Source organism: Geodermatophilus ruber (assembly GCF_900114385.1).
In the GTDB taxonomy this organism is placed as follows: Bacteria; Actinomycetota; Actinomycetes; order Mycobacteriales; family Geodermatophilaceae; genus Geodermatophilus; species Geodermatophilus ruber.
The window spans coordinates 1-46,019 of sequence record NZ_FOSW01000022.1 but is presented as its reverse complement, the minus strand read 5'-3'; the positions used below and the strand labels follow the sequence as shown (position 1 = coordinate 46,019).

General features: G+C 74.1%; 43 protein-coding genes. 15 read left to right on the top strand and 28 right to left on the bottom strand.

Annotated features, from left to right (window positions below; translation table 11 throughout):
* Window positions 1-1,143 (bottom strand): amidohydrolase (locus BMZ50_RS23070; RefSeq protein ID WP_091329939.1); only part of this gene is annotated, 1,143 nt, incomplete at its 3' end.
* Window positions 1,140-2,324: a glutamate--cysteine ligase gene (locus BMZ50_RS23065; protein WP_091329937.1), complete on the bottom strand. Its 1,185-nt coding sequence runs from the start codon at window positions 2,322-2,324 to the stop codon at window positions 1,140-1,142. The genes BMZ50_RS23070 and BMZ50_RS23065, both read right to left, overlap by 4 nt.
* Before the next feature lie 104 nt (window positions 2,325-2,428).
* Between BMZ50_RS23065 and BMZ50_RS23060 the strand changes: the two genes are divergently transcribed.
* From BMZ50_RS23060 to BMZ50_RS23030, 7 genes are all read left to right on the top strand, one after another.
* Complete coding sequence (locus BMZ50_RS23060) at window positions 2,429-3,241, top strand: purine-nucleoside phosphorylase (protein ID WP_177212954.1); 813 nt, start codon at window positions 2,429-2,431, stop codon at window positions 3,239-3,241.
* Entirely contained in the window at window positions 3,238-4,059 is an 822-nt protein-coding gene (locus BMZ50_RS23055; protein WP_091329935.1) for an NAD-dependent epimerase/dehydratase family protein, read from the top strand. Before BMZ50_RS23060 ends, BMZ50_RS23055 begins: the two co-directional genes overlap by 4 nt.
* Window positions 4,056-5,699, top strand: a complete 1,644-nt coding sequence (locus tag BMZ50_RS23050) for a phospho-sugar mutase (RefSeq protein ID WP_245753823.1) — start codon at window positions 4,056-4,058, stop codon at window positions 5,697-5,699. The genes BMZ50_RS23055 and BMZ50_RS23050 overlap by 4 nt, the downstream gene beginning before the upstream one ends.
* Window positions 5,699-6,391, top strand: coding sequence for a haloacid dehalogenase type II (locus BMZ50_RS23045; RefSeq protein WP_091329933.1), 693 nt, complete (start codon window positions 5,699-5,701; stop codon window positions 6,389-6,391). Before BMZ50_RS23050 ends, BMZ50_RS23045 begins: the two co-directional genes overlap by 1 nt.
* Window positions 6,392-6,400: 9 nt before the next feature.
* Complete coding sequence (locus tag BMZ50_RS23040) at window positions 6,401-6,769, top strand: VOC family protein (protein ID WP_143087265.1); 369 nt, start codon at window positions 6,401-6,403, stop codon at window positions 6,767-6,769.
* Window positions 6,770-6,874: 105 nt separating this feature from the next.
* On the top strand, window positions 6,875-7,456 hold the full coding sequence (locus BMZ50_RS23035) for a DUF6318 family protein (RefSeq protein WP_177212953.1): 582 nt from the start codon (window positions 6,875-6,877) through the stop codon (window positions 7,454-7,456).
* A gap of 413 nt (window positions 7,457-7,869) precedes the next feature.
* On the top strand, window positions 7,870-8,373 hold the full coding sequence (locus BMZ50_RS23030) for a hypothetical protein (protein ID WP_091329928.1): 504 nt from the start codon (window positions 7,870-7,872) through the stop codon (window positions 8,371-8,373).
* 120 nt (window positions 8,374-8,493) lie between these two features.
* Here the strand turns inward: BMZ50_RS23030 and BMZ50_RS25130 are convergent, their stop codons facing one another.
* Together BMZ50_RS25130 and upp are read right to left on the bottom strand one after the other, a co-directional pair.
* Window positions 8,494-9,384 (bottom strand): Gfo/Idh/MocA family protein, encoded by an 891-nt coding sequence (locus BMZ50_RS25130; RefSeq protein ID WP_091329926.1) that lies wholly within the window; start codon window positions 9,382-9,384, stop codon window positions 8,494-8,496.
* 2 nt (window positions 9,385-9,386) lie between these two features.
* Window positions 9,387-10,010, bottom strand: coding sequence for a uracil phosphoribosyltransferase (gene upp / locus BMZ50_RS23020; protein ID WP_091329946.1), 624 nt, complete (start codon window positions 10,008-10,010; stop codon window positions 9,387-9,389).
* 257 nt (window positions 10,011-10,267) lie between these two features.
* On the opposite strand from upp, the gene deoC reads away from it, so the two are divergent.
* From deoC to BMZ50_RS23000, 4 genes are all read left to right on the top strand, one after another.
* Window positions 10,268-11,263: a deoxyribose-phosphate aldolase gene (deoC, locus tag BMZ50_RS23015; RefSeq protein WP_218146399.1), complete on the top strand. Its 996-nt coding sequence runs from the start codon at window positions 10,268-10,270 to the stop codon at window positions 11,261-11,263.
* Between the two features lies 1 nt (window position 11,264).
* Window positions 11,265-12,710, top strand: coding sequence for an aldehyde dehydrogenase family protein (locus BMZ50_RS23010; protein WP_218146398.1), 1,446 nt, complete (start codon window positions 11,265-11,267; stop codon window positions 12,708-12,710).
* Window positions 12,707-13,576, top strand: a complete 870-nt coding sequence (locus BMZ50_RS23005) for an aldehyde dehydrogenase family protein (RefSeq protein ID WP_091329924.1) — start codon at window positions 12,707-12,709, stop codon at window positions 13,574-13,576. The genes BMZ50_RS23010 and BMZ50_RS23005 overlap by 4 nt, the downstream gene beginning before the upstream one ends.
* Before the next feature lie 121 nt (window positions 13,577-13,697).
* Entirely contained in the window at window positions 13,698-15,128 is a 1,431-nt protein-coding gene (locus BMZ50_RS23000; RefSeq protein ID WP_091329922.1) for a hypothetical protein, read from the top strand.
* 173 nt (window positions 15,129-15,301) lie between these two features.
* Here BMZ50_RS23000 and BMZ50_RS22995 read toward each other — a convergent pair whose 3' ends face one another.
* The 10 genes from BMZ50_RS22995 to BMZ50_RS22950 all read right to left on the bottom strand — a co-directional run bounded on the left by BMZ50_RS22995 (window position 15,302) and on the right by BMZ50_RS22950 (window position 27,262).
* Complete coding sequence (locus BMZ50_RS22995; protein ID WP_091329920.1) at window positions 15,302-16,894, bottom strand: DEAD/DEAH box helicase; 1,593 nt, start codon at window positions 16,892-16,894, stop codon at window positions 15,302-15,304.
* Window positions 16,895-17,137: 243 nt separating this feature from the next.
* Window positions 17,138-18,214, bottom strand: a complete 1,077-nt coding sequence (locus BMZ50_RS22990) for an adenosine deaminase (RefSeq protein ID WP_091329918.1) — start codon at window positions 18,212-18,214, stop codon at window positions 17,138-17,140.
* Between the two features lie 63 nt (window positions 18,215-18,277).
* Window positions 18,278-19,105 carry an ABC transporter permease gene (locus BMZ50_RS22985; RefSeq protein ID WP_091329917.1) on the bottom strand — a complete coding sequence of 276 codons (828 nt, stop codon included), beginning with the start codon at window positions 19,103-19,105 and terminating at the stop codon, window positions 18,278-18,280.
* Complete coding sequence (locus BMZ50_RS22980; RefSeq protein ID WP_091329915.1) at window positions 19,102-20,025, bottom strand: ABC transporter ATP-binding protein; 924 nt, start codon at window positions 20,023-20,025, stop codon at window positions 19,102-19,104. Before BMZ50_RS22980 ends, BMZ50_RS22985 begins: the two co-directional genes overlap by 4 nt.
* 85 nt (window positions 20,026-20,110) lie before the next feature.
* A complete protein-coding gene (locus BMZ50_RS22975; RefSeq protein WP_091329913.1) occupies window positions 20,111-21,391 on the bottom strand; it encodes a thymidine phosphorylase in 1,281 nt (426 codons plus the stop codon).
* Window positions 21,391-21,837, bottom strand: coding sequence for a cytidine deaminase (locus tag BMZ50_RS22970; protein ID WP_091329911.1), 447 nt, complete (start codon window positions 21,835-21,837; stop codon window positions 21,391-21,393). The genes BMZ50_RS22975 and BMZ50_RS22970 overlap by 1 nt, the downstream gene beginning before the upstream one ends.
* Complete coding sequence (locus BMZ50_RS22965) at window positions 21,837-23,114, bottom strand: ABC transporter permease (protein ID WP_091329909.1); 1,278 nt, start codon at window positions 23,112-23,114, stop codon at window positions 21,837-21,839. Before BMZ50_RS22965 ends, BMZ50_RS22970 begins: the two co-directional genes overlap by 1 nt.
* A gap of 55 nt (window positions 23,115-23,169) precedes the next feature.
* The gene (locus BMZ50_RS22960; protein WP_091329907.1) at window positions 23,170-24,378 is read right to left on the bottom strand and encodes an ABC transporter permease; all 1,209 of its coding nucleotides are present in this window, start codon (window positions 24,376-24,378) and stop codon (window positions 23,170-23,172) included.
* Window positions 24,375-25,949: an ABC transporter ATP-binding protein gene (locus tag BMZ50_RS22955; protein ID WP_091329904.1), complete on the bottom strand. Its 1,575-nt coding sequence runs from the start codon at window positions 25,947-25,949 to the stop codon at window positions 24,375-24,377. The genes BMZ50_RS22960 and BMZ50_RS22955 overlap by 4 nt, the downstream gene beginning before the upstream one ends.
* 254 nt (window positions 25,950-26,203) lie before the next feature.
* Window positions 26,204-27,262 (bottom strand): BMP family lipoprotein, encoded by a 1,059-nt coding sequence (locus BMZ50_RS22950; RefSeq protein ID WP_245753822.1) that lies wholly within the window; start codon window positions 27,260-27,262, stop codon window positions 26,204-26,206.
* A gap of 263 nt (window positions 27,263-27,525) precedes the next feature.
* Between BMZ50_RS22950 and BMZ50_RS22945 the strand changes: the two genes are divergently transcribed.
* Window positions 27,526-28,878 (top strand): D-alanyl-D-alanine carboxypeptidase family protein, encoded by a 1,353-nt coding sequence (locus BMZ50_RS22945; protein WP_091329901.1) that lies wholly within the window; start codon window positions 27,526-27,528, stop codon window positions 28,876-28,878.
* On the opposite strand, the gene BMZ50_RS22940 is transcribed toward BMZ50_RS22945, so the two are convergent.
* From BMZ50_RS22940 to hisC, 4 genes are all read right to left on the bottom strand, one after another.
* A complete protein-coding gene (locus BMZ50_RS22940; protein WP_091329899.1) occupies window positions 28,781-29,791 on the bottom strand; it encodes a YihY/virulence factor BrkB family protein in 1,011 nt (336 codons plus the stop codon). The genes BMZ50_RS22945 and BMZ50_RS22940 overlap by 98 nt on opposite strands.
* A gap of 55 nt (window positions 29,792-29,846) precedes the next feature.
* Window positions 29,847-30,416, bottom strand: a complete 570-nt coding sequence (locus BMZ50_RS22935; RefSeq protein ID WP_091329897.1) for a 2'-5' RNA ligase family protein — start codon at window positions 30,414-30,416, stop codon at window positions 29,847-29,849.
* Window positions 30,413-31,435 (bottom strand): tryptophan--tRNA ligase, encoded by a 1,023-nt coding sequence (trpS, locus tag BMZ50_RS22930; RefSeq protein WP_091329895.1) that lies wholly within the window; start codon window positions 31,433-31,435, stop codon window positions 30,413-30,415. The genes BMZ50_RS22935 and trpS overlap by 4 nt, the downstream gene beginning before the upstream one ends.
* Window positions 31,436-31,541: 106 nt before the next feature.
* Complete coding sequence (gene hisC, locus BMZ50_RS22925) at window positions 31,542-32,654, bottom strand: histidinol-phosphate transaminase (RefSeq protein ID WP_091329893.1); 1,113 nt, start codon at window positions 32,652-32,654, stop codon at window positions 31,542-31,544.
* 71 nt (window positions 32,655-32,725) lie between these two features.
* On the opposite strand from hisC, the gene galE reads away from it, so the two are divergent.
* The gene (gene galE, locus BMZ50_RS22920) at window positions 32,726-33,682 is read left to right on the top strand and encodes a UDP-glucose 4-epimerase GalE (RefSeq protein WP_091329891.1); all 957 of its coding nucleotides are present in this window, start codon (window positions 32,726-32,728) and stop codon (window positions 33,680-33,682) included.
* A 68-nt stretch (window positions 33,683-33,750) separates the two neighbouring features.
* Here galE and BMZ50_RS22915 read toward each other — a convergent pair whose 3' ends face one another.
* A complete protein-coding gene (locus tag BMZ50_RS22915; protein WP_091329889.1) occupies window positions 33,751-35,070 on the bottom strand; it encodes a hemolysin family protein in 1,320 nt (439 codons plus the stop codon).
* Window positions 35,071-35,277: 207 nt separating this feature from the next.
* On the opposite strand from BMZ50_RS22915, the gene BMZ50_RS24905 reads away from it, so the two are divergent.
* On the top strand, window positions 35,278-36,294 hold the full coding sequence (locus BMZ50_RS24905) for a CAP domain-containing protein (RefSeq protein ID WP_143087264.1): 1,017 nt from the start codon (window positions 35,278-35,280) through the stop codon (window positions 36,292-36,294).
* 113 nt (window positions 36,295-36,407) lie between these two features.
* Here BMZ50_RS24905 and BMZ50_RS22900 read toward each other — a convergent pair whose 3' ends face one another.
* The 4 genes from BMZ50_RS22900 to BMZ50_RS22885 all read right to left on the bottom strand — a co-directional run bounded on the left by BMZ50_RS22900 (window position 36,408) and on the right by BMZ50_RS22885 (window position 39,899).
* Window positions 36,408-37,622, bottom strand: coding sequence for an NADP-dependent isocitrate dehydrogenase (locus BMZ50_RS22900; protein ID WP_091329884.1), 1,215 nt, complete (start codon window positions 37,620-37,622; stop codon window positions 36,408-36,410).
* A 98-nt stretch (window positions 37,623-37,720) separates the two neighbouring features.
* The gene (gene mdh, locus BMZ50_RS22895; protein ID WP_091329882.1) at window positions 37,721-38,674 is read right to left on the bottom strand and encodes a malate dehydrogenase; all 954 of its coding nucleotides are present in this window, start codon (window positions 38,672-38,674) and stop codon (window positions 37,721-37,723) included.
* A gap of 56 nt (window positions 38,675-38,730) precedes the next feature.
* On the bottom strand, window positions 38,731-39,030 hold the full coding sequence (locus BMZ50_RS22890) for a DUF3017 domain-containing protein (RefSeq protein ID WP_091329880.1): 300 nt from the start codon (window positions 39,028-39,030) through the stop codon (window positions 38,731-38,733).
* Window positions 39,030-39,899, bottom strand: a complete 870-nt coding sequence (locus tag BMZ50_RS22885) for a bifunctional methylenetetrahydrofolate dehydrogenase/methenyltetrahydrofolate cyclohydrolase (RefSeq protein ID WP_091329878.1) — start codon at window positions 39,897-39,899, stop codon at window positions 39,030-39,032. The genes BMZ50_RS22890 and BMZ50_RS22885 overlap by 1 nt, the downstream gene beginning before the upstream one ends.
* Window positions 39,900-39,999: 100 nt before the next feature.
* Here BMZ50_RS22885 and BMZ50_RS22880 point away from each other — a divergent pair, with 100 nt between their 5' ends.
* Window positions 40,000-40,605 carry a hypothetical protein gene (locus BMZ50_RS22880; RefSeq protein WP_245753821.1) on the top strand — a complete coding sequence of 202 codons (606 nt, stop codon included), beginning with the start codon at window positions 40,000-40,002 and terminating at the stop codon, window positions 40,603-40,605.
* A 45-nt stretch (window positions 40,606-40,650) separates the two neighbouring features.
* Here BMZ50_RS22880 and BMZ50_RS22875 read toward each other — a convergent pair whose 3' ends face one another.
* From BMZ50_RS22875 to BMZ50_RS24445, 5 genes are all read right to left on the bottom strand, one after another.
* Window positions 40,651-41,235 carry a pentapeptide repeat-containing protein gene (locus BMZ50_RS22875; RefSeq protein ID WP_245753820.1) on the bottom strand — a complete coding sequence of 195 codons (585 nt, stop codon included), beginning with the start codon at window positions 41,233-41,235 and terminating at the stop codon, window positions 40,651-40,653.
* 128 nt (window positions 41,236-41,363) lie between these two features.
* Window positions 41,364-42,914 (bottom strand): bifunctional phosphoribosylaminoimidazolecarboxamide formyltransferase/IMP cyclohydrolase, encoded by a 1,551-nt coding sequence (purH, locus tag BMZ50_RS22870; protein WP_091329874.1) that lies wholly within the window; start codon window positions 42,912-42,914, stop codon window positions 41,364-41,366.
* Window positions 42,911-43,501, bottom strand: coding sequence for a phosphoribosylglycinamide formyltransferase (purN, locus tag BMZ50_RS22865; RefSeq protein WP_245753819.1), 591 nt, complete (start codon window positions 43,499-43,501; stop codon window positions 42,911-42,913). The genes purH and purN overlap by 4 nt, the downstream gene beginning before the upstream one ends.
* A 72-nt stretch (window positions 43,502-43,573) precedes the next feature.
* The gene (locus tag BMZ50_RS22860; protein WP_091329870.1) at window positions 43,574-44,758 is read right to left on the bottom strand and encodes a cell division protein PerM; all 1,185 of its coding nucleotides are present in this window, start codon (window positions 44,756-44,758) and stop codon (window positions 43,574-43,576) included.
* A 136-nt stretch (window positions 44,759-44,894) separates the two neighbouring features.
* Window positions 44,895-45,980 carry a hypothetical protein gene (locus tag BMZ50_RS24445; RefSeq protein WP_177212952.1) on the bottom strand — a complete coding sequence of 362 codons (1,086 nt, stop codon included), beginning with the start codon at window positions 45,978-45,980 and terminating at the stop codon, window positions 44,895-44,897.
* Between the last annotated feature and the right edge of the window lie 39 nt (window positions 45,981-46,019).

Below are 46,019 nucleotides of genomic sequence, written 5' to 3'. Positions count from 1 at the left end.
CCGCACCCCCACACCGATGGCCCGCTCGTCCACGTCGAAGGTGCCGCGGTGCAGGTCCAGCGGGGCGCCGCCGCCGTGCGTGCCCAGCCGGGCCAGCGCGATCGGCAGCACGTCGGCGAACCAGCCGAAGTCCTCGCCGCCCATGCTCTGCGGTGAGAGCCGCAGCCCGTCCTGACCGACGGTCTCCAGCGTCGCCGCGCGCAGCAGCGCGACCGACCGCGGGTCGTTGACCACCGGCGGGACGCCGCGGATGTAGTCGACCTCCACCTCGGCGCCGGTGGTGGCGGCCACCCGCTCCACCAGCGAGCGCAGCAGCGTCTCGGCCTCGTGCCACGTGTCGCGGTCGAGCACCCGCACGGTGCCGCGCAGGAGGCCCCGCTGCGGGATCGCGTTGGCCGCGACCCCGGCGTTGACCGCCCCCCAGACCAGTGACATCCCGGCGCGCGGGTCCACCTGGCGGGACAGCAGCGCGGGCAGGTCGGTGATCAGCCGGCCGAGGGCGTCGACCAGGTCGACGGTCAGCTGCGGGCGGGCGGTGTGCCCGCCGGGGCCGGTGAGCGTGACGTCCATCCGGTCGCAGGCCGCGGTGATCGCCCCGGTGCGCAGGCCGACCGAGCCGGCCGGCAGGGACGGGTCGCAGTGCAGGGCGAAGGCCCGGGAGGCGCCGTCGAGCACCCCGGAGGCGACCACCTCGGTGGCGCCGCCGGGGACCGTCTCCTCGGCCGGCTGGAAGACGCAGCGGACCGTGCCGGGCAGGTCGTCGAGCGTGGCCAGGGCCAGGGCGGCGCCGAGGACGACGGTGCTGTGCACGTCGTGCCCGCAGGCGTGGCACATGCCCTCGCGGGTGGAGGCGTACGGGACGTCCTTGAGGTCGGCCAGGGGCAGCGCGTCGATGTCGGCCCGCAGCACGACCACCGGATCACCGGAGCCGACCTCCACCACCAGCCCGGTGCCGGTGGGCAGCCGCTTCGGGGTCAGCCCGGCGTTGCGCAGCTGCTGCTCGAGGAAGGACGTCGTCTCGAACTCGGCGAAGGCCAGCTCGGGGTGAGCGTGCAGGTGCCGGCGCACGGCGACCAGCTGCGAGTGCCGGTCACCGGCCCAGTCGTCGACCGCCGTGCCGAGCTTCTCCGGGAACTCGGTCATGCGGCGTGGCCCCCGGCGGGCGTGCTCGGCGCGCCGGCGGGGCCGGCCACCGGCAGGCCGTCGCGCAGCTCGGCGACCAGGCTGTCCACGACCGCGCGCAGGTCGCCGCCGGAGGCCGCGGCCACCGCCCGCTGCCGCTGGTAGGAGGCCCCGACGGCCAGGATCCGGTGGACGTCGGCGAGCTCGGCCTCGCACCCGAGCCGGCGGGCGACGGGCTCGAGCTCCTCGACCAGGTCGCTGATCGCCTGCCGCACCGGCCGCACGGTGCCCTTCTCGTCGACCACGATGTCGGCGTCCAGGCCGTACCGGGCCGCCCGCCACTTGTTCTCCCGCAGCACCCAGCCGGCCGGCACCGGCAGGATGTAGCCGCGGTCGAGCTGGGTGTCGAACTGCTCGACCAGGCACTGGGAGAGCGCCGCCACCGCACCGATCTCGTCGAGGGTGGGCAGCCCGTCGCAGATGCGCAGCTCCACGGTCCCGAAGTCCGGGTGCGGGCGGATGTCCCACCAGACCTCGCGCACGCTCTCGATGGCGTGGGTGGAGATGAGCGTGTCCATGTACTCCTCGAAACGGTCCCAGCCCGACAGCTGGTAGGGCAGCCCCGCGGTGGGCATGCCCTCGAAGACCTTGGAGCGGGCCGACGCCAGCCCGGTGTCGCAGCCCACCCAGTACGGGGAGGACGCGGACAGCGCGAGGAAGTGCGGCACGTACTGGGTCAGCGCGTTGACGATCGGGATCGCCTTCTCCGGCGCCCGGACGCCGACGTGCACGTGCACCCCGAAGATCTGCAGCCGGCGGGCCAGCCACTGCATCTTCTCGACCAGCTGGAGGTAGCGCTCCTTCGGCGAGATCTGCTGGGTCTGCCAGTCGGTGATCGGGTGGGTGCCCGCGCACATCAGGTCCAGCCCGCGACGCCCGGCGGCGGCCCGCACCTCGGCGAGGGTGCCGGCGAGGTCGGCCTTGGCCTCGGCGACCGTGGTGCAGACGCCGGTGATGATCTCGACGGTCGACTGCAGCAGCTCGTGCTTGGCCTTCGGGTGGTCCTCGGCGCCCTCGGGCCGGAGCTCCTCGAGGATCTCCACCGCCCCGGCGGTCAGCTGACGGGTCTCGAGGTCGACGAGCTGCAACTCCCACTCGACGCCGAGGCTGGCGCGTTCGGAGGACCGGAAGGGGATCTGCACCCCGGGAAGTCTAGGGACGATCACCGCACCCGGCCCGGCCGCGGATCACCGCCGGCGCCCGCGTGGCCGCGGCCGGCGTCCGGGCTCTGCGTTAGCGTCGCCCGGTGAGCCGAACCCCCGCCGGAACCGACCCCGCCGCCCTGGCCGCCCGCGCGGCGGAGAGCCTCACCGGCGCCCTCGGCGACGGCCACGACGTCGCGATCGTCATGGGCTCGGGCTGGGCTCCGGCCGCCGACGCCTTCGGGGCCGTCGAGGGCAGCGTCGCCATCGGCGACCTCCCCGGGTTCGCCGCCCCGACCGCGGTCGGCCACGGCGGGGAGATCCGCTCGGTGCGCGTCGGCGACGCCCGGGTGCTGCTCTTCCTCGGCCGCACCCACCTCTACGAGGGCCGGGGCGTGGAGCCGGTGGTGCACGGCATCCGGACGGCGGCCGCGGCGGGCGTGCGCACCGTCGTCCTCACCAACGCCGCCGGGGGGCTGGCCCCCGAGCACCGGGTGGGGCAGGCGGTGCTCATCAGCGACCACCTCAACCTGACCGCCCGCTCGCCGCTGGTCGGCGCCACCTTCGTCGACCTGACCGACCTGTACTCCGCGCGGCTGCGGAAGCTGGCGCAGCAGATCGACCCGGCGCTCACCGAGGGCGTGTATGCGGCGCTGCCCGGCCCGCACTACGAGACGCCGGCCGAGATCCGGATGCTGCGCACGCTCGGGGCCGACCTGGTGGGCATGTCCACGGCGCTGGAGGCGATCGCCGCCCGCGCCGCTGGCATGGAGGTTCTCGGGTTGTCGATGGTCACCAACGCCGCGGCCGGGATCACCGGTGAGGCGCTGGACCACGAGGAGGTGCTCGCCGCCGGCAAGGCCGCGGCCGGCCGGCTCGGGGAGTTCCTCGTCGAGTTCGTGGGGCGGCTGGCATGAGCGCGCCCGTCCTGCTCACCGGCGCGGCCGGGCGGATCGGCACGGTGCTGCGCGGCGGGCTGCCCGAGCGCGGCTGGGCCCTGCGGTCGCTGGACGTCGTCCCCGTGACCGACGCCCGCCCCGGCGAGGAGCAGCTCGTCGCCGACGTCACCGACCTCGTCGCGATGGAGGACGCCGCGCAGGGCGCGAGCGCGGTGGTGCACCTGGCCGGCATCTCGGGCGAGTCGACCTGGGCGGCGATCTCACACGCCAACATCGAGGGCACCTACTCCGTGCTCGAGGCCGCCCGGCGGGCCGGGATCTCCCGCGTCGTGCTGGCCAGCAGCAACCACGCCACCGGGTACACCCCGCGGCCGGCCGAGGGGCTGCTCCGCGAAGAGGACGCGCCGCCGCGGCCGGACACCTACTACGGCGTCGCCAAGGTGGCGATGGAGGCGCTCGGCTCGCTCTACGCCGACCGGTACGGCATGGACGTCGTCTGCCTGCGGATCGGCAGCGCCTTCCCGGAGCCGACGAGCACCCGGATGCTGTCGACCTGGCTCTCGCCGGCCGACCAGGTGTCCCTGGTGGACGCCGCGCTGAGCGCCCCCTCCCCCGGCTTCGCCGTGGTCTGGGGCGTGTCGGCCAACACCCGCAGCTGGTGGGACCCGGCCGCGGCCCGGGCGCTGGGCTACGAGCCGGCCGACGACGCCGAGGCGTTCGCCGCGGCGCTGATCGTGGCCGAGGGCGAGCCCGACCTCTCCGACCCGGTGCACCGGCTGGTGGGCGGGCAGTACACGCTGCCGTCGTTCGACGCCGAGCACTTCGAGGTGCGATGAGCGAGCTCTCGGGCTGGGACATGCGGCTGCTCGACGCCGCCCGGGACTGGGCCGACGCCGACCCGCACCCCGGGGACCGCGCCGAGGTCGAGGCGCTGATCGAGGCGGAGAACGTCGAGGAACTCGAGCGCCGCTTCGCCGGCCCGCTCACCTTCGGGACGGCCGGGCTGCGCGGGCCGCTGCGCGCCGGGCCGTCCGGCATGAACGCCGCCGTCGTGACCCGCGCCGCGGCCGGGCTGGCGCGGTACCTGGCCGACTCCGGACACGCCGGGGGCGGGGTGGTCATCGGGTTCGACGCCCGCCGCCGCTCCGACGAGTTCGCCCAGGTGTCCGCGGCGGTGCTCGCCGCCGCCGGGTTCGCCGTCCAGGTGCTGCCCCGGCCGCTGCCCACGCCCGTGCTGTCCTTCGCCGTCCGGCACCTGGGCTGCGCGGCCGGGGTGATGGTCACCGCCAGCCACAACCCGCCCGACGACAACGGCTACAAGGTCTACCTGGCCGACGGCGCGCAGCTGGTGCCGCCGGCGGACCGGGAGATCGAGGCGGCGATCGCGGGCGCCGGACCGGCGCGGGAGGTGCCGCGGTCCGACGACTGGCTGACGCTCGGGGACGACGTCGCGGCCGACTACGTGGCGGCGGTGGTGGACGCGCTCGAGCCTTCCCGCGTGCCCGACCGCGACCGCCTCGTCGTCGCCTACACCGCCATGCACGGCGTCGGCGCGGACACCACGCGCGCGGTGTTCGCGGCCGCCGGGTTCGCCCCGCCGGTCAGCGTGCCCGAGCAGGACGCCCCCGACCCCGCTTTCCCGACGGTGGCCTTCCCGAACCCGGAGGAGCCCGGCGCGGTCGACCTGCTGACGGCGCTGGCCGAGCGCGTCGGTGCGGACGTGGCGATCGCCGAGGACCCCGACGCCGACCGCTGCTCGGTGGTCTGCGGTGGGCGCCAGCTCACCGGCGACGAGGTCGGCGGGCTGCTCGCCGACTGGCTGCTGCGCCGCGGCGTGCGCGGCACCTATGCGGCGTCGCTGGTGAGCGGGTCGCTGCTGCACGCGCTCGCCTCGTCCGCCGGCGTGCGGTTCGCCGAGACGCCGACCGGGTTCAAGTGGATCGTCCGTGCCGGCACTCCCGAGGACCCGCTGGTGTTCGGCTACGAGGAGGCGCTCGGGTACGCCGTCGCCCCCGACGTCGTGCGGGACAAGGACGGCATCTCCGCGGCGCTGGCCGTCGCGCTGCTGGCCGCGGAGCTCAAGGCGTCGGGCCGCACGCTGCTGGACCGGCTCGACGAGCTCGCGACCGAGCACGGGCTGTTCGTGACCGGGCAGCTGTCGGTGCGGGTGGAGGACCTCTCGCGGATCGCCGGGATGATGACCGGGCTGCGCAGCCGTCCGCCGTCGCACCTGCTGGGGCGCGAGGTGGCGTTCTCCGACCTGCTGTTCGAGACGCCGGCCGTGGACGCCGTCCGGCTGCTCGGCGACGGGGTGCGGGTGATCGTGCGGCCCAGCGGCACCGAGCCGAAGCTCAAGGCCTACCTGGAGACGGTGGTGCCGGTGCACGACGACGCGGGGCTGATCGCCGCGCGCGGGCGGGGCGCCGACGAGCTGGACCAGCTGCGCGCCGAGATGGCTGCCGGGCTGGGGCTGTGATGGACGTCCGCGCGCTGGTCTTCGACGTGTTCGGCACGGTGGTGGACTGGCGCGGCGGGGTGGCCCGCGAGGCGCGCCGGCTGCTGGGACCGGCGGTGGACGCCCCCGCCCTGGCGGACGGGTGGCGCGGGCAGTACGTGCCGTCGATGGAACGGGTGCGATCGGGCGAGCTGCCCTGGACGCCGCTGGACGAGCTGCACCGCTCCTCCCTCGACGAGGTGCTGGCCTCGCTGGGGGTGCCCGGGGTCCCGCGGCCGGTGCGCGACGAGCTCGTGCTCGCCTGGCACCGGCTGGACCCGTGGCCCGACGTCGTCCCGGGGCTGACCCGGCTGCGGGAGTCGCACGTGCTCGCGCCGCTGTCCAACGGCAACGTGGCGCTGATCGTGGACATGGCCCGCCGGGCGGGCCTGCCGTGGGACCTCGTGCTGGGGGCGGAGATCGTGCGGCACTACAAGCCCGACGCCGAGGTCTACGACTCCGCTCCCCGGCTGCTGGCGCTCGAGCCGGCGCAGGTGTTGATGGTGGCTGCGCACGTCGACGACCTGGCGGCGGCCCGCAGGCGCGGCCTGCGGACGGCCTACGTGCACCGGCCCGACGAGTTCGGCGGGCGGCAGGTGCCGCCGGCGAGCGATCCGGACGCCGACCTGTCGGTGTCCTCGTTCGAGGAGCTGGCCGACCGGCTCGGAGCCTAGGGCGCGGCCGTGATCACCGGGTTCCACACCATCGTCTACTCCGACGACCCCGCGGTTCTTCCGCGACGTGCTGCAGTGGCCGTCGCTGGACGCCGGCGGGGGTGGTTGATCTTCAAGACCCCGCCGGGCGAGCTGGGCGTGCACCCCACTGCGGAGGAGCCGGGCGAGCGCTCGGCATCCGTCCCGTTCCACCAGGCCTCGCTGATGTGCGACGACATCGAGGCGACCGTCGCCGACCTGCGCGCCCGGGGCGTCGAGGTGCGCGACGAGGTGCAGGACCAGGGATTCGGGCTGGTGACGTCGGTGCGGGTGCCCGGGGCGGGCTGGCTGTTGCTCTACCAACCGCGGCACGGGCTCGCGTACGAGCTGGAGGGCTGAGCACTCCGCCCGCTGACCGGGTGAATGTCCACAGGCAGGATGCCGGAACCTTCCCGAGCTCCGTAGTCTCCCGGCGACCGGTGATCGAATCGGGGGTGGGACGACGTGACACGGCGCTGGATGCGACTGGTGGCGGGCCTCGCGGCCGGGGCGGCCGTGCTGAGCGGCTGCTCGGACAAGCAGGAGGCGAGTGACACCCTGCCCAGCGCGAGCGCCGAGGCGAGCCCCACCGAGGCCGCGCTCCCACCCCTCGGCCCTGCCGATCTGCCGATGCCCGACGAGGCTCGCACCCAGGACGCCGCCGGCGCCGAAGCCTTCGTCCGGTACTACATCGACCTCATCAACCGGACGTCGACCGTGATGGACGCAGCTCCCCTCCGCGAATTCAGCGACGGCTGCACGGAATGCGACCGTGTCGCGACCGATACGGAGAATGACGCCGCAGCGGGTTACCACTACGAAGGTGGGGCACTGACGCTTACAGAGATCGGGCGGCCACTAGTACGAGAGAGGACAGCCGAAATCCCGTTCCGGGTTGATTTGGCCGCGCTCACAGTCGTCGACCAATCCGACCAACCAGTACCCGAGCTTAGTTTCAGCGCTTACCCAGCTCTCCTCTCTAGCATTACTCTTCAGTGGGACAACAACCGGACATGCTGGATTTCAACCCAACTCTCACTCGGATGAGCAATCGGTTGAAGGTCCTCTTTCTCTTGCTGGCGATACCGGCATGGACGCTCGGACTAACGATTCAAGGCGCCGAGGCAGACGAGCACCTTTGCCGCATCCACTGCGATGGCCCGAACGTGGGCATCGGAGCAGGGGCCCTTACGGCAACGTACGCCTACCAGGGACCTGATGGTCGATGGATCGCAAGCAATGAGGCCTCCGGAGAACAGCCGTATATCTACAGGCTCCGAACCACATGCCAGGTAGACATCGAAGCTGGCGACGTGTGCCGGGCAGATGACGAGGTCCTGTGTACAGCGCCCCCAGATCGGGTCGTACAGACGCTCGTCCTCGAGCGCCAGAGGCTAGTTCAGTCCGACGGCACAACCGTGGATGGATTTGACCCCCTGGGCGCCGCTCCGGGGAGCGCCGTGGGTGGCTGGCTATCGTTCGCCAGAGACTGCGTCGACATCACGGCGCTGAACCCGCCGCCGTCACCGGGGGAGGTGTTCCGCTACTTCCAGACGCTCCCACTGCCCGAACTGGTCACCCAGCAGCAACCACCCGGCAACGGCCTGGCCGGCCTGCCGGTCATCTTCTTCACCGACGGCAGCCAGACCACGCAGACGTTCACCGTGACCATCCGCGGGTTCACCGTGGACATCGTCGCCACCGCCACCGGCTTCACCTGGCACACCGGCGACGGCGCCGAGCTCACCACCACCGACCCCGGGGCCCCGTATCCGGACCACACGGTCACCCACGACTACCGAAGCGGCACCTACACCGCCTCCCTGACCACCACCTGGAGCGGCACGTTCAGCGTGAACGGCGGCGCCAGCGCCGACGTCCCGGGCACAACGACCACCGACGGCCCGCCGGTGACGTTCACGGTCCTGCAGGCCCGCCCGGTGCTCACCAACCCGTACGACTGAATGCTCTACGAGTGTTTCCCGTGCTCTGGGAGTCCTGCAGGGCTCCCGAAGCACGAGAAACACTCCCGAAGCCGCACCCCCGAAGCCGCACCCTCGAAGCCGCACTCGCCCGAACCGCCCTCAGCCCTCCACGAGCTCCCGGCAGCCGGACTCCAGCGCCCGCTCCGCGGTGGCCAGCACCGCCACCACGTTCCGCGCGAACCCGACATCGCAGGGGTGCCGGCCCCCGGTCAGCGCCGCCGCGGCCAGCTCGTCGACCGCCACCTGCAGCGCCTCCACCGGGTGCTCGGTGTCAGGCAGCAGCACCACCCGACCGGCGTCCCCGTGCACGAAGAACTCGATGCCCGTCGACATCGGCGCCACCGTGTGCGACAGCGTCAGCGTCGAGGCCACCCCGGGCGTGGCGTGCTGCAGCACCAGGTGAACGGTGTCGCCCGCGCCGGCCCCGGCCTGCACCGCGGTGACCGGGCCGAGCGAGGGCATCAGCAGCGAGAGCGCGTGCGGGCCGATGTCCCACAGCGCGCCGTGTTCGCGCCGCCAGGCCGAGTCGAACGGGCTGCCGGCCAGCGCGCTGAGCCAGGAGCCCGCGCCGCCGGCGAGACGGGTCCGGGCCGCCTGCGACAGCCAGGTGGCCGTCCCGGGCTGGAAGCGGAAGGTGAAGAACACGACCGACGCGACACCGGCCGACGTCGCGGCCGCCACGACCCGGTCGGCCTCCGCCAGCGACAACCCGATCGGCTTCTCCAGCAGCAGGTGCCTGCCCGCCGCGGCGGCCCGCTCGGCCAGACCCACCTGCACGGACGGCGGCACGGCGACGGCCACCGCGTCGACGTCGGCGAGCAGGGCGTCGAGATCCGCGTAGCCGGGGACGTCGAACTCGGCGCCGACCGCCTTCGCCTTGGCGAGGTCCCGGCCCCACACCCCCGCGAGCTCGGCCGAGGGGTGGGTGGCCAGTGCGGCCGCGTGCACGGTGCGCGCCCAGTGGCCGGTGCCGAGGACGCCGACGCGCATGCTCAGACCGCGCCGAACTGGCGGTCGCCGGCGTCCCCGAGCCCCGGGACGATGTAGGCCTGCTCGTTGAGCTCCTCGTCGACCGAGGCGGTGAACACCCGCAGCGGCAGCCCGCTCTCCGCCAGCCGCTCGAGACCCTCGGGCGCGGCCAGCGCGCACAGCACCGTTATGGAGGTGGCGCCGCGCTCGGTGAGCAGGCCGCAGCAGTGCACCAGCGAGCCGCCGGTGGCCAGCATCGGGTCGAGGACGAACACCTCCCGGTCGACCAGCGTCTCCGGCAGCGAGGCCATGTAGGCCTCCGGCTGGAAGGTCTCCTCGTTGCGGGCCAGCCCGACGAAGCCCATCTGCGACTCCGGCAGCATCCCGTGCGCGGTGTCGGCCATGCCCAGGCCCGCCCGCAGCACGGGAACGATCAGCGGGGGCGCCGCCAGCCGGTAGCCGGTGGTCCTGGTGACCGGGGTGGTGATCGGCTCCTCGGCGACGGCGAGGTCCCGGGTGGCCTCGTAGACCAGCATCTGGGTGAGCTCGCGCAGCGCGGCGCGGAAGGCCGCGTTGTCGGTCCGCTCGTCCCGCATGCGGGTGAGGCGAGCACGGGCGAGCGGGTGGTCCACGACGGTCAGCTGCACGCGCGCCACGGTAGCGGCCCGCCGGTCACCGGATCGGGCCCACATCGCAGCCCACCACGCGGGTCCTCCCCGACGACGCGCGGCACCGGCTCGGCGGGAAGGGCCTGGGCTGCGACGACGACGCGGCAGGAGAACCGCCCCGGGGTGGCGCCCCTCGTCGTCCGGCCCGTCCCTGCCCCCGGTGGCCGCCCGCACGTGGACACCCGGACGGGTGTGCGGACGGTGGGCGGCACCGCCGCACGGGGGAGAATGCCCGCATGACCGACCTGCTCGATCCACACGCTCTGGCGGCGGAGACCCCGCCGCGGCGCGAGCCTCCAGCGCCGTTCCGCGACGTGACCCGCTCCGGCGCCGCATTCCGGGCCTTCCTGCACGGTCTGCCGGGGGTCGACCAGGTAGGCGCCGAGGCGCGGACGGCGGTGCTCGGCACCCGCTCGATCAAGACCACCGCCAAGGCCTGGGCCATCGATACCGCCATCGCGATGGTCGACCTCACCACCCTCGAGGGCGCCGACACCCCCGGCAAGGTGCGCAGCCTCGCCGCCAAGGCGAAGCAGCCCGACCCCACCGACCCGGCCACCCCGCAGGTCGCCGCGGTCTGCGTCTACGGCGACCTCGCCGGCATCGCCCGGGAGGCCCTGGCGGGCACCGGCATCCACGTCGCCGCCGTCGCCACCGCCTTCCCCAGCGGCCGGGCCAGCCGGGCGGTCAAGCTCGCCGACGTGCAGGACGCCGTCGCGAACGGCGCCGACGAGATCGACATGGTCATCGACCGCGGCGCCTTCCTCGCCGGCCGCTACCTCGACGTCTACGACGAGATCGCAGCGGTCAAGGAGGCCTGCGGGGACGCCCACCTCAAGGTCATCCTCGAGACCGGCGAGCTGGTCACCCTCGACAACGTCCGCCGCGCCTCCTGGCTGGCGATGCTCGCCGGCGGCGACTTCATCAAGACCTCCACCGGCAAGATCTCCCCGGCCGCCACCCTGCCGGTCTGCCTGGTGATGCTCGAGGCGGTCCGCGACTTCCGCGCCGCCACCGGCCGGCAGGTCGGGGTCAAGCCGGCCGGTGGCATCCGGACGACGAAGGACGCGATCAAGCACCTCGTGCTGATCAACGAGACCGTCGGCCCGGACTGGCTCTCCCCCGACTGGTTCCGCTTCGGCGCCTCCAGCCTGCTCAACGACCTGCTCCTGCAGCGGCAGAAGCTCCGAACGGGCCACTACTCGGGCCCCGACCACGTGACGGTGGACTGAGATGACCAGTGTGTTCGAGTACGCCCCCGCGCCCGAGTCGCGCTCGATCGTCGACATCGCGCCGTCCTACGGCCTGTTCATCGACGGCGAGTTCGTCGACGGCTCCGGCGAGCCGTTCAAGACGGTCAACCCGGCCACCGAGGAGGTTCTCTCCGAGGTCGCCTCCGGCACCGAGGCCGACGTCGACCGCGCGGTGAGGGCCGCCCGCCGGGCGTTCACCCGGGTGTGGGGCCCGATGCGCCCGGCCGACCGCGGCAAGTACCTGTTCCGCATCGCCCGGCTGCTGCAGGAGCGGGCGCGGGAGTTCGCCGTCCTGGAGTCGCTGGACAACGGCAAGCCGATCCGGGAGTCCCGCGACGTCGACGTCCCCCTGGCCGCGGCGCACTTCTTCTACCACGCCGGCTGGGCCGACAAGCTGGACTGGGCGGGCCTCGGGCCGGGCCCGCGGCCGCTCGGCGTGGCCGGGCAGGTCATCCCGTGGAACTTCCCGCTGCTCATGCTGGCGTGGAAGGTCGCCCCGGCGCTGGCCACCGGCAACACCGTCGTCCTCAAGCCGGCCGAGACCACCCCGCTGACCGCGCTGCTGTTCGCGGAGATCTGCCGGCAGGCCGGCCTGCCGCCCGGCGTGGTCAACATCGTGACCGGCGCCGGCGACACCGGCCGGGCGGTCGTCGAGCACGACGACGTCGACAAGGTGGCGTTCACCGGATCCACCGAGGTCGGCAGGTCCATCGCCCGGGCGGTCGCCGGCACCCGGAAGAAGCTGACCCTCGAGCTGGGCGGCAAGGCGGCCAACATCGTCTTCGACGACGCCCCGATCGACCAGGCCGTCGAGGGCATCGTCCAGGGCATCTTCTTCAACCAGGGGCACGTGTGCTGCGCCGGCAGCCGGCTGCTGGTGCAGGAGAACGTGCACGACGAGGTCATCGCCTCGCTGCAGCGGCGGATCGGCACGCTGCGCCTCGGCGACCCGCTGGACAAGAACACCGACATCGGGGCGATCAACTCGGCCGAGCAGCTGGCGCGCATCCGCGAGCTGTCGGACGTCGGCGAGGCCGAGGGCGCGCAGCGCTGGCAGCCGGCCTGCGAGCTGCCCGAGCGCGGTTACTGGTTCCCGCCGACGGTGTTCACCGACGTCTCCCCCGCACACCGCATCGCCCGCGACGAGGTCTTCGGCCCGGTGCTCTCGGTGCTCACCTTCCGCACCCCCGACGAGGCCGTCGCCAAGGCCAACAACACCACCTACGGGCTCTCGGCCGGGATCTGGACCGAGAAGGGCTCCCGGATCCTGAAGATCGCCGACCGGCTGCGCGCCGGCGTGGTGTGGGCCAACACGTTCAACAAGTTCGACCCGACGTCGCCCTTCGGCGGCTACAAGCAGTCCGGCTACGGCCGCGAGGGCGGCCGGCACGGGCTCGCCGCGTACCTGAAGGGTGCCGATCAGTGAGCTCCGACCGTCTCGCCGTCCGCAAGACCTACAAGCTGTACGTGAACGGCGCCTTCCCGCGCTCGGAGTCCGGCCGCACCTACGAGGTGACCGACGCGAAGGGTCACTTCCTCGCCAACGCCGCGCTCGCGTCGCGCAAGGACGCCCGGGACGCCGTCGTCGCCGCCCGCGCCGCCTTCCCGAAGTGGTCGGGCGCCACCGCGTACAACCGCGGGCAGGTGCTCTACCGGGTGGCCGAGGTGATGGAGGGCCGGCACGTCCAGTTCTGCGAGGAGGTCGCCGCCGGAGAGGGGCTCTCCTCCGGCAAGGCCCGCGCCGCCGTCGACGCCGCCATCGACCGCTGGGTCTGGTACGCCGGCTGGACCGACAAGCTGGCGTCGGTGCTCGGCGGGGCCAACCCCGTCGCCGGCCCGTACTTCGACTTCTCCGTGCCCGAGCCCACCGGCGTGGTCGCCGTCCTCGCGCCGCAGCGCTCCTCGCTGCTGGGGCTGGTCAGCGTGCTCGCGCCGGTGCTGGCCGGCGGCAACACCGCCGTCGTCGTGACGTCGAAGGAGCGCCCGCTGCCCGCGGTCACCCTCGGCGAGGTGCTGGCCACCAGCGACGTGCCCGCCGGCGTGGTCAACCTGCTCACCGGCGACGCCGAGGAGATCGGGCCCTGGCTGGCCGAGCACGACGACGTCGACGCCGTCGACCTCACCGGCGCCCCGGCCCGCCGGGCGATGGAGCTCGAGCGGCTGGCCGCCGGCAGCATCAAGCGGGTGCTGCGCCCGCCGGCGGAGGAGCCGGACTGGACCGCCGACCCCGGCCTGGCGCGGATGACCCCGTTCCTGGAGACCAAGACCGTCTGGCACCCGATGGGCGTCTGACGGCCCCGTCCCGGGTCGGTCCCCTGCAGGGTCCCGCCGCGAGCTTGCGAGTGGCGGGGGGCAGGGGATCCTTCCCCGAGGGGTGGGGAGGACGGGGTCCTTCATCGGGCAGGATGTGCTCGTGGCCAGGCCCAGCATCGTCCCCATCGCCCTCACCGTCGACGACCGCGTCGGCTACACCCTCTGGGCGCCGCCGTGGGAGGAGGACGGCGAGGAGTGGCAGGCCTTCCTCGGCGCGTCCGAGGACGACGCCGCGACGGTCCACCTCTTCCCCACCCCGGCGGCGCTCGCGGCGTTCTGCCGCACCCGCACCGACCACGACCTCGCCGACCACCCGGTCTGGCCGGTCGTCGTCGGCCTGGGCGCCGCTGACCTGACCCCCGACGAGGACCACCGCTACGACCTCGACGGCGTCTACGACGTCGCCGCGGAGAACCCCGACCGCTGGGCGGTCGAGGAGCTCGCCGCGACCATCGACATCGTGACCCGGCTGGCCGAGTGCCTCGACGTGGAGGAGGACACCGACGAGGACGAGATCGACGGGCTCAGCGACGAGGACGACGACCGGGACGTCGACGCCGACGTCGAGCTGGACCGCCGCCCCGCCGGCGACGTCGAGCGCGGCGGCGAGTTCGGCGCCCTGACCGAACTGGTCGCCCGGCCCGAGGTCGGCTCGCTGGGCCTGGGCGTGGACGCCTTCGTCGGCCGCTCCGGCGAGGACGCCTGGGCCGGCGTCGGGGCGGCCCTCGACGACCTCTGGGAGGACGTCCTCGAGGAGCTGGGCGAGCACCTGGACTGGACCGGTGGCGGCACGGTGACCCTCGAGGACTACCCGTCGGTGGCCGAGGCCGAGGAGGACCTCGAGGAGGAGCCGAGTCCAGCGGAGGAGACCGGGGCCGGTGCAGCGCAGGCCCCCCCGGCCCCGCCGTCGCCCGCGCCCGGGGTGAGCGCGATCGCCCGGCCCGGCCGGATCTCGGCCACACCGGACGAGGTGGCCGCGGCCGCGAAGTTCTGGGAGTCGGTGGGCATCCTGCCGGTCGAGATCGTGCTGCCCGAGGGCGCCGGGGTCACGCTGCGCTGCTACGTCGACGACCGGGCCCGCTTCCTGGGCCGCGAGGGCCAGATCTACCTCTTCGCCACCCCGGCCGACCTCGCCCGCTTCTGCGCCGGGGACGAGGAGCACGACCTGACCGAGATCGCCTCCTGGCCGGAGGTGGCCGAGACCAGCACGCCGCCGCTGCCGGCCGAGCAGGACCGCTACGACCTCACCGAGCTCGCCGACGTGCTCACCGAGGTCGCCGACGGCGCCGCCGGCCTGGTCGAGCACCACGCCCTCGTCCAGCCGGTGGAGGGCGTCCGGGACGTCGCCGAGTACGCCGGCCTGACGCGGGTCGAGCAGCTGCTGACCCCGCCGGCCGCGCTCGGCCAGGCCGTGGCCCGCGGCGAGCGGAACCCCGACGCCACCCTGCGCGCCGAGGACGCCGCCACGCTGCGCCCCGCCTGGGACGAGGTCGTCACCGAGGTCAGCGGGGCGCTGGTCTTCCGCGACTGATCCTCGCCCGCCCTCTCTCGGCGTTGATCATGGGCTTCTTGTTGCGGGACACGCTGCCGGCGGCGTGTCCCACGGCAACAGGCCCATGATCGACAAGGGGAGCGACCGCACGACACACGGCAGCGGCCGGCCCCGGGAGATCCCGGGACCGGCCGCTGCCGTGTGTCGCGTGCTCAGTCGGAGAAGTCCGCCGAGCGGCTGGGCCGCTGGCCCTGGCCGCGGTAGGTGCTGGCACGACGCTCACCCGAGCCGGACCGCTCGCCGTAGGAGCCGTTCCCGCGGGCACGATCGCCGAACGAGCGCTCACCCGAGGACCGCTCCCCGGCAGGCCGGGGACGGTCGCCGAACGAACGGCGGGGGCCGCCACGGTGACCGCCGGTGGGACGGTCGCCATCCCGACGGGGACGCCCACCCGGACCACCGGCGCCACGACGCATGTCGCGCTGGGTCCGCTCCTTGGGCTCCACCGGGATGCCCGTGGCGACGAGCTCGTTGATCGGAGCGTCGCCCGGGCGGGTCCGGTCGACGGCCGGATCCACCTTGGCCTGGCGGAACCGGCGCTTGGCCTGGCCCACCTGGTCGGGCAGCAGCAGCGAGACGACGACCCCGGCGGCACCCGCGCGGGCAGTACGCCCCGAACGGTGCAGGTAGGTCTTGGCGTCCGTCGGCGGGTCGTAGTGCAGGACCAGCGAGACGTCGTCCACGTGGATGCCACGGGCGGCGACGTCGGTGGCCACCAGCACCGGCGAGCGCGCGTCGGTGAACTCCTCCAGCGCCCGCTTGCGCGCGGACTGGGGCAGCCCACCGTGGATCGCCTCGGCCTTGATCCCGGCCGCCTTCAGGTTCTCGGCCAGCCGGTCCACGCCGAGCTGGGTGCGCGCGAAGATGATCGTGCGCCCGGGGCGGCCGGCCAGCTCGGTGGCCACCTGCAGCTTGTCGCGGAACGCGAGGCTGAACGCAAGGTGCTCCGCGGGCGGGGCGTCGTCGCCGGCCCGCTTGACCTCGTGGCGGGCCGGGTCCTTCAGGTAGCGGCGCACCAGGGTGTCGACCTCGCCGTCCAGCGTGGCGGAGAACAGCAGCCGCTGGGCGTTGCGGTCGGTCTGGTCGAGCAGCTCCTTGACGACCGGGAGGAAGCCCAGGTCGGCCATGAAGTCGGCCTCGTCGAGGACGGTGACGACGACCTCGGCGAGGGTGGCCTCGCCCTGGCTGATCAGGTCCTGCAGCCGGCCGGGGGTGGCGATGATGACGTCGACGCCGCGGCGCAGCTGCTGGATCTGGCGGTACATGGGCGCGCCGCCGTAGACGGTGGCGAGCTGGACGCCGGTCGCCTGGCCGAGGGGGGCAAGGTTGTCGTGCACCTGCTGGGCCAGCTCACGGGTCGGCACGAGGACCAGCCCGCGAGGGCTGCGGCGGCCGTTCTTCACCTCGGCACCGATGCGGGCCAGCAGCGGCAGGCCGAACGCCAGCGTCTTGCCCGAGCCGGTGGCGGCCTTGCCGAGCACGTCTCGCCCGGCGAGGGCGTCGGGCAGCGCCGAGGTCTGGATGGCGAACGGGTGGCGGATGCCTCGGCGCTCGAGCGCGGTCACCAACTGCTGGGGCAGACCCAGCTGGCGGAACGTCGGGCCGGTCGGCTCGGCTGGCGCCTCGGCGATGTTCTCGGGGGTGACGCTCTCCGAGGAGGTGGTGCTCTCCGAAGCGACGGTGCGCTCGGGGGCGGTGTTCTCAGTGGTGTCCGACTCGAACGAGACAGGGTGGACCAAAGTCATGCGGGGTGGGGCTCCGATACAGCTCGGAGCGCGTCCCGTGAAAAAGGAGGCGCCGCAGGTACCGGCGTCCTCACTGGCGATCGTCTGCGCCCAGGGATGGAACGCTGGATCTGCACGGATGCGCTCATGCCCGGACAAACCGTCCGGGAGGGTGACCGGCCTGTGTGCCGGTACACCTACCGTAGCAGCGCGTAGCCGCCCGGCATTCCCGCGGTCGGGGGTGGGCGCGGTCACTTCCGCAGGTCAGGACCGCAGTGCCGCGAACCCCGGGCGGACGACGTCGCGCAGCAACCGGGCCCGCTCCGCCTCGGGGACGAAGGCGGCGGCCAGCGCCCGCTCGGTTACCGTCTGCACGTCGTCCCACCCCCAGCCGAAGGTGGCGACCACGTCGGCCAGCTCGCCGGTCGCCGAGACGCCGCTCATCAGCCGGTTGTCGGTGTTGAGGGTGACCGCGAAGCCCAGCCGGTGCAGCCGGTCGACCGGGTGCTCGGCCAGCGAGGGGTAGGCGCCGGTCTGCACGTTGGACGACGGCGCGACCTCCAGTGGCACCTGCTCCTCACGCACCCGCTTCGCCACCGGGCCCAGGGAACCGTCGGCGGCCACCTCGTCGGCGATGCGCACGCCGTGGCCGAGCCGTTCGGCGTGCGCGCCGTCGAGGGCCGCGACGATGCTGCCGATGCCCGCCGCCTCGCCGGCGTGGATGGTGCGGTGCGCACCCTCGCGGTCCAGCAGCGCGATCGCCGAGGGGTGCCGGTCGGGCGGGAAGCCGTCCTCCGGGCCGGCGAGGTCGAAGCCGACCACCCCGGCGTCCCGGTAGCGGACCACCAGGGCGGCCACCTCGTCCCACCGGTCGTTCTGCCGCATGGCGCACAGCAGGCTCCCGACGGTGATCGGGGTGCCGGCAGCGGCGGCGTCCGCGCTGCCCCGGGCGAACCCGTCCAGGATCGCCTCGACGACCTCCTCGATCGGCGTGCCCCGGCTCGTGAGGAGCTCGGGGGCCATGCGCACCTCGGCGTACACGACCCCGTCGGCGGCCAGGTCCAGGGCGCACTCGCGGGCCACCCGGCGGATCGCCTCGGGGCGCTGCATCACCCCGACGGTGTGCGCGAAGGTCTCCAGGTACCGCTCCAGCGACCCCGAGTCGGCCGCCTGCCGGAACCAGCGGCCCAGCGCGTCGGCGTCGTCGGCCGGCAGGCCCCGGTAGCCGCTCTCGTCGGCCAGCTCGAGCACCGTCTGCGGCCGCAGCCCGCCGTCGAGGTGGTCGTGCAGCAGGACCTTGGGGGCGCGGCGGAGCGAATCGGCGTCCGGGACGGAACTCACCGCTCCACGCTACCGACGGGTCACCAGCGGTCAGCGACCGGACTTTCGACGCCGGGAGCCCGGTCAGTCCGTCCCGCGGTCCTGCCAGCGGAAGGTCAGCACGCACAGCACCAGGCCGGCGACGCACCACAGGCCCAGCACCAGCGCCACCCGGCCCAGCTCCCACGTGCCGGCCGGTTCCTCCGCGGCCAGGACGTCGGGGAGGAACACCGAGCGCAGCCCCTGCGCCATCCACTTCAGCGGGAACAGCGACGCGATCGTCTGCATCCACGCCGGCACCTGACTGAACTGGAAGAACACCCCGGAGATGAACTGCAGCACCAGCGCGATCGGGGTGACCATCGCCGACGCCGACCGGCCGTTCTTCGCCAGACTGGAGACGGCGATGCCCAGCAGCGTGCAGGCCGCCGCCCCGAGCACGGCGACCCAGACGAAGGTGAACCAGTCGCTGCCCGACGGCAGGTCGATGCCGTACGCGAAGACCCCGACCGCCAGCAGGATCGCCGCGATCAGCACCGTGACGGCGAGGACCTGGACGACCTTGCCGACGAAGTAGGCGCTCTTGGGCATCGGCGTGCCAGACAGGTGCTTCAGCGTGCCGTCGGACCGCTCGGTGGCGATGCTGATCGCCATGTTCTGCAGGCTGGCGCCGACGATGCCGGCAGCGATGATCCCGGCCATGAAGTACTGGGTGAAGGTGACGCCGGCGCCCAGGTCGTAGTCGAGCACCGCGCCGAAGACGACGAGCATCATCACCGGGAACACCAGCGTGAAGACGACCGACTCGCGCTGGCGGAAGAACTCCTTGAGCTCGACCGCCGCCCGCGAGCGGTAGACGCGGGCGACCGGGGGGAGAGCGACCTCGGCCCGGTCGCGGACGGTGGCGCTCACGCCTGGGCTCCTTCGCCGGGCTCGTGCCCGATCATCTGCAGGTAGACGTCCTCGAGGGTGGGCCGGGCGACGGCGAGGTCGGGCACCTCACCGGGGAACCGCGCGGCCAGCTGCTGGACGAACGCGGTCGGCGTGGGCGTCGCCTCGGTGCGCCGGACGCCGTCCTCGGTCCAGGTCACCATCGCCGGGGCCGCCCCGCGCCCACCCAGGGCCGAGGGGACGGCGACCTCGACCAGCCGGCCCCGGGCGATCACCCCGACCCGGTCGGCCAGCGCCTCGGCCTCGTCGAGGTAGTGGGTGGTCAGCAGCATCGTGGTGCCGAGGTCGCGCAGCGACCGGATCAGCGACCAGAACTGCCGGCGGGCCTCCGGGTCGAACCCGGTGGTCGGCTCGTCGAGGAACAGCAGCGCGGGCCGGCCGACGATGCCCAGCGCGACGTCCAGGCGGCGGCGCTGACCGCCGGACAGCGACCGCCCCCGGGCGCCGGCCTTCTCGGTGAGGCCGACCAGCTCGAGCACCTCGTCCGGGTCGCGCGGGTCCGGGTAGTAGGACGCCTGGGCGCGCAGCAGCTCCCGGCAGGTGAGCTGGCTGTCGCCGGCGCCGGACTGCAGCACGATGCCCAGCTGCGCCTTCCACCGCCGGGTCGCCTGGGCCGGGTCGACGCCGAGCACACGGACCTCCCCGGCATCCCGGCCGCGGAAGCCCTCGCAGATCTCGACCGTGGTGGTCTTGCCGGCCCCGTTGGGACCGAGCAGCGCGAAGATCTCGCCGCGGCGGATGTCGAGGTCGAGCCCGTCGACGGCGGTGAAGTCCCCGTAGCGCTTGACCAGGCCGCGGACGGAGATCGCCGCTGCGGGGTCGAGGGGGGCGGGGGGCTGCGGGCCGCCTCGTACCTCAGCAGCCGCGGACGTTCGGGTCACGAGGAGACAGTCTCCCCCCTGCCCCTGAGCGCCCCGGCGCGGGTGGAGTGTGAGATGCGAGGAAACCTGGCATCTCACACTCCGTTCAGGCGGAGATGCGGTCCAGGATCAGCGGCAGCGGCTCGTCGGCGGTGTCGACGCCGACCGCACCCGCCAGCGCCTCCAGCGCCCGCGGGATCCGGTCGGCGTCGTCGGTCTGCAGCTCCAGCAGCGGCTGCCCGGCGGTCACCTGCTCCCCCACACCGGCGGTCCAGACGACGCCGGCCGCGGCCGACACCGGGTCCTCCTTGCGGGCCCGCCCGGCGCCCAGCCGCCAGGCGGCCACTCCGAGCGCGTAGGCGTCCAGCCGGGTGAGCGTGCCGGTGGCCGGGGCGGTCACCACGTGCTTCTCGGCCGGCTGGGGCAGCGGCGCGTCCGGGTCGCCGCCCTGGGCGGCGATCATCCGCCGCCACACGTCCATCGCCCGGCCGTCGCGCAGCGCGTCCGCGGGGTCGACGTCGGAGCGCCCGGCGCCGGCGAGCATCTCCCGGGCCAGGGCCAGCGTGAGCTCGACGACGTCGGCCGGCCCGCCCCCGGCGAGCACCTCCACCGACTCGGCCACCTCGACGGCGTTGCCCGCGGCGCGGCCCAGCGGCCGGTCCATCGCGGTCACCAGCGCGACGGTGCGCACACCGGCGGCCTCCCCCAGCCCGACCATCGTGCGGGCCAGCTCGCGGGAGGCATCGGGGTCCTTCATGAACGCGCCCGAGCCGGTCTTCACGTCCAGCACCAGCGCGTCGGCGCCCTCGGCGATCTTCTTGCTCATGATCGAGCTGGCGATCAGCGGGATCGACTCGACGGTGCCGGTGACGTCGCGCAGCGCGTAGAGCTTCTTGTCCGCCGGCGCCAGGTCGTTGCCGGCGGCGCAGATGACCGCGCCGACCTCGCGCAGCTGGCGCAGATAGGCCTCCTCGCGCACGTCGGCCCGCCAGCCGGGAATCGCCTCGAGCTTGTCCAGCGTGCCGCCGGTGTGGCCGAGCCCGCGGCCGGACAGCTGCGGCACCGCCACCCCGCAGGCGGCCACCAGCGGCGCCAGCGGCAGGGTGATCTTGTCGCCGACGCCGCCGGTGGAGTGCTTGTCGGCGGTCGGCCGGCCCAGCGAGGAGAGGTCCTTGCGCTCGCCGGAGTCGATCATCGCCTGGGTCCAGACGGCCAGCTCGTCCGGCGACATCCCGCGGAAGAACACCGCCATGAGGAGGGCGCTCATCTGCTCGTCGGGCACCGCGCCGGTGGTGTAGGCGTCGATCACCCAGCGGATCTGCTCGGGGGTCAGCGGCCCGCCGTCCCGCTTGGCCCGGATGACGTCGATCGCGTCGAACACCGCCATCAGCCCTGCCCCCGCTCGGCCGCGGCCGTTCCCCCGGCAGACCGCGTGGCGGCAGCCGCCAGGTCCTCGGGCCCGAACGCGTCGGGCAGCACCTCGCGCATCGACACGATGCCGAGCGAGACGGTCTCGATGAGCATGCCGGCTCCCCCGTGCTCCCAGAGCAGCTGCCGGCAGCGGCCGCAGGGCATGAGCGGCTGCCCGTCGCCGCCGACGCAGGCGACCGCGACCAGCCGACCGCCGCCGGTGCGGGCCAGGTCGCTGACCATGCCGCACTCGGCGCACAGGCCCAGCCCGTAGGAGGCGTTCTCGACGTTGCAGCCGGTGACGATCCGGCCGTCGTCGACCAGGCCGGCGACGCCCACGGGGAACTTCGAATAGGGCGCGTACGCGTGGGTCATCGCCTCGCGCGCGGCCGCCCGCAAGACGTCCCAGTCCGGCTCGGGCACTAGTTCTCCCCTCGTCGGTAGACCAGACCGACGGCCTTGGGCGGCCGTAGTCGTTGCGAGGCCAGCGACAGGACCAGCAGCGTCGTCAGGTGCGGCGTGAACGACACCAGCCCGGGCGCGAGCTCGTCGATGCTGAGGAAGGCGACCAGCGAGCCCACCGCCACGGCTCCGGCGATCACCGCGCGCACCGCCCGCCGGTGGACGGCCTGCCAGACGGCCACCCCGGCGAGCAGGACGGCGAGCAGCAGGAACAGCGCGACCACCGCCGACCGGCTGCGCAGCTGCAGCGCGTCGGCGTAGCCGAACAGGCCCGCGCCGGCCGCCAGGCCACCGGGCCGCCAGTTGCCGAAGATGAGCGCGGCCAGGCCGATGAAGCCGCGGCCGTTGGTCTGCCCCTCGCGGTAGATGCCGGCGATGAAGACCAGGAACACCCCACCCATGCCGGCCAGCGCGCCGGAGATGAGCACCGCGATGTACTTGAGCCGGTAGACCGGCACGCCGAGGCTGTCGGCGGCCGCCGGGTTCTCCCCGCAGGAGCGCAGCCGCAGGCCGAACGCGGTGCGCCACAGCAGCAGGTAGGACGCCGGCACGAGCAGCACGGCCAGCAGGGTCAGCAGGCCCACGCCGCTGGTCAGCCCGCGCAGGACGCCGGCGACGTCGCTGACCAGGAACCAGTTCAGCCGCTCCAGGTGGCCGAGCAGGTCGGGCCCGGAGGAGAGCACCGGCACGGAGAAGTCCGGCGGGTCGCTCGACAGCGACGGGGACTGGGTGACGCCGCCCCCGGCCGGGTTGTCGGTGTAGAAGAGCTCGGAGAGAAACCGCACGACGCCGGCGGCGAGGATGTTGATCGCCACGCCGCTGACCACGTGGTCGACGCCGAAGGTGACCGTCGCGAGGGCGTGCAGCAGGCCGCCGAGGGCACCGAAGAGCACGCCGCCGAGCAACGCCGCGGACCAGCCCCACTGGTAGCCGGCGAAGCCCGCGCCCCAGGTGCCGAGCGTCATCATCCCGTCCAGGCCGATGTTCACCACGCCGGCCCGCTCGCTGAACAGACCGCCGAGCGCGGCCAGCCCGATCGGCACGGCCAGCAGCAGGGCCGCCGAGATCGTCGAGGACGACGTCAACGCCTGCTCGCCGCTGATCACCCGGACCGCCGAGACGAGGACGAACGCCGCGACCACGAGCCAGGTGATGCGGCGGGCCCGGCCGCCGCCGAGGAGCAGCTCGGTGACCGGCCCGCGGCCGGCGCGCTGCGGGGCTGTGGTGACGGTGCTCATGCCGGGGCCCCCGCGGAAACGAGGAGCGCCAGCGGAGCGCTTTCGTGGGGTTGGCTCATGCCCCGGCCTCCTGCCGCTCGTCGGTGTGCTGCCCGGCTCCGGTGGCCCGTCCGGCGCCCGCGGGCTGGGCGGGACCGCTGCCGCCGTCCCCCACCGCCGGCGGCGGGCCGTTCTGGGCCATGCCTCGCTCGGCCGAGCGCAGGGCGATCCGGCGGGCCACCTCGTTGGAGATGACCACGGCGAGCACGATCGTGCCCTGGATGATCGTGACCACCGAGGCGGGGTAGTCGGCGATCTGCAGCGGCACCAGCGCCCGGTCGAGGAAGGCGAACAGCAGCGCGGCGAACGCGATGCCGACGGGGTTGTTGCGGCCCAGCAGCGCGACCGCGATGCCCAGGAAGCCCAGGCCGGCGGTGAAGTCGGTGGTGTAGCTGTGCGTGGAGCCCAGCAGGTCGGGCATGCCGATGAGCCCGGCCACCGCGCCGGAGATCAGCATCGTCTTGATGACCATGCCGCGGGAGTCGACCCCGCTGGCCCGCGCCGCCGACGGCGAGAGGCCGGTGGCCTTGAGGTCGAAGCCGAACCGGGTGCGGTCGAGCAGCACCGAGATGACGATCCCGACGACGATCGCGACCAGCAGGAACCCGGAGAGCTGCCGGGGCGGGTTGGCCAGCCCGAGCGCGTCGAAGACCCAGTTCAGGCTGGGCATCCAGCCCGACTCGGCGATCTCCGCGGTGCTGATGATCGACGCGCCCTCCGGGCTGCCCCGGAACGGCCCGGTGAGCAGGTAGGAGGCGATGCCCAGCGCGATGAAGTTGAGCATGATCGAGCTGATGACCTCGCTGACGCCGCGGGTCACCTTGAGGACGGCGACGATGCCGGCCCAGATCGCGGCCACCGCCATCGCCACGACGACGATGAGCAGCACGTGCAGCGGGCCGGGCAGCGCGACCGCGGCGCCGATGGCGGCGGCCATGATCGTGGCCAGCCGGTACTGGCCCTCGACGCCGATGTTGAACAGCCCCATCCGGAAGGCGACGGCAACGGCCAGCCCGGCGAGGAACAGCGGCACCGCCCGGTTGAGGATCACCACGATCGCGGTCATCTGCTGGGCCGGCGTGTCCCCGAAGTCGACCATGACGGCGTAGACGTCGAAGGGGTTCACCTGCAGGGCGGCCATGACCAGCCCGGAGATGATGATCGCGGCGACGACCGCGAGGACGGGGGCCAGCAGCGTCGGCCCGAGCCTGCGCAGCGCGCTCATGCCGCACCCGCCGTCGTCCGTGCGCCGGTCATGTGGCCGCCGAGCTCCTCGGGGGTGACCGCGGACGGGTCGAGGGTGGCGACCAGGCGGCCGCGGAGCATCACGTGCAGCGTGTCGGACAGGCCGATCAGCTCGTCGAGGTCGGCGGAGACGAGCAGGATGCCCATGCCCTCGGCGCGGGCGTCCTTGAGCAGCTCCCAGATCACCGCCTGGGCGCCGATGTCGACCCCGCGCGTGGGATGGGCGGCCAGGAGCAGCCGCGGCGACGCGCTCATCTCCCGGCCGATGATCAGCTTCTGCTGGTTGCCGCCGGACAGCGCGACGGCCAGGGTGTCCGGCCCGGGCGCGCGGACGTCGTACTCGCGCATGATCCGCGCGGTGTCGTCCCGGGCCCCCTTGCGGTCGATGAAGGGCCCCTTCACCGCCGGCGGGCGGGTCTGGTGGCCGAGGATCCGGTTCTCCCACAGCGCCGCGTCCAGCAGCATGCCCTGCCGGTGCCGGTCCTCGGGGATGAACCCGATCCCCCCGTCCCGCCGGGCGCGGGTGCTCCAGTGGCTGATGTCCTCCCCGCCGAGGCCGATGCTGCCGGCCGAGAGCGGGCGCAGCCCCATGATCGCCTCGATCAGCTCGGCCTGCCCGTTCCCCTCGACGCCGGCGATGCCGACGACCTCGCCCTCCCGGACGGTGAGGCTCACGCCGTCGACCAGGGCCCGGCCGTCGACGTTGGTGACGGTGCCCTCGCGCAGCTGCAGCACCGGTGTCGGGCGCACGGTGGAGGTGCGGGTCTCCGGCGAGGGCAGCTCCGAGCCGACCATCATCTCGGCGAGCTGGCGGGTGGTCGTGGTCCTCGGGTCGGCGGTGCCGACGGTGGTGCCTCGCCGGATGACGGTGATCGAGTCCGCCACCTTCCGCACCTCGTCGAGCTTGTGCGAGATGAAGATGACGGTCAGGCCCTCGCGCTTGAGCTCGGCGAGGTTGCCGAACAGCTCGTCGACCTCCTGGGGCACCAGGACGGCGGTCGGCTCGTCGAGGATCAGCGTGGTCGCCCCGCGGTAGAGCACCTTGGCGATCTCCACCCGCTGCCGGTCGCCGACGCCGAGGTCCTCGACCATCGCGTCCGGGTCCAGGCCCAGGGAGTAGGCGTCGGAGATCTCCCGGATGCGGCGCCGGGCCTCGTCCCGGTCCAGGCGGGCACCCCGGGTCGGCTCGCTGCCCAGGACGATGTTCTCCAGGACGGTGAAGTTGTCGGCCAGCATGAAGTGCTGGTGGACCATGCCGATGCCGGCGGTGATCGCGTCGGCCGGGCTCCGGAAGTGGGCCTCGCGGCCGTGCAGCAGGATCTGCCCCTCGTCGGGGCGGTGCATGCCGTACAGGGTCTTCATCAGCGTCGACTTGCCGGCGCCGTTCTCGCCCACGATGGCGTGCACCTCACCGCGGCGGACCCGCAGTTCGATGTCCTTGTTGGCCACGACGCCGGGAAAGCGCTTGGTGATGCCGCGCAGTTCGACGGCCAGCGGGGCCGCACCGCCGTCCGCACCGCCGCTCGACGGCGGCTCGCCTGCTGTGGCCATGGTGGGCCCTCTCCCTCGCTGCGCCCGCGCCGGTGGGCCGGGCCCGTTCACTCTGCTGTATCGGCGGCGCGGGTTCGACCGCCGTCACCCGTTCGGCGAGCCGGGTTCACCGGCCCGCCGCATGATCGCGCACCACCGGCCCCGGCCCGGCGACCAGGGGGGGACCCGCTGGTGCCGCGGACGACAGCGGGCCCGGGGAGGCATCTGCGCTCCCCGGGCCCGCCGCCGGTCGTGCCCCGGTCAGCCGAGCGGCGTCACGGGGTCGTGGCGACCTCGATCTCGCCGTCGATGATCTGCTGGCGGTAGTCGTCGATCTCGCCCTGGATGTCGTCGATGAAACCACCGCTGGTGGCCAGGCCGACGCCCTCGCTGGACAGGTCGTAGACCTCATCGGTGCCGCCGCTGACGTTGCCGTCGACGAACTCCCCGATGAAGGCCTCCACCGCGTTGTCCACGCGCTTGAGCATCGAGGTCATGATCACGGCCTGCAGGGCCGGGTCGTCGACCGTCTGGTACTGGTCGGAGTCGACCCCGATGGCCCGGCCCCCGGAGGCGGCGGCCGCCTGGAAGACGCCGACGCCGGAGCCACCGGCGGCGTGGTAGACGATGTCGGCGCCGGCGTCGTACATGCCCTGCGCGACGATCTGGCCACGGGCCGGGTCGTTGAACCCGGAGAAGTCACCGGCCGGCGAGATGTACTGCGTGTCGACGACGATGTCCGGGTTGACCGCCTGGGCACCGGCGACGTAGCCGGCCTCGAACTTCTGGATCAGCGGGGTCTCGACGCCGCCGACGAAGCCGACGTGGCCGGTCTCGCTCTTCAGCGCCGCCGCGACGCCGGCCAGGAACGAGCCCTCGTGCTCGGCGAACAGCAGGCCGGTCAGGTTGTCGGCCCCGACCTCCTCGGCGGAGGAGTCGATGATCGCGAAGGTGGTGTCCGGGTACTGCTCCACGACGTCACCGATGACCTCGCCGTAGGCGAAGCCGACGGCGATGACCGGGTTGTACCCCTCGTCGGCCAACTGGGTCAGCAGGTCGACCCGGTTGGACCCGTCGGCGCTCGGGCTCAGGTCGCGGAACTCGCCGCCGTGCTCCTCGACCGCCGCCTCGAGCCCGGCGACCGCCGAGTCGTTGAACGAGCGGTCACCGCGGCCGCCGGTGTCGAAGGCGAGGCCGATCCGCAGGTCGCCGCCGGAGTCACCGCCCCCGCCGTTGGCGCTGCCGCCGCTGTCCTCGTCGCTCGCACACGCGGCCAGGGCCATGCTGCCGGCCAGCAGCAGCGCCGCGGCCTTCATCCTCCGCGCTCGGCGCAAGACGCTCTCCTCTCTGGAGGGACGGACCGGCCTTCCCGGCAGGCCCGCCCCGGTGGGGATCAGGGGTCGTGCGCGGCCGGACCGGCGCAGGCCGGGACCCGGGGAACGCGCGACCGCTGCACGCTAACCACGCGTGCCGGGTCCGCCACCATCCCGCCGGTGGATAGAGATGCGATCGTTGCGAACCCGCCCGGCACCAGTGGCCTGCGCCACCGCGCGCGTGCTGCGGCGGGCTGCCGACCGGCGCCGTTAGCGTCTGCCTCATGCGCGGAAGGCCGGGGGCGGCACGCCTGCTCGCGGGCGCCCTGGTGGCGGTGCTCCTCGTGCTCGGTGGCGCCGGGCCGGCGTCGGCCGAGCAGGCGCGGCCGACCGTCGACCCCACGGCGCCCACGCCCACCGCCCCGTACCCGGGCGGCCCGCCGCAGGGTTCCGGGCCGCAGGGGCAGACCGTCGGCGGGGAGGAGCTCGACACCCGCGGCACCGTCGTGGCCGGCGGGGCTCCCCCGCTCCCCGACGGGCTGACCGCCGCCGGCTGGCTGGTGGCCGACGCGGGCAGCGGGACCGTGCTGGCGGCGCGGGACCCGCACGGCCGCTACCACCCGGCGAGCACGCTCAAGACGCTGACGCTGCTCACCCTGGCCCCGCTCCTGGACCCCGGGGCCGTCGTCGAGGGCACGGTCGAGGACGAGGCGGTCGAGGGCAGCCGGGTCGGCCTGGTGTCCGGCGGGCGCTACCCGGTGGCGCTGCTGTTCGAGGCGCTCGTCCTGCAGTCGGGCAACGACGCGGCCAACGCCTTGGCGCGGGCCGCCGGGGGAACGGCGGCGACGCTGGCGGCGATGAACGCGACCGCGGCGGAGATCGGCGCGTTCGACACCGTCGCCGGGACGCCGTCCGGGCTCGACGTCGCCGGGCAGTCCTCCTCCCCCTACGACCTGGCGCTGGTCTTCCGCCGGCTGCTCGAGGACCCGCGCACCGCGGCGATCCTGCGCACCCCGATCGCGCAGATGCCACCGGTGGAGGGCCGCTCGCCGGGCTACCAGATCCAGAACGAGAACCCGCTGCTGGCCACCTACCCCGGCAACCTCGGCGGCAAGACCGGGTTCACCGACGCCGCCCGGCACACCTTCGTCACCGGTGCCGAGCGCGACGGCCGGCGACTGGTGGTCAGCGTCATGGGCACCGAGCGCACCCCGCTGAGCGCGGCCGACCAGGCGGCGCGGCTGCTGGACTGGGGCTTCGCCGTCCCGCCGGCCACCTCCGGGGTGGGGGTGCTCGTCGCCTCCGCGGCGGACGTCCCCCCGGTGGCGCCGCCCGCCGCCCCGGTGCCGTCGGTGGCGCCGGTCGCACCGCCGGCCCCCGGCCCCTCGGCGGCCGGCGGGGACGCGGCGGAGGAGCTCCTGGTGCCGGTCGCACTCGGCGCCACGGCGCTGCTCATCGTCGTGGCCACCGTGGTCGGCCGCCGCCGCGCGGCGCGGGTCGTCGTCCCACCCGCTCGGGCCGACCGCGACGGGGCGCCGGTCAGGCCGACGCCGGAGGCACCACCGGCTCCGCGAGGTCCGGGGGCCCCGGGGCCCGCTCCTGGACCCGGCGGAGGGTCGCCGTCCACGCCGCGGTGAAGAACGCGAACCGGCTCACCACGTTGATCCACACCAGGATGCCCACCGCGCCGCCGAAGGCCGAGGCGGTCACGCTGCCGGAGATCAGCGCCAGGTAGAGGCTGCCCACCAGCTTCATCGCCTCGAACCCGGCGGCGCCGAACAGCGCGCCGGGAAGGAGCCGACGCAGCGGGTGCGAGGTCGAGGGCACCACCTTGAGCAGCCAGAGGAAGACCACCACGTCGGTGCCGACGGCCAGGCCCAGGCCGATGACCGCGGTGAGGACCCCCAGCCCGGGCGCGCCCGCCAGGCCGAGCAGCTCCAGCACCCACGAGGTGGCCTGGGTGACCGCGCCGGTGAGCCCCAGGCTCAGCAGGCCGGCGCTCCCGAGGGCGAGCAGGGCGAGCAGGTCCTGCAGGTTGTCGCGGAGGAACTCCGGCTCGTCGACCCGCCCCTTCCAGATCCGCTCCATGCCGAGCCGGAGCTTGTCCATGGCCCGCAACCCGGCGTAGAGGAACCCGACCAGGCCGATGAGGCCCACGACGCCGGCCGAGCCGACCGCCCCGCTCAGCTCGCGGACGATCTGCTCGCCGGGTGGGCCGGGGAAGGTCTCCCGGAGGGCGTCGTAGAGCTCGTTCTGCAGGAGCTCGTTGCCGGCGAGCACGAGCCCGATCGCGGAGGCGATCAGCAGCAGGACGGGGACCAGCCCGAGGAACACGAAGTAGGTGACCCCGGCGGCCATGAGGTCGCCCTGGGTGCGCCGGTAGCGGCCGCCGGCCCGGGCCAGGTGGTCGAACCACGGCCACCTGCGACGCCGCCCGGCCAGCAGCGACTCCCAGCCCTCGCCCAGCCGGGTCAGCCACGACCAGCGGCTGCCGGAGGCGGGTGTGCCCGCGGGCACGGGAGCGGACCGGTCGGTCCGGGTGGCACTCACCCGCTCGAGTCTGCGGCCTGGGAGGGGGTGCCGCGCGGCGGAGCGGCGCGCGTGGTTAGTGCGACCGGCCGGTCAGCGGGTACTCGCGGGCGACCACCCAGGCACCGCTCGGCGTCTGCTCGAACTCGGTGAAGGAGTCGACCCGGAACTCCGCCGAGAGGTCGGCCAGCCCGTTGTAGGCGAGGTCCAGCATGTCGGCCGGGACGTCGTGGGCGACGGTGACGTGCGGGTGGTACGGGTAGGACAGCGAGCGCGCCAGCGGGCCGCAGCGCACGTCGTTGGCGATCAGCTCGCAGTTGCCGATACCGCGCGCGACGGTGACGAAGACGACCTCGGAGACCGGAGAGAACGTGCCCGTGCCGGCGAGGTGCATGTCGAACGGCGGATGGACCCGGGCGACGGCGGCGAGGTGCTCGCTGATCGCCTCCCGGTCGGTGACGGCGACCTCGGTGGGCGGCAGCAGGGTGACGTGCGGGGGGACGAGGCTGGCCTGCGGGTCACCGACCTTGGCCCGCCAGTCGATGAACAGCTGCGCCCACGGTTCCGGGACGGGGACGACGATCCCCAGGACGGCGGTGTCCGGTGGCGCGCTGCGGCTGCGCGGCACGAAGGTGTCGTCGTTCATGCGCCGGCCCCCGCGGAGGGGAGGAAGCCCACCCGGTCGTAGACGGTGGCGACCGTCGCGGCGGCGACCTCCCGCGCCCGGGCCGCGCCCCGGAGGAGGATCCGCTCGAGCTCGGCCTGGTCGTCGAGCAGTTCCTGGGTGCGCTCGCGGACCGGCGTCACGAAGTCGACGACAACCTCGGCCAGCTCCTTCTTCAGGTCGCCGTAGCCGCGGCCGGCGAACCGCTCCTCCAGCTCGGCGACCGGCCGGCCCGACAGCTCGCTGTGCATGGTGAGCAGGTTGGTGACCCCCGGCTTGTTCACCGGGTCGGCCACGATCTCCCGGCCGGTGTCGGTGACCGCCGAGCGGATCTTCTTGGCGGTCACCTTCGGCTCGTCGAGCAGCAGCACGCAGCCGGCCGGCGGGAGGCTCTTGCTCATCTTCTTGTCCGGCGACTGCAGGTCCATGACCCGCGCCGCGCCCTGCGGGATGACGGCCTCGGGCACGGTGAACGTCTGTCCGTAGCGACCGTTGAACCGGATCGCGAGGTCGCGGGTCAGCTCGAGGTGCTGCCGCTGGTCCTCCCCCACCGGCACCTGGTCGGCCTGGTAGACGAGGATGTCCGCGGCCTGCAGGACCGGGTAGGTGAACAGCCCGACCGTGGTGCCGGACGTGCCCTCGCGCTGGCTCTTGTCCTTAAACTGCGTCATCCGGCTGGCCTCACCGAAGCCGGTCAGGCACTCCAGCACCCAGGACAGCTGCAGGTGCTCGGGCACGTGGCTCTGCACGAACAGGGTGCTGCGCTCCGGGTCGACGCCCAGGGCGAGCAGCTGCGCGGCCGACACCAGGGTGTTGCGGCGCAGCTCCGCCGGGTCCTGCGGAACCGTGATCGCGTGCAGGTCGACGACGCAGTAGAAGGCCTCGGTGGACTCCTGCAGGCTCACCCATTGCCGCAGCGCACCCAGGTGGTTGCCGAGGTGGAAGGAACCTGCCGTCGGCTGGATCCCGGAGAGCACACGGGGAAGAGGCACGCCGGCCATCAAACCAGCCGTCCCGACTTCCGTGCCGCGCGCGTCCGGAACGCCCTGGTCAGCACCGGACCGGGCGTGCCGGCGTCCCGCCCGGCGCGGAATCCCGCGGGCCCGGTCATGGGACGGGCGCCGCGGCCCGCACGGCGTCCAGGGCGGCGAGCAGGGCGTCGTCCTCCTCGGGCGTGCCGACGGTGACCCGGATCCCCTCACCGGCGAACGGGCGGGTGATGATCGCCCGGGCCTCCAGGGCGGCGGCCAGCTCGGCGGTCTGCTCCCCCACCGGCAGCCACACGAAGTTCGCCTGGCTGTCGGCGACGTCGAACCCCCGCTCGCGCAGGGCGGCGGTCAGCCTGCCCCGCTCGGCGACGACGGCGGCGACCCGGGAGCGCACCTCCTCCTCGCTGGCCAGCGCGGCGACGGCGGCGGCCTGGGCGAGGGTCGAGACGCTGAAGGGCACGTACGTCTTGCGCACCGCCTCGGCGACGGCGGGGTCCTCGGCGATCAGGTAGCCCACCCGCAGGCCGGCCAGCCCCCACGCCTTGGAGAAGGTGCGCAGCACGGCCACGTTCGGCCGCCCGCGCATCACCTCCAGCCCGTCGGGGACCTCGGGGTCGGTGACGAACTCGCGGTAGGCCTCGTCGAGGACGACGAGGGTGCCGGCCGGGACGGCGTCGAGGAACCGCTCCAGCTCGGGGCGGCGGACCGCCGTGCCGGTGGGGTTGTTGGGGTTGCACACGAAGACCAGGCGGGTCGTGTCGTCGATCGCGGCCGCGAGCGCGTCGAGGTCGTGGGTGTCGGCCGGGCCGCCGGACCGCCCCGGCGTCAGCGGCACCTGGATCGCGCGCGCCCCGGCGACCTGGGCGAGCAACGGGTACATCTCGAACGACCGCCAGGCGAAGGCGATGCTCGTGCCCGGCTCGTTGAACGACTGGGCCAGCTGCTGGCAGAGCATCACCGCGCCGCAGCCGGTGGCGATCTGCCCGGGGTCCACGCCGTAGTGCTCGGCCAGCGCCCGGGTCAGGACGACGGCGCCGTTGTCCGGATAGCGGTTGGTCTCCGGGGCCGCGGCGGCCAGCGCCTCGACGACGGCGGGCAGCGGCGGGAAGGCCACCTCGTTGCTGGCCAGCTTGACCGCCCGGTCGACCCCGATCTCGCGGGCCAGGTCGGCGGGGTTGCGCCCCGGCCTGTAGGCGGGGAGCTGCTGCACCGCCGGTCGTGCGCTGACCACTGCCTCGGCCTCCTGATTCCGCAGTCCCGCATCGGCCGGGGCGGCCGCGCGCGGGTCTCTAGGGTGGACGCATGCGCGTTCTCGTCGCCGGCGGGGCCGGCTACATCGGTAGCGTAGTCACGGCCGCCCTGCTGCAGGGCGGCCACGAGGTGACCGTGCTCGACGACCTCTCGACCGGGCACGCCGACGCGGTGCCCTCCGGCGCGGGGCTCGTGCAGGCCACGCTGCACGACTCGGCCCCGGTGCTGGCCGACGTCCGGCCCGAGGCGGTGCTGCACTTCGCGGCGAAGAGCCTGGTCGGCGAGTCGCAGGTCAAGCCGGAGATCTACTGGGACACCAACGTCACCGGCACGCTGGCGCTGCTGGAGGCGATGCGCGCGGTCGACTGCCGGCGCATCGTGTTCTCCTCCACCGCGGCCACCTACGGCGAGCCCGAGTCCGTGCCGATCCGCGAGGACGCCCCGACCCGGCCGACCAACACCTACGGCGCCAGCAAGCTCGCCGTCGACGCGATGCTGACCTCCTACGCGGCCGCGCACGACTTCGCGGCGGTGAGCCTGCGCTACTTCAACGTCGCCGGCGCCGCCTACGGCCTCGGCGAGCGGCACACCACCGAGACCCACCTCATCCCGATCGCCCTGCAGGTCGCCGCGGGCACCCGCGAGGCGCTGACGATCTACGGCGAGGACTACCCGACGCCGGACGGCACCTGCATCCGCGACTACATCCACGTCGCCGACCTCGCCGACGCCCACCTGCTCGCGCTGACCGCGCCCGCCGCCGGCGAGCACCGCATCTACAACCTGGGCAACGGCACCGGCTTCTCGGTGCAGCAGGTCGTCGACGCCGTCCGTGAGGTCACCGGGCACCCGGTGCCGGTCGTCGTCGGCCAGCGGCGGGCCGGCGACCCGGCCCAGCTGGTGGCCTCCAGCGACCGGATCCGCGCCGACCTCGGGTGGACGCCGAAGCACACCGAGCTGCCCGACATCGTGCGCGACGCCTGGGAGACCGCCCGCGCCCGCCGCTGACCCCGGAGCCGGCCCTCGTGGCCACTTCGGCCGCTCGGCGGTCGGCCTTCGTGGCCACGAGGGCCGGGTCAGCCGGTGACGGGCTCCCCCGTCGTCGGCTCCTCCTCGGCCGCCCGGTCGACCCGCAGGCGGGCGATCCGGCGGCCGTCGAGCTCGAGCACGGTGAGCGTGCGCCCGTCGACGGTGACGGTGTCGCCGGGCTCGGGCAGCCGGCCCAGTTCGGCGAGCACGTAGCCGGCGACCGTCTCGTAGGGGCCCTCGGGCAGCGGGAGACCGGTCACCTCGCGGAAGTCGTCGAGGTTGAGCAGGCCGTCGACCTCCTGCGGCGCGCCCGGCTCCTCGGCTCCCTCCTCGGCCACGTCCTCGTCGTACTCGTCGTAGATCTCGCCGATGACCTCCTCGATGAGGTCCTCGAGGGTCACGATGCCGTCGGTGCCGCCGTACTCGTCGACGACGATCGCCAGGTGCTGGTTCTCCCGCCGCATCTCGCTGAGCGCGGTGAGGACGCCGGCGGTGCCCGGCAGCCGCTTCACCTCGCGGACCAGGTCGCCCACGGTGGCCGCGCGGCCGGCGGGATGGTTGGGCAGGAACAGGTCGCGCACGTGCACGAAGCCGACGACGTCGTCCTCGTCGCGGCCGACCACCGGGTAGCGGGAGTGGCTGGAGTCGTGCACCTGGCGGGCCGCCCGGCTGGCGGTCATCGAGGCGTCGAGGAAGTCGACCTCGGTGCGCGGCGTCATCACCTCGCGCACCTCCCGGTCGCCGGCGCGGAACACCTCGTCGATGAGCCGGCGCTCGTCGCTGGTCAGCGACTCGTGGGCGGCGACGAGGTCGCGCAGCTCCTCCTGGCTGATCGACTCACCGGAGACCTTCGGGTCACCGCCGAGCAGGCGGACCAGCAGGTCCGTGGACTTCGACAGCAGCCAGATGACCGGCCGGAACAGCTTGGCGATCGCGTTCAGCGGGGCGGCGACGATCAGGGAGAACCCCTCGGCGCGCTGCAGCGCGAGCCGCTTGGGGGTGAGCTCGCCGACGACCAGTGACAGGTAGCTGATCGCGATCGTGACCAGGACGAGGGCCAGGGTGCCGGCCAGCCCCTCCGGCATCCCCCGGTCCACCAGCCAGCCGGCCAGCGGCTGGGAGAGGGTGCTCGCACCGAAGGCGGCGGAGAAGAACCCGGCCAGGGTGACGCCGACCTGGACGGCGGCGAGGAAGCGGTTGGGGTCGCTGAGCAGCCTCTGCACCGCCTGGCCGCGCCGGCCCTGGTCGGCCATCCCACGCACCTGCGACTCCCGCAGCGAGACCAGCGCGATCTCCGCCCCCGCGAAAGCTCCTCCGATCAGGACGAAGGCGACGACCATGACGATGTTGAGCCAGACGTCGCTCACCGGCGGCGTGCTCCTCGATCTGTGCGGCAGTGCGGACGAGGACCATGCTGCCCGCTCTCCGCTCGCGCGCCCAGCGCACCGCCGCCCGCAGGGGTGAGGCGCTGTCGACAGTGACGTCCGCCACAGACCCCTCACGGTAACGGTTTAGTCACGGCTAACCTCCCCAAAGTAACGGTCCGTGATCTAGCAACTCGTGAGGGTTACCTCGTGCACCACATTCCGGCGGGTCGCCCGCTCGCGTCCCGCCTCGCCGCCGCGCTCGGCCGCACCCCGCGGGCCCTCGGCCGGGCCTTCCGCCTGCGCCGGGTGCTGCCGGTCCTGATCGCGATGAGCGTCCTCGCGGGCGCCGCCCTCGCCGCCCCCGTGGTGACCGGCGGCCCGGACGCCGACGCGGTGGCGCTGGAGGCGCCGTCTCCCTCGGCCCGGGTCCCCTCGGAGCGGTGGTGGAGCCACGGGTCGGACCGCTGGTCCTCCCGCGCGCTGGAGCACTGGCTCTCCCACGGGTCGCGGAGCTCCCGCGGCGGGAGCACCCCCAGCCCGCGCCCGGAGACCCCGGCGCCGGCACCCGCCCCGGGGGCGACCGAGGTCCCGGTGGCCGAGGAGCCCGCGCCCGCGCCGACGTCCCCGGCGACTCCCCCGCCCGCCGCGGAGAGGCCGGAGCCGGCGCCGTCGTCCTCCGCGCCCGCGCCGACGTCCCCGGCGACTCCCCCGCCCGCCCCGGCCCCGAAGCCGTCGCCGGCCGCTCCCCCGGCGACTCCCCCGCCCGCCCCGGCCCCGAAGCCGTCGCCGGCCGCTCCCCCGGCGCCCACCCGCACCGCACCCGCCGCTCCGGCGCCGGCGCCGGCCGGCAGCTCCGCCGAGGAACAGGTGCTGGCGCTGGTGAACGAGGCCCGCGCCGCGGCCGGCTGCGCCCCGGTCGTGGCCGATGCCGGGCTCGCCGCGGTGGCCCGGGCGCACAGCGCGGACATGCGCGACCGCGACTTCTTCTCGCACACCAACCCGGAGGGGCTCTCCCCGTTCGACCGGGCCCGGAACGCCGGGATCAGCACCGCCCGCGCGGAGAACATCGCCTACGGCCAGCCGGACGCCGCCGCGGTGATGGAGGGCTGGATGAACAGCTCCGGCCACCGGCGCAACATCCTGGACTGCGACCTGACCCGCCTCGGGGTCGGCGTCGCCGAGGGCGCCGGCGGCCCATGGTGGACCCAGCTCTTCGGCGCCTGATCCGTCTCTGCGGCAGGTATCCACAGGCGAGAACACGTCAGTGGCCCCCTCGGACGCACCGAGAGGGCCACTGACGTGTGGTGGTCACCGAACGGTGACCGGAGGGGTCTACCTCAGGCCATGGCCTTCTGCAGGTTGGCGTCGATGGCCGCCAGGAAGTCCTGGGTGGTCAGCCACGGCTGGTCCTTGCCGATCAGCAGCGCGAGGTCCTTGGTCATCTGGCCGCTCTCGACGGTGTCGATGCAGACCTTCTCCAGGGTCTCGGCGAAGCGGGTGACCTCGGGGGTGCCGTCGAGCTTGCCGCGGTGGGCCAGGCCCCGGGTCCAGGCGAAGATCGAGGCGATCGGGTTGGTCGAGGTCGCCTCGCCGCGCTGGTGCGCCCGGTAGTGCCGGGTGACCGTGCCGTGCGCGGCCTCGGCCTCGACGGTGCGGCCGTCGGGGCTCATCAGCACCGAGGTCATGAGGCCCAGCGAGCCGAAGCCCTGCGCCACGGTGTCGGACTGCACGTCACCGTCGTAGTTCTTGCAGGCCCAGACGTAGCCGCCCTCCCACTTGAGGGAAGCGGCGACCATGTCGTCGATCAGCCGGTGCTCGTAGGTGATGCCGGCGGCCTCGAACTTGTCCTTGAACTCGGCCTCGAAGACCTCCTGGAACAGGTCCTTGAAGCGGCCGTCGTAGGCCTTGAGGATCGTGTTCTTGGTCGACAGGTAGACCGGGTAGTTCCGCTGCAGGCCGTAGTTCATCGAGGCCCGCGCGAAGTCGCGGATCGACTCGTCCAGGTTGTACATGCCCAGGGCGACGCCGCCGCCGGGCGACTGGAAGACCTCGTGCTCGATCGGCGCGGAGCCGTCCTTCGGCGTGAAGGTCAGCGTCAGCGTCCCCTCACCGGGGAAGCGGAAGTCGGTGGCGCGGTACTGGTCGCCGAAGGCGTGACGGCCGACGACGATCGGCTTGGTCCAGCCCGGCACCAGCCGCGGCACGTTCTGCATGATGATCGGCTCGCGGAAGATGACGCCGCCGAGGATGTTGCGGATCGTGCCGTTGGGCGAGCGGTACATCCGCTTGAGGCCGAACTCCTCGACCCGCGCCTCGTCCGGGGTGATCGTCGCGCACTTGACGCCGACGCCGTACTTCTTGATCGCGTTGGCCGCCTCGACGGTGATCCGGTCGTCGGTCTCGTCGCGCTTCTGGATGCCGAGGTCGTAGTACTCGAGGTCGACGTCGAGGTACGGGAGGATCAGCTGGTCCTTGATGAACTGCCAGATGATCCGGGTCATCTCGTCGCCGTCGAGCTCGACAACCTTGCCCTCGACCTTGATCTTTGCCACTTGCACGTTCCTCTTCTCTGCTGGTGACGTTCTGGAACGGCCCCCTTCCAGGGGCCCGCCCTGAGCCTGCGAAGGGTGGGGAGGAAGGGGGTCCTTTCTCAGAGGTCGGCTACGTCGGCCTGCTTGGCGCGCACGGCCTCGGCCGCCTCGCGCAGCCCGGCCAGCTCGCTCTCGGTCAGGTCGCCCTCGACGACCCGCCGGACGCCCTCGCGCCCGATCTCGGCCTCGACCCCCAGGTACACCCCGGAGATGCCGTACTCGCCGTCCACCCAGGCGCAGACCGGCATGACCGTGCCCGAGTCCTCCATCACGGCGCGGGCCATGCGGGCCGCGGCCGCCGACGGCGCGAAGTACGCCGAGCCGGTCTTGAGCAGCGCGACGACCTCGGCCCCGCCGTTGCGGGTGCGGTCGACGAGGTGCTCGACGCGGTCGGCGGGCAGGACGTCGGCCAGCGGCTTGCCGTCGACGGTGCAGCGCGAGGGCACCGGCACCATCGTGTCGCCGTGGGAGCCGAGGGTCAGGGTGCGCACCGAGCTCACCGGGACGCCGAGCTCCTCGGCGACATTGTTGGTGAACCGGGCGGTGTCGAGCATGCCGGCCTGGCCCATCACCCGGTGCTTCGGGAACCCGGTGGCCAGCTGGGTCAGCGCCGTCATCTCGTCGAGCGGGTTGGAGACGACGATGACGACCGCGTCCGGCGAGGTCCGGGCGACGTTCTCGGAGACGTCGCGCACGATCTTCGCGTTGGTCTCGATGAGATCCATCCGGCTCATGCCGGGCTTGCGGGGCAGCCCCGCGGTGATGACGACGACGTCGGAGCCCTCGGTGCCCGCGTACGAACCGCCGCCGACGCCGACGACCTTCGTCTCGAAGCCCTCGATCGGCCGGGACTGGTTGATGTCGAGGGCCAGGCCCTCGGGCTTGCCCTCGACGATGTCGGTGAGGACGACGGTGTCGAAGATGTCGTACTCCGCGAGTCGGAGGGCGGTGGTCGAGCCGTAGAACCCGGCACCGACGACGGTCACCTTGCCGTTCCTGGGCTGCTCTGCCATGGCGGCCAACCTAACGCTCCGGGGACCGTCGCGCCCGAGCGGGTCGCACGCGCACCTCAGGCACTCGGGATCGCCAGCGCGACCCCGCCCAGGACCACCCCGACGCCGGCCATCAGGACGACGTCCACCGGCCGGCTCCGGACGGCGAGAAAGCCCACCCGGCGCTCCGGCAGGAGCAGCCGCAGCAGCCCGCCCCCGACCAGGGCCAGCGCGACGACGAACAGCCCGCGCCGCCAGTGCTCGAAGGTGACCAGGAGCAGGCCCACCGCCACCGCGACCAACACCACCAGCAGGGGAAGCTGCCGGATCAGGGCGGCCAGGAACGGCCGGCGGACGTACAGCGGCGGGCGGGTCATCAGGCGCCGAGGACCTCGGCGGCCGCGGCCTGCTCGGCGGCCAGGACCACGTTCTGCAGCAGCATGGCCCGCGTCATCGGCCCGACCCCGCCCGGGTTGGGGGCCACGAAGCCGGCCACATCGACGACGTCGAGGGCGACGTCCCCGGCGATCTTGCCGTTCACCCGGCTCACCCCGACGTCCAGGACCGCCGCGCCGGGCTTGACGATGTCCTTGGTGATGAGGCCGGGGACGCCGGCCGCGGCGACCACGATGTCGGCGTTGCGGACGTGCGCGGCGAGGTCGCGCGTGCCGGTGTGGCAGAGGGTGACCGTCGCGTTCTCGGTGCGGCGGGTCAGCAGCAGGCCCAGCGGCCGGCCGACGGTGATCCCGCGGCCCACGACCACCACCTCGGCCCCGGCGATCGGCACGTCGTAGCGGCGCAGCAGCTCGACGATCCCGACCGGCGTGCAGGGCAGCGGGCCCGGGACGTTCAGCACCAGGCGGCCGAGGTTGACCGGGTGCAGGCCGTCGGCGTCCTTGCCCGGGGCCATGCGCTCGAGGACGGTGCTCTCGTCGATGCCCTTGGGCAGCGGCAGCTGGACGATGTAGCCGGTGCAGGCGGGGTCTGCGTTGAGCTCGTCGACGACGGCGAGCACGTCGTCGAGGGTGGCGGTCGCCGGCAGCTCGCGCTGGATGCTGGCGATGCCCACCTGGGCGCAGTCGGAGTGCTTGGCGTTGACGTACCACCGGCTGGCCGGGTCGTCGCCGACGAGCAGCGTGCCCAGGCCGGGCCGGTGTCCGGACGCCGCCAGCGCGGCGACCCGTTCGGTCAGCTCCGCCCGGATGGCTGCTGCGGTGGCCTTGCCGTCGAGGATCGTCGCGGGCACGGAGGACAGTCTGCCCGAGAGCGCTCCGGGGATGCCGCCGCGGTCCTAGGCTCGCAGGGAGCAGGCGTCTTCCCCGCCTGCCGACGCGCGAGGAGAGCACATGAGCGAGCGCGAGCAGGTTCCCCCCGGCACCCCCGGCGAACCGGTGGGCCCGCGCGGGTCGACGGCGGCCGGTACCGAGCCGGGCAGGAGCGCCCGGCTCGAATCGGGTCCGCTCCTCGGCCACGACACCGCACCGCAGTACTCGACCTCGCCGGTGGTCCTGCGCCGGCCCGACACGCTCGCCGGCCTGCTGCTGATCCTCGCGGGCGTCGCCGCCGGCGTCAGCCTGCTGCTGCGCTGGCTGCCGGGCAGCGACCGCACCGGCCTGGACCTCGTGCGGCGGGGCGTCGAGGACTTCCGCGCGGGCGGCATCGGCGAGCTGGTCGACACGGGCTTCTGGCAGCCGCTGGCCGTGGTCCTCGGCGGCGGGGTGCTGTTCCTGCTGGGGCTGCTCATGGTCCTGCCGGCCCGCGGGCACCGGTTCCTGGGGCTCCTGGCGCTGCTGGTCAGCCTGGTCGCGGCCGCGGGCGTGCTGGTGCCGCTGGCCGACGTCGGCTGGGACGTCGTGCGGGTCGACACCGGCTTCTGGTTCGCCGTCGCCGTCCCCGCGCTCGGCCTGCTCGGCGCGCTCAAGGCAATGTTCTCCGGGCCGAGGCGCGCCTGAGGAGTCCCGCCGACTCGGCGCAGGTCGGGCGGCGGTGTCGTCCCCTCAGTCCGCGACGAGGGCGCCGTGCGCGCGGGCGACCTGCACCGCCTGCACGAGGTCGAGCCGGACGCCGGTCAGCTCGAACGCCAGCCAGTTCACCCCGTCGGTCGACGCGCCGCGCAGGTCGGTCCCCCGCAGTTTCACCCCCTGCAGCCGGGCCCGGTCGAGGTCGGCGCCGGACAGGTCGCACTCGCGCAGGTCGGCGTCGGTGAGGTCGGCCTCGCGGAAGCGCTGACCGGACAGGTCCACCCCCGACAGGTCCGCCCCGCGCAGCGACGTCCAGCTCCAGTCGCTGTCGATCGTCGTCATCGGCCGCAGCTGCGCGCCCGGGAACTGCGAGCCGGTGAGCTTGCAGCCCTCCCAGACGGCGTCGAACAGCCGCGCCCGGTCCAAGCGGCAGGACAGGAACGCCGAGCCGGTGTGCCGGGACCCGGCCATCCGCACCCCGGTCAGCATGCACGAGTCGAAGACGCACCGCCGGGTGACCAGCTCCTCCAGTCCCGCGTCATCGAAGCGGCAGCGGGTGAAGGTGACGCCGTCGAGCTCGGCGCCCCACCAGTCGACCCGCGCGAAGTCCTCCCCCTCCACGACGGCGCCGGGTCCGGGCGGCCGGACGTGCGGGCGGGGTCCCCTGCCGGGGCCCGCCGCGAGCACACGGCCCCCTCGCAGGGGCCCGCCGCGAGCCTGCGAGGGGTGGGGGGCGAGGGGGTCCTTCATCAATGCGCGAAGTGCCGGGTCCCGGTGAGGTAGAGCGGCACGCCCGCGGCCGCCGCCGCCGCGATGACCTCCTCGTCCCGGACCGAGCCGCCCGGCTGGACCACCGCCCGCACGCCGGCGTCCAGCAGCACCTGGAGCCCGTCGGCGAAGGGGAAGAAGGCGTCGGAGGCGGCGACCGCGCCCGCGGCCCGCTCCCCCGCCCGTGCGACCGCCAACCGGGCGGCGTCCACCCGGTTGACCTGCCCCATGCCGACACCGACGGTGGCCTTCTCGTGGGCCAGCAGGATCGCGTTGCTCTTCACCGCACGCACGCTGCGCCAGGCGAAGACCAGATCGTCCAGGCCGGCGGCGTCCAGCGGCTCGCCGGTGGCCAGCGTCCAGGTGGTCGGGTCGTCACCGGGGGCGTCGATCCGGTCGGCGGTCTGCAGCAGCAGCCCACCGCTGATCGGCCGCGCCTCGGTGACGGGGCGATCGGCGGCGGGCAGGCGCAGCAGCCGGATGTTCTTCTTCGCGGTCAGGACCTGCAGCGCGTCGTCGGTGAACGACGGAGCGACGACCACCTCGGTGAAGACGCCGGCGACCTGCTCGGCCATGGCCAGGTCGACCTCGCGGTTGGCCGCGATGACCCCGCCGAAGGCCGACACCGGGTCGCAGGCGTGCGCCTTGCGGTGCGCGGCGGCGATGTTGTCGCCGACGGCGATGCCGCACGGGTTGGCGTGCTTGATGATCGCGACGCACGGGTCGGCGTGGTCGTGCGCGGCCCGCCAGGCGGCGTCGGTGTCGACGTAGTTGTTGTAGGACATCTGCTTGCCGTGCAACTGCTCGGCGTGCGCCAGGCCGGGCTCGTCGCCGAGGTACAGGGCGGCCCGCTGGTGCGGGTTCTCGCCGTAGCGCAGCACGTCGGCACGCTCCCAGCTGGCGCCCGCCCAGGCGGGGAAGCCGGAGTCGTCGTCCGGTGCGACCGCGTTGCCCAGCCAGGAGGCGACGGCGATGTCGTAGCTCGCGGTGTGCCGGAACGCCGCCACGGCCAGCCGCTGCCGCTCGGCGAGCGTGAAGCCGCCCTCGCGCACGGCGGCGAGGACGTCGTCGTAGCGGGCCGGGTCGACGACGACGGCGACCGACGGGTGGTTCTTCGCCGCCGCCCGCACCATCGCCGGGCCGCCGATGTCGATCTGCTCGATGCACTCGTCGGGCGTGGCGCCCGAGGCCACCGTCTCGGTGAACGGGTAGAGGTTGACCACGACCAGGTCGAACGGGGCGATGCCCAGATCCTCGAGCTGCCGCACGTGCTCGGGCCTGCGCCGGTCGGCGAGGATCCCGGCGTGCACTGCCGGGTGCAGCGTCTTCACCCGGCCGTCGAGGCACTCGGGGAAGCCGGTGACCTGCTCCACCGGGGTGACGGGCACACCGGCGGCGGCGATCCGGGCCGCCGTCGCGCCGGTGCTCACCAGCTCGACGCCGGCATCGGCCAGCCCCCGGGCGAGCTCCTCGATCCCGGTCTTGTCGTAGACGCCCAGCAGCGCCCGGCGGATCGGGGTGCGGTCGCTCATCGGGGGTCCTCCTCGCTGGTGGCGAGTCGCGCCACCGTCTCGACCAGAAGCGTCCGCTCCACGGTCTTGATCCGTTCGTGCAGCTGCGTCTCGTCGTCCCCTGGGAGCACGGGCACCTCCCGCTGGGCGAGCACCGGGCCGGTGTCGACGCCGGCGTCGATCAGGTGCACGGTGCTGCCGGTGACCTCGACGCCCGCGGCCAGGGCGTCCCGGACGGCGTGTGCGCCGGGGAAGGCCGGTAGCAGCGCGGGATGGGTGTTGATCAATCGGCCGCCGAACGCGTCCAGCACGGCGGGGCCGACGATCCGCATGAAGCCCGCCGAGACCACCAGGTCCGGCCGGTGCCCGGCGATCTCCGCGGCCAGGGCGCGGTCCCAGGCGGCGCGGTCGGGGTGGTCGCGCAGCGTGCAGGTGAAGGTGGGGATCCCCCGGCGGCGGGCCTGCTCCAGGCCCGGAGCCGGGCGGTCGCTGCCCACCGCGACGACGGCGGCCGGGTAGCCCGCCTCGTCGGCGGCCTCCAGGAGCGCGGCGCACAGCGAGCCCGTCCCCGACAGCAGGACGACCACTCGCGCCCGCGGGCGAGACACGGCTGAACTCCTCCTCCCGCCCACTCCAGCGACCCTATCCGGGCCCCGGGGGCCGCCCACCGGCCGGGGCGGTCAGCCCAGCGAGCGCCAGCGGGCGACGGCGGCCCCCAGCGCGGCGGCGATCCCGGCCTGCGCGGCGACGGCCAGCCCGGTGGTCACCGGCGGCGCCCCGACCTGCGCCAGCGCGCCGTCACCCAGCGAGCCGCCGGCGAGCCAGGCGAGCACCCCGCAGGTCAGGCCGAGCAGCGCACCGGCCAGCACGCCCCAGAGAGCGGCAACCACCGACCCGCCCTCGGTGTCGCCCAGCCGCCGGCCCAGGGTCGCGCCCGCGACCAGACCGGCGAGCGCGGGCACAGCCTGGGACGCGAAGGCCAGCAGCGGCACGGCCTGGGTGTCCGGCAGCGCCGCCAGCAGCGGGAGGGCGGGGACAGCGCCGAGCGTGACGCCGTGCACGGAGACGAGGGTGCCGCTGCCGACGGCGAAGCCCGGCCCGGCGGCCAGCCCGATGGCGGCCACGGCGGCGTTCGGCAGCAACAGCGCGCAGAGAGCCAGGAGGCCCACGGCCCCGGCGGCGGAACCGCCGAGGGAGTCGGAGAGGGTGGCGTACCCGCCGGCGTCGGAGGCCAGGGCCACCGCGACCATGCCGAGGCCCAGCGCGAGGGCGGCGAGCAGCCCGGCGAGCACCGCGCGCCCCAACGGGCGGACCGGCCCGGGCAGCGCGCCCAGGAGGCCGGACTCCCGCAGGACACCCCAGCCGGAGGCCAGCCCGGCGAGCAGCAGGCACCCGACGGCGACCCGCAGCAGGTCCACCGCGGCACCGGGCCGGTCGACCGCCAGGCCCAGCAGCAGCGCGAGGGCCGTGTGCGTGCCGGCCACCGCCGCCACCACGCCCCCCGCGGGCCGTCCACCGGTGAGGTCGCAGACCCGGACGACCCCGCGGCCGGCGCTGGACAGCCCCCAGGCCAGGGCGAGGGTCAGCAGCAGCGGAGGGAGCACGACCGGTCCGGAGGGGAGCGTGATCCCGCCGCCCTGGGCGAGCAGCCACAACTGGCCGGCGAGCCGGGTCGAGCCCGCGACGGGCAGGCCGCCGGAGGGGTCGAGCGCCTGCACCACGACCACCGCGAGGCCGAGACCGAGCAGGCTCAGGACCGAGACGGCCGCCGCGGCGGCCGCGGCCAGCAGGGCGGGGTGGGGCCGCCGGCGGGCGCCCGGCTCCCGCTGCCCCGGCAGGCTCAGGCGTGCGAGCAGCGCGACCATCCCCCCACTGTCCCAAGCCCGGCTGCCGAACGCGGGACCCCGCGCCCGGACGGGCCGACAAAGCCGACGAGGGCCGGCGGCCGGGTGGCCGCCGACCCTCGTCGGCTGGTGCTGGTCCCCGCAGGGATCGATCAGGTCAGGCGTTGCCCGAGGGGTGCCCCGGGTGGGCGCCGGGACCGCCGGGCTCGGTGCCCTGCTCCGGGCCGCCGGGCTGCCCGTAGGGCGGCGGCGGGGGCGCGGCCTGGGCCGCCGGCGGCGGGGGCGGGGGCGGGGGCGCGTACTGCTGCGGCGCGCCGTACTGCGGCGGCTGCTGACCGTAGGGCTGGCCCGGCTGGGCCGCCCCGGCACCGAACTGCGGCGCCTGCTGGTTGGCCCACTGCGCGGCGGTGGCCACGCCCCCGGGGAGCGTGGGGCGGTTGCGCAGCTGCGGCAGCAGGGTGAGGACGGCGAAGGCCAGGGCCGCGGCCGAGGTGAGGAAGGTCAGCAGCGCCATCGCGCTGAACCCGACCTCGAAGGTGCTGATCCACTCGAGGAGGGTCAGCAGGAACACCAGGCCGGTGAGACCGACGGTGATCAACCCGCGCGGGAACGGCAGCTTCACGTCGTAGAACGCCGGCAGCAGCGCCCACAGCCCGGCGAGGAGCAGCAGCACGAAGGCGAGGGTGAGCAGGCCCGAGTCAAAGCCGTTGACCGAGACGGAGAAACCGAACCCGAAGTCCTCGCTGAACCACGGGATGATCATGAAGATCAGGTACGCGACGACGCTGCCGGCCACCACGTAGTCACCCAGGGACAGCTTCTTCGGGTCGAAGCCCACCGAACCGCCCGTCCCGGCCGGCCGGCCGTGCGGGTGCTGCCCGTACGGCTGCTGCTGCCCGTAGCCGGGCTGCTGCACGTAGGGCGGCTGGGGCTGCCCGTAGCCGGGCTGCTGCGGGGGCTGGGGCTGCCCGTAGCCGGGCTGCTGCGGGGGCTGGGGCTGCCCGTAGCCGGGCTGCTGCGGGGGCTGAGGCTGCCCGTAGGGCTGCTGCGGGGGCTGAGGCTGCCCGTAGGGCTGCTGCGGGGGCTGCGGCTGGCCGTAGCCCTCCGGCGCCTGGCCGTAGCCCTGGGGCGGCTGGCCGTAACCCTGGGGCGGCTGGCCGTAGCCCTCCGGCGTCGGCGAGCCGGACGGCTGCTGGCCCTGCCCGTACCCCCCGGGCTGCGACGGGGGCTGACTGGACGTCATCGTTCGGCTCTCCTCAGTAGTTGCTTTCCGCGTCGCGCA

Bases quoted from the DNA above. Each gene is read 5' to 3' on its own strand.
- BMZ50_RS22935 (WP_091329897.1), bottom strand. From the start codon at position 30,416: ATGAACGACGACACCTTCGTGCCGCGCAGCCGCAGCGCGCCACCGGAC.
- mdh (WP_091329882.1), bottom strand. From the start codon at position 38,674: ATGGCAGAGCAGCCCAGGAACGGCAAGGTGACCGTCGTCGGTGCCGGG.
- BMZ50_RS22945 (WP_091329901.1), top strand. From the start codon at position 27,526: ATGCGCGGAAGGCCGGGGGCGGCACGCCTGCTCGCGGGCGCCCTGGTG.
- BMZ50_RS24445 (WP_177212952.1), bottom strand. From the start codon at position 45,980: ATGACGTCCAGTCAGCCCCCGTCGCAGCCCGGGGGGTACGGGCAGGGC.
- trpS (WP_091329895.1), bottom strand. From the start codon at position 31,435: ATGGCCGGCGTGCCTCTTCCCCGTGTGCTCTCCGGGATCCAGCCGACG.
- BMZ50_RS25130 (WP_091329926.1), bottom strand. From the start codon at position 9,384: ATGCGCGTCGGCGTCCTCGGCACCGGCCACTGGGCGCGCACCGTGCAC.
- BMZ50_RS23010 (WP_218146398.1), top strand. From the start codon at position 11,265: ATGACCAGTGTGTTCGAGTACGCCCCCGCGCCCGAGTCGCGCTCGATC.
- BMZ50_RS22975 (WP_091329913.1), bottom strand. From the start codon at position 21,391: ATGGCGGTGTTCGACGCGATCGACGTCATCCGGGCCAAGCGGGACGGC.
- BMZ50_RS23050 (WP_245753823.1), top strand. From the start codon at position 4,056: ATGAGCGAGCTCTCGGGCTGGGACATGCGGCTGCTCGACGCCGCCCGG.
- galE (WP_091329891.1), top strand. From the start codon at position 32,726: ATGCGCGTTCTCGTCGCCGGCGGGGCCGGCTACATCGGTAGCGTAGTC.
- BMZ50_RS23055 (WP_091329935.1), top strand. From the start codon at position 3,238: ATGAGCGCGCCCGTCCTGCTCACCGGCGCGGCCGGGCGGATCGGCACG.
- BMZ50_RS22955 (WP_091329904.1), bottom strand. From the start codon at position 25,949: ATGGCCACAGCAGGCGAGCCGCCGTCGAGCGGCGGTGCGGACGGCGGT.
- BMZ50_RS22860 (WP_091329870.1), bottom strand. From the start codon at position 44,758: ATGGTCGCGCTGCTCGCACGCCTGAGCCTGCCGGGGCAGCGGGAGCCG.
- BMZ50_RS22965 (WP_091329909.1), bottom strand. From the start codon at position 23,114: ATGAGCACCGTCACCACAGCCCCGCAGCGCGCCGGCCGCGGGCCGGTC.
- BMZ50_RS23045 (WP_091329933.1), top strand. From the start codon at position 5,699: ATGGACGTCCGCGCGCTGGTCTTCGACGTGTTCGGCACGGTGGTGGAC.
- BMZ50_RS22960 (WP_091329907.1), bottom strand. From the start codon at position 24,378: ATGAGCGCGCTGCGCAGGCTCGGGCCGACGCTGCTGGCCCCCGTCCTC.
- deoC (WP_218146399.1), top strand. From the start codon at position 10,268: ATGACCGACCTGCTCGATCCACACGCTCTGGCGGCGGAGACCCCGCCG.
- BMZ50_RS22880 (WP_245753821.1), top strand. From the start codon at position 40,000: ATGAGCGAGCGCGAGCAGGTTCCCCCCGGCACCCCCGGCGAACCGGTG.
- purH (WP_091329874.1), bottom strand. From the start codon at position 42,914: ATGAGCGACCGCACCCCGATCCGCCGGGCGCTGCTGGGCGTCTACGAC.
- BMZ50_RS22995 (WP_091329920.1), bottom strand. From the start codon at position 16,894: ATGACTTTGGTCCACCCTGTCTCGTTCGAGTCGGACACCACTGAGAAC.
- BMZ50_RS22890 (WP_091329880.1), bottom strand. From the start codon at position 39,030: ATGACCCGCCCGCCGCTGTACGTCCGCCGGCCGTTCCTGGCCGCCCTG.